Source organism: Castellaniella sp., assembly GCF_049673105.1.
Lineage (GTDB): Bacteria > Pseudomonadota > Gammaproteobacteria > Burkholderiales > Burkholderiaceae_B > Castellaniella.
In genome coordinates this window covers 1-50,965 of sequence record NZ_JBATXG010000016.1, presented here as the reverse complement: position 1 = coordinate 50,965, position 50,965 = coordinate 1, and the positions used below count along the sequence as shown (strand labels likewise).

Here is a 50,965-nt window from a genome sequence, read left to right as displayed (position 1 = left end):
TCCCGAACAGGACAGTGAAACGCCTTCGCGCCGATGATAGTGGGTGGACACCTGTGAAAGTAGGTCATCGTCAGGCTTTTATACCGCAAAGCCCCTGCAGATCACTCTGCAGGGGCTTTGTCTTTTGTGGACGTCCGGAAAGATAATGCGAGGCGCCGCAGCGCCCCAAAAAGATCTGTCTTAGAACAGTTTTCCGAACTGGTCTATCAGCAGGTAGATCGAAAAGCCGCCATAGAACACCACAGCCCACAAAATGGCGATAAAACGTACGCCTTTGAGGCCAATGGCGCGGGGCAGCATACCGCGGTTCAACTGAATCAGCAGCACCGAATACACGAACATCACCAGGCCGTTCAGCGCCGAGGCGATCACCAGCAACAGCAGCGGCTGGCTGACGCCGGACAGCAGGATGATTGAGCCAAAGAGGACCATCAGCCAGACGACCAGGAAGTACAGGCGGCTTTCCGACCAGGCCTTGCTGTCGCGCAGCCAGTTGTTTTTGGCGATGTCGGCCACGATGCGGCCGATCATGTCCAGCACGGTCAGGTTGGTGGACAGCAGCACCACGACGCCGGTGAACCAGAAGGCTGGCCCGACCCAGCTACCGACCTTGTCGTTCAAGGTTTCACCCAGCAGGCGCACGAAATCGAAGTTCTTTGCCTCGCCGCCGACTCCCAGGTAGGTATAGGCCAGCATCATGAACAGCATGATCGCCAGCAGGCCCAGCACGAAGAAAGTCAGGAACTGCTCGCGGTCGGCCACGCGCCACCAGCCGCGCCAGCGCTTCATATTGGCCTCGTCCTGGGGGAAGAAGTGGCCGATGGCTGCCCCGGTGGTTTCTTCTCCGGTGATGGGCGAGACGATCTTGGGCAGCAGCGCCCCCATGCCCATGCCTTTGTCGCGGACCCAGTTGGACTGCGCCAGGTTCATGACGCCGCCGGCGCCGGCAAAAGCGATGGCGCCCAGCAGCAGCGCGATGGGGAGTTCGCCGATGGCGGCGGGAATGTCGGGGACTTCGGTGGTAAAGCCCGATACCAGCGCCGACCAGGATTCACCTGTCAGCAGGCCGAAGATAATGTAGATCATGAAGATCACGATCAGGGCGACCAGGAAGAACTGGATTTTTTCGACCGTTTTGTAGACCACGGGAGAGACCGTCAGGATGATGCCGATCAGGACCAACGAGGCAATGGTGATGGGGATCACGGCGTCTGCGGACAGGCCGAAGGCATAGGTCAGGGCGGTGGAACTGCCGGTCGCCCATCCCGGCCACATCCATGGAATGACGGCCATGATGATGAACAGCCAGCTCCAGGGTTTCCATAATCGTGTGAAGCCTGTGACCGCCGTCTCGCCCGTCGCCAGGGTGTAGCGGGTGATTTCCATGTTCAGGAAATACTGGGTCAGGATACCGATGGTGGCCAGCCAGACCAGCGCCATGCCGGTTTGGGTGGAAATATAAGGCCACAGGACGAATTCCCCGGATCCGATCGATCCGGCCAGCAGCAGGACGCTGGGGCCGACGACTTTTTTGAGGGATAGGGGTTCGGGGAGATCCCGGTATGTGACAGGCGGCAGGTTGCTGCTGCGGATTTCAGAGGCGGTTTGGCCCGATGCGGTGGAACTGACGGCTGGATCAACCATGTGCAATACCTCTTTGGAAGACAACGAGTATGCAACGATGGCCCTGCATGCAGCCACGGCCATCACCGGAGCTTGCGATGTTCAGCAAGTTGTTAGGCAAACATCCTAGAGTTAGGCGCTGTATGGGTCAAGGATGTCAGAGAGAACCAAGGGATAACCCCGTGGTGGATTTGCCCTTTGGACCGCCTCTGGATTCAGCGGCGGGAGGGCAGTGCGGACGCTTGTTGCAGCAGATGCATGGTGTCGTGGGCCGGCAGGCCCATGACGCCGCTGTGACTGCCCGATAGGTGCGTCACGAAAGCGGCGGCGCGCCCCTGAATGGCGTAGCTGCCGGCCTTGCCAAAGGGTTCTCCTGTGGCGCAATACTGTTCGATATCGGCATCGTCCAGCGGTTGGAAACGTACTTCACTGATCTGGCAGGTTTCGAGCAGATGGCCGTGCGCCGCCAGGACGACTGCGGTATGCACGTGATGGGTGCGGCCCGACAAGCGGCGCAGCATGGCGGCGGCCTGGAGCGCATCCGCGGGTTTGCCCAGCACATCATCGTCCAGAATGACGGTGGTGTCTGCGCACAGGATCGGTGCTTGCGCCCAGTCCTGGGGCCAGTCCAGGGGGATGTCGTCGGGCCGCCCATCAGCTGCCAGCCAGGCCAGCGCCTGCCGGGCTTTGTCCCGCGCGGTACGCCGGACATAGTCCGCCGGGGCCTCGCCTGGCAGACGCGGCTCGTCCTCGCCCACCGGGGCCGGCACGCGCAAAACTCCATGCACGACACCCAGCTGATTCAGGATGTCGTGACGGCGCGGGCTGGCGGAAGCCAGCAGGACGAAAGCCGGGATCATCAGGCGACGCGCAGGATCTTCAGGCCGTTGGTGCCCCCGCTATTGCTGTAGAAATCGCCCTTGGTCAGGATGATCCAATCGCCGGTCTTCAGCAGGCCGCGCTGCCGCAGAATGTCGATCGCTGCGTCGCTGACCTCGGCCGGCGGCAGGGTGGCCGCGTCGAAGGGGACCGTATACACCCCCCGGAACATGGCGGCTCGTCGCTGGGTCGCCACATGTCGGGTATAGCAGTAGATGGGCACGCCGGAGCGGATGCGCGACATGATCAGCGGCGTGTGGCCGCTTTCGGTCAGGCTGATGATGGCCTTGACGCCGGGGAAGTGATTGGCTGCATACATGCTGGCCAGCGCGATGGTTTCATCGCAACGGCTGAAGGTCTCGTTCAGGCGGTGATGCGAGCGGATGCTGGTGGGTTCTTGTTCTGCTCCCAGGCAGATGCGCGCCATGGCCTGCACGGCTTCCACCGGATATTGCCCGGAAGCCGATTCCGCCGACAGCATCACCGCGTCGGTGTAGTCCAGCACCGCGTTGGCGACGTCCGACACTTCCGCGCGGGTAGGAATGGGGCTGGCGATCATGGATTCCATCATCTGGGTGGCCGTGATCACGATCTTGTTCAGCGTACGGGCGTGCTGGATGATGCGTTTCTGGATGCCGACCAGGCGGGCATCGCCGATTTCCACGCCCAGGTCGCCGCGGGCGACCATGACGCCGTCGCTGGCGCGGATCAGGTCGTCCATGGCTGCATCATCCGCCACGGCTTCGGCGCGTTCGATCTTGGCGATGATCCAGGCGGCGCTGCCGGCTTCGCGGACCAGGCGTCGGGCCTGTTCCATATCCGTCCCGGAACGGGGAAACGACACGGCCACGTAGTCCAGCTCGAGCTCGGCGGCCAGGCGGATGTCCTGGTGGTCTTTATCGGTCAGGCTAGGGGCCGAAATGCCGCCGCCGCGCCGGTTGATCCCCTTGTTGTTGGACAGCGGCCCGCCTACTGTGACGGTGGTGTGGACGGCCTCGTTCTCGACCGAGGTGACCTGCAGGATGACGCGTCCGTCGTCCAGCAGCAGTTCATCGCCGGGAGAGCAATCCTGGACCAGCGGCGGGTATTCGATGCCGACGATGCTGGCTGTGCCGGCATCCACCGGATGGTGGATGGACAAGGTGAACGGATCGCCCGGGCGCAATTCGATGGGGCCGTCGCGAAAGCGGGCGATACGGATCTTGGGGCCTTGCAAGTCGCCCATGATGGCGACATGGCGATCCAGTCGAGCGGCAATCTCGCGCACCAGGCGGACGCGTTCCCGGTGGTCTTGCGCCGTGCCATGTGAAAAATTCAACCGGGCGACATCCAGGCCGGCTTGAATCAATGCCTCAATGCGTTCCGGGCTGGAAGTGGCCGGACCCAGAGTAGCGACAATTTTAGTGCGGCGACGAGCGGTCATGGGGTGTCCTTAATCGCGGTGGTAGGGGTGCCCGGATAGGATGCTCCAGGCTCGGTATAGTTGTTCGGCCAGTAGAACCCGGACCAGCGGGTGGGGCAAAGTCAGCGAGGACAGGCGCAGCGTCTGTCTGGCGGATTGTTTCAGCGTCGGGTCCAGTCCGTCGGGCCCGCCGATGATCAAGGCGATATCTTGGCCCCCGGCTCGCCAGGCTTCCAGGTGGCCGGCCAGGTCACGGGTGCTGAGGTCGCGCCCGTGCTCGTCCAAAATGACGCGCCATGCGGGTTCGTGCACGGCGGCCTCGATGCGCTGGGCCTCGGCCTGCATCAGCTGGGCAGTGGTTTTTCCCTGTGTGCGCGGCTCGGGCCGGATTTCGTGCAGTTCGATGGCGCAGTCCCTGGGCATGCGCTTGGCGTAGTCCTGCCAGGCGTCCTGCACCCAGGCGGGCATGCGGGTGCCCACCGCGTAGACACGCAGTTTCATTCCTCGGGGAAGTCGTCGTCGAAACCCGATGCCTGGGCGGGGCCGGTCGGCAGCAGCTTGACGCGCACAGGCTTGGCGCCCCAGATTTCCTCTAGGTTGTAATAGCTGCGGATGGCCGGTTGCATGCAGTGCACGACGATGTCGCCCAGGTCGATCAGCAGCCATTCGCCGGTGTCCTCGCCCTCGAAGGCGATGACTTCGAGACCGCCTTTCTTGGCCTGTTCGGCGACGTGGCTGGCAATGGCGCGCGTCTGGCGGTTGGACGTCCCGCTGGCGATGACGATGCGGTCGAACAGACTCGTCAGGCTGGTGGTGTTGAAGACCTTGATGTCCTGGGCTTTGGTGTCTTCCAGGGCGTCGATGATGAGGCGTTGCTGTTTTTGCAGATTCATGGCGTGTAAGAGCTGTCCTGGGCGGGGGCCGGACGTTGATAGAGCTGATGGGTACGAATGTAACCCAGCACCAGCGGGTCGAGTTGCGATTCAGGCGCGAGGCCTTGGGCCAGGGTCTCGCGAATGGCGGAAGCGGACACGTCCAGCGGTGGAAACGGAATGTGCGCCAGACCGCCCGGAGACAAGGCCTGGGCCAGTTCCTCCGGCGGTTCCGGCGAGGTTCCTGGGCGCTGAGCCACTGCCAGACGCACATACTGCAGGATATCGCGCCAGCGGTGCCAGGTACAGAAATTGGCCAGCTGATCGGACCCCAGGATCCAGGTGTAACGGGCCGTGGGGGGCAGGGCCATCAGCGTGTCGATGGTATAGGTAGCGCCGGGGCGTTGGAGTTCGATGGGGTTGATGCGCAGCCGGGGGTCGTCGCCGCAAGCCAGTTTGAGCATGGCCAGGCGATGGTCGGGGGATGCGCCCAAGCGTCCTCGCTGCCAGGGCGTGCCGACGGGCAGTAGTTCGACGTGAGCCAGTTGCAGCGCCTGGCAGGCCGCTCGGGCCAGAGCGATATGCGCCAAGTGGACCGGGTCGAAACTGCCGCCCAGCAGGCCGACCTGGGGGATCACAGCCATGCGCGAGGTTTCAGATAGTCCGCCAGAGCGGCTTCGGCAGAGCCGGGTTCCGGCGTCCAGTCGTAGCGCCATTGCGCAATCGGCGGCATGGACAGCAAAATGGATTCGGTCCGGCCCCCCGATTGCAGGCCAAACAGTGTGCCGCGATCGTAGACGAGATTGAATTCGACGTAGCGACCGCGCCGATAGGCTTGGAAGTCACGTTCGCGTTCAGCGTAGGGGGTCTGGCAGCGGGCCTGAACGATGGGAATGTAGGCGGGGATGAAACAGTTGCCAACCGACTGGGTCAGGGCAAAGCAGGTCTCGAAATCGGGAGCGTTCAGGTCGTCGAAAAACAGGCCGCCCACGCCCCGGGTTTCCTGGCGGTGACGCAGCAGAAAATAGTCGTCGCACCACGCCTTGTAGCGCGGGTATTTGTCTTCGCCGAACGGGGCCACGGCATCGTGGCAGACCTGGTGAAAGTGGCGGGCGTCGGATTCGAACGGGTAGTAGGGGGTCAGATCCAGCCCGCCGCCGAACCAGAACACGTCTTGTTCGCTGCCGCTGCCGTGGGCGACGAACAGGCGCACGTTCATGTGCGTGGTGGGCACGTAGGGATTGCGGGGATGTAGCACCATGGACACGCCCATGGCTTCCCAGGGGCGTCCGGCCAGTTCCGGTCGATGCGCGCTGGCCGAAGGCGGCAGCGTGTGGCCGCGCACGTGGCTGAACAGCACGCCGGCGCGTTCGAACACTGCGCCGTTTTCACAATAGCGGGTCAGGCCGCCCCCGCCTTCGGCACGGGTCCAGGGGTCCTGGCCGAAGGGTGCGCCTTCCAGGTCTTCCAGGGCGTTGACGATGCGCGCCTGCAAGGTGGAAAAGGTCTCGTGGACGAGATCGACGGGAACGTGCATGGAGGCTCCGGAAGGCAGGGGGTCAGTCATGCCGCTTGCTGGTGTTCAGGGCGCGCCAGCCGATATCCCGACGAAACTGGCGGCCCTCGAATAGGGTCTGGTTGACGGCATCGTAAGCGGCCTGTTGGGCGCGACGGATGGAATCAGCCAGAGCGGTGATGCACAGTACCCGGCCGCCGCTGGTGCGCAGTTGGCCGTCCTGGATGGCTGTGCCGGCATGGAAGGTGACGCAGGTGTCGGTATCGGGCGCCAGACTGGTGATGGCGTCGCCCTTGCGCGGATGGTCGGGGTAGCCGGCGGCAGCCAGCACCACGCCAACCGCGGTGCGCCGATCCCATTCGATCTCGGCCTGATCCAGGGTGCCGTTGACGGCGTGTTCCAGGGTTTCGGTGAAGTCGTTTTTCACGCGCAGCATGATGGGCTGAGTTTCCGGATCGCCCAGGCGGCAATTGAATTCCAGGACTTTCAGGGGGCGGCTGATGTCAGGCCCTTGGTCGATCATCAGGCCGGCATACAGAAAACCGGTGTAAGGAATGCCGTCGTGCGCCATGCCTTGGATGGCCGGCTGGATGACTTCGCGCATGATGCGGTTGTGCAGCGCCGGCGAGACCAGGGGGGCGGGGGAATAGGCCCCCATGCCGCCCGTGTTCGGGCCGGTGTCGGCGTCTTGCAGGCGTTTGTGATCCTGGCTGGTGGCCAGCGGCAGGACATGCTGGCCATCGCACATGACGATGAAGCTGGCTTCTTCGCCATCCAGGAATTCCTCGACCACCACGCGGGCGCCGGCGGCGCCAAAGGCGCCATCGTTCCCCAGCATGTGGTCGATGGCCTGCAGGGCTTCGTCCAGCGTCTGGGCCACGACCACGCCTTTGCCCGCAGCCAGCCCGTCGGCCTTGATCACGATCGGGGCGCCTTGTTCCTGGATGTAGGCCTTGGCCTGCTGTGGATCGGTGAAGGTCTGGTAGGCCGCGGTCGGGATGCCGTGGCGCTGCATGAAGGCCTTGGCGTAGTCCTTGGAGCTTTCCAGCTGCGCGGCGGCCTGGGTCGGGCCGAAAATGCGCTGACCCGCCGCCCGGAAGGCATCGACGATGCCGGCGGCCAACGGGGCTTCCGGTCCGACGACCGTGAAAGCGATTTTCTCGTCGCGCGCAAAGGCGATCAGCGCATCGGTGTCCTGCAGCGGCAGATTCTCCAGCAGCGGGGCATTGGCCGTGCCGCCGTTGCCCGGCGCAACATAGATTTTCTGCACGCGAGGGGACTGGGCCAGGCGCCAGGCCAGGGCGTGTTCGCGGCCGCCAGAGCCGATCACCAGCAGTTTCATTCGATGTCGTCCATGACGGCGGTGGTATAGACTTCCTGCACGTCGTCCAGGCCTTCGAGCAGGTCAATGATTTTTTGCATGCGCTCGGCATCCTCGCCGGCCAACTGGACTTCGGACAGGGCCTTCATCACGATGCCATGCACTTCCGCCGTCAGGCCGGCGGCATCGAAGGCCTGTTTCACGGCAGGGTACTGGCCCGGTTCGCAGGTGACCTCGATTACGCCCTCGTCGTCGGTCTGGACGTCGTCAGCGCCGTTTTCCAGGCCCACGTCCATGACGTGTTCTTCGGATGTGCCGGGGGCAAAGATGAATTGGCCGCAGTGCTTGAACATGAACACCACGCTGCCGTCCTGCCCCAGGTTGCCGCCGTGCTTGGTCAGCGTGTGGCGGACTTCCGAGACTGTGCGCTGGCGGTTGTCCGTCATGCAGTCGATGATCAGCGCTGCGCCGCCGATGCCGTAGCCTTCGTAGCGGATTTCTTCGTAGTTGGCATCATCGCCGCCGCCCGCGCCGCGCTGGATGGCGCGCAGGATGTTGTCCTTGGGCATATTGGCTGCGGTGGCCTTGTCCCAGGCCAGGCGCAGAGCGGGATTCGCATCGGGGTCGGGGCCGCCCGCGCGGGCGGCGACGGTGATTTCACGGATGATCTTGGTCCAGAGCTTGCCGCGCTTGGCGTCTTGACGTCCTTTGCGGTGCTGGATGTTTGCCCATTTACTGTGTCCGGCCATAATGTGTCAACTAGGATAAAACAGGGAATCCATGATTTTAACCGCTTGGGGCGCTTCAGTCCCCTGGTGGTGCTTTTGGCGCGACAGGCGCCTGCGCATCCGGCTCGGACTCTGACCGGCGCAGGCCGGCCCAGACGATGGCGCCGATGATCAGGGCGCCGCCGGCCAGGGCGCGGGCGGACGGGTACTGGGCGAACAGGATGGCGGCAAACAGAATCGCGTAGACGGGTTCCAGCGCGATCACGATGCCCGCTGTCCGCGCCTTCAGGCGGGTCAGGCTGGAGACCAGCAAGGCATGCGACAGGGCGGTGCAGAAAACCCCCAGGATGAATAACCACAGCCAGTCCAGCGGGTGCACAGTGGTGAATTCCATGAAGCACCAGGGCAGGGTCAGGGCGGCGACGATCAGGTTTTCCCAGCAGGCCAGCTCGCGCCCTGGCATGCGGCTCACGGCCTTGCGGTTGGCCAGTGTGAATAGCGCGAAGGCCAGACCCGACAAAACGCCCCAGGCCAGGCCGATGGTGGCCTGGTCGCGAAAATCGAAGGACGGCGTCACCAGGACCAGGCCCAGCGTGACCAGGCCGACGACCAGCCATTCGGACGGCTGGGTGCGTTCATGAAACAGCAGACCTTCGAGCAAGGTGATGAACGCCGGGAAGCTGGCGAAGCCCAGGGTGGCAATGGCGATGCCGCCGATTTTGACCGCGACGAAAAAGCTGGTCCAGTGGATGGCCAGCAAAGCGCCCGCCAGCCCCAGGGCCATCCAGGCGGCGCTCGAGGGCAGGGTGATCCGGTGCCCGGTATGGTGGATGAACAGCAATAGGGCAGCTGTCGCAAACAGCGCCCGGCCTGCCGTGATCAGCGTCGCGCTGGCCTGGATGAGTTCACCGAAGATGCCGGTCAGTCCGAAGAGGATGGCCGTCAGATGGATGGCGAGCTGGGCTTGACGCGAATTCATGCTAGTCTGATCGGGTATGAGTCATGCAGCGCCCCTGGCGGGCCGGAGGATACGACGGTGGAAAAGGCACAGATCATTCAAGTCAGTCAGCATGGCGGGCCGGAAGTCCTGCAGCTGGCGCAGATTGACGTCCCCGCGCCTGCCCCCGGTGAAGTACAGATCCGCCAAAAGGCCATCGGCCTGAATTTCATCGACATCTATTGTCGCACGGGCCTGTACCCGCATCCCTTGCCGCACGGCCTGGGCTTCGAGGCCTCCGGCGTCGTGGCGGCCGTTGGCGAAAATGTCAGCCATGTGCGGGTGGGCGACCGCGTGGCCTACGGGCAAAGCCCGATCGGCGCCTATGCCACCTTGCGCAATGTGCCGGGCGACAAAGTCGTCGCGATCCCGGATGCCGTCAGTTTCGAACAGGCGGCGGCGCTGATGCTCAAAGGGCTGACCGTTCAGTATCTGTTTCGTCAGACGTATCGCCTGCAGGGCAATGAAACCATTCTGTTCCACGCCGCCGCCGGCGGGGTTGGCCTGATCGCCTGTCAGTGGGCGCGCGCCCTGGGGGTCCGGCTGATCGGCACCGTTTCGTCCCCGGAAAAGGCGGCGCTTGCTCGCCGCTATGGGGCGTGGGAAATTATCGATTACACACGCGAAGACGTCCCCGCTCGCGTGCTGGAACTGACCGGCGGCCAGAAAGTGCCGGTGGTCTACGACGGGGTGGGCAAGGCGACCTGGGACATGTCACTGGATTGCCTGCAGCCGCGCGGCATGATGGTCAGTTTCGGTAATGCATCCGGGGCCGTGGAAGGTGTCAATCTGGGGCAATTGGCGGCCAAGGGTTCGCTGTACGTGACGCGTCCGACGGTGTCGTCCTATACGGCGACGGCGCAGGCCATGCAAGCCGCCGCCGCCGATATTTTCGAGCTGGTGGCGGCCGGCAAGCTGGACATCGTGATTGGCCAGCGTTTTGCCCTGAAGGACGCCAAGCTGGCCCACGAGGCCTTGAAGGCGCGCCAGACCACGGGCGCCACGGTGTTGACCCTGGATTAAATCCGCTGTCAGGCGTCCAGGTGGTAACGCTGCAGGCGCTCGACTTCCTGCTTTGATCCCAGAATCACGCCCACGCGTTCATGCAGGGCCTGGGGCTGGATATCGAGCACGCGCCGCTTGCCGTCCACTGCGCAACCGCCGGCCTGCTCGACCAGAAAGCTCATGGGATTGGCTTCGTACATCAGGCGCAGCTTGCCGTTGCGCCCGGATGGGCGGGCGTCGCGCGGGTACATGAACACGCCGCCGCGTGTCAGGATGCGGTGCACGTCGGCCACCATGGATGCGATCCAGCGCATGTTGTAGTTTTTGCCCAGCGGCCCCGGTTCGCCTTGCAGACATTCGCCGATGTAACGCTGCACGGGAGCTTCCCAGTGGCGGGAATTGGACATGTTGATGGCGAACTCGGCGGTTTCCTCGGGCAGCCGGATATTCTCGTGCGTCAGCAGCCAGGACCCCATTTCGCGGTCCAGTGTGAACCCCATGACGCCGGCGCCGACGGTCAGCACCAGCATGGTTTGCGGGCCGTAAATGGCGTAGCCTGCGGCCACCTGACGCGTGCCGGGCTGCAGGAAGTCGGCTTCGGTGATTTCGCGGCCGGCGGCTTCGACGGGCGCCTGCAGGACGGAAAAAATGGTGCCGATCGAGACGTTGACGTCGATGTTCGAAGAGCCGTCCAGGGGATCGAACAGCAGCAGGTTCTGGCCTTTCGGGTACTGAGTGGGAATGCGGTGGATGGTCTGCATTTCCTCGGATGCCATGGCGGCCAGATTGCCGCCCCATTCGTTGGCTTCGAGCAGGATCTCGTTGGACAGGACGTCGAGTTTCTTTTGAATTTCGCCCTGGACGTTTTCCGTGCCCTGGCTGCCCAGCACGCCGCCCAAGGCGCCCTTGCTGACAGTGTGGCCGATGGCCTTGCAGGCCCGCGAGACCGTTTCGATCAGCAGTCGGACGTCGGGCGAGACCGCCTTGTGTTCTCTTTGCTGTTCGACCAGATACTGGGTCAGTGTTTTGAATTTCAAAGTATTCCCCATTGGAAAAATGAAATGGATGCGGACGACGGCGTCAAGATGCCAGCGCCTTGGAAATGATTTCGTGCACGTTGCGTGACAGGCGGGGGGCCGACAGGACACGTTGCAAGGCCGCCTGCATGCCGCTGCGGCAGGCGGGTTCAAAGCGCGCCCAGTTGTCGAACGCGCGCGCCAGGCGCGCGGCGACTTCGGGGTTGAGTTCGTTTAAGGCCAGCACCTGTTCGACCCAGAAGTCGTAGCCTTCCGGTGTATGCAGATTGGCCGGATTATCCATGACGAAACGGAAAATCACGGCGCGGGCGCGATTGGGCGTGCGCAGGGTGAAGTCGGGCAGGGCCATGAGCGCCCGGATCTGGGCAACCGATGCAGACGGAGCGCTGGCTTGTACGCTGAACCAGCTGTCCAGCACCAGCGGATCGTGCTGCCAGCGGGTATGGAAGTCCTGCAGCAAATCGGTGCAGTCCCGGGGCGCATGCTGCAGCAAGGCGCTGAGCGCCCCCAGGTTTTCCGTCATGTTGCGGGCCTGGGCGTATTGATCGCGGGCGCTCTGGATGGCCTGAGCTTCCCTGCCTGCCAGCAGGTAGTTGAGCGCCAGATTGCGCAGACTGCGGCGACCGGCGGCGACGGGGTCAGGGGAATACGGGCTGCCGTCGTCGGCCTGCGCATCGTATAGCGCCCGCCACGAGGCGGCCAAGCCCTGACCCAAGGCGGCTTGGGCGGCGGTCCAGACGGCCACGGCGGCCTGCGGATCCATCGGGGTGCTGCGTTCGATCAGTTCGCGCAGCGCCGGCAGGGTCAGGAGTCGGGCGCGGTAAGCGGGCGACAGGGTGTCGTCTTGCAGCGCGGCCTGCCAGAGCGCCAGCAAGGGCGCCGCATCGGGGGCGGGCACCTGCGTTTGCCACGCATGGATGCCGGCCAGCAGGTGTCGCAAGGCGGTTTCCTGAGTGGCGTCCCAGCGCGCGAAGGGGTCCGGGTCGCAGCGAGCCAGCAGGGCCAGGTCGTCGGCGGGGCGTTCCGTGTCGATGATGACGGGAGCCGAGTAGCCGCGCAGCAGCGACAGGACCGGGGGGTGGGGGATATTGTCCAGCGTCCAGGATTGACTGGCCTGGCGCAGCTCGAGCACCAGCGTATCCTGCGACTGGCCGTCGTGGGTGATCGGCAGCGGCTGGCCGTCCCGACTGAGCAGGCCAATCGCCATGGGGATGTGCAGCGGGGGTTTATCGGCCACCGGTTGCTGGCGGGTTTCCAGGCCGACCGGGGCGCAATGCTGGCTGAATGTCAGATGCAGTTGGCGCGTGGCGGAATCGTAGCGTTGTTCGACTTGCACGCGTGGTGTGCCGGCCTGTTCGTACCAGCGGCGAAAGAGGCGGAAATCCTGCCCGGCGTGCTGCTGGCTATAGACGGATTCCATGGCATCGACGAAATCGTCGCAGGTGACGGCCTGGCCGTCGTGGCGGCGGAAATATTCATCCATCCCCGCCCGAAAGCCGGTTTCGCCCAGCAGGGTGTGCTGCATGCGGATGACCTCGGCGCCTTTTTCGTAGATCGTGGCGGTGTAGAAATTGCCGATTTCCTGGTAGCTGTCGGGGCGGATGGGGTGGGCCATCGGCCCTGCGTCTTCGGGGAACTGCATCATGCGCAGCAGGTGCACGTCGTCAATGCGTTTGACGGCGCGCGCGCTGGCGGCTTCTTGTGCAGGCAGGCCCTGGGCCAGCATGTCGGCGGAAAATTCCTGCTCACGAAAGACCGTCAGGCCTTCTTTCAGGGACAGCTGGAACCAGTCGCGGCAGGTGACGCGATTGCCGGTCCAGTTGTGGAAATATTCGTGACCGATGACGGCTTCGATGTGGCGGTAGGCCCCGTCGGTGGCGCTGGCCGGGTCAGCCAGCACATAGGCGGCGTTGAAGACGTTCAGTCCCTTGTTTTCCATCGCACCCATATTGAAATCCCGGGCGGCGACGACCATGAAGCGGTCCAGATCGAGTTCCAGGCCGAAGCGGCGTTCGTCCCAGTGCAGGGCGTGCGCCAGGCAGTCCAGCGCCCAGCGGGTCTGTTCGAGGCCACCCCGGTCGCTGTAGATCTGCAGCAGCACGGATCGTCCGCTGCGTGTGATTTCCGTGCGTTCCAGGCAATCGAAATCCCCCGCCACCAGGGCGAAGAGATAGCAGGGTTTGGGGTGCGGATCGCGCCACAAGGTCTGCAAGCGCCCGTCGGCCAGCGTGGTCTGTTCGATCAGGTTGCCATTGGACAACAGCGTGGGGTAGCGCGCCGGATCGGCGCGCAGAACGACGTCATAGCAGGCCATGACGTCGGGGCGGTCGGGAAACCAGGTAATGCGTCGAAAGCCCTGGGCCTCGCACTGGGTGAACAGTTTGTCGCCCGAGACATAGAGTCCCATCAGAGTGGTGTTTTGCGCCGGGTGGCATCGGCTGACGATGTCGACGATGAAGGGTTTGCCGTGAGCGGGCGGCGTCAATTGCAGCGTGGATTCGTCCAGCCGGTAGTCCGCCGCGCCCAGAGGATTGCCGTCGAGGCGGATGTCGATCAGCTCGAGATCTTCGCCTTGCAGCGTCAGCGGGGCGTCGGGCGACGTGTGCGGCCCGGATTCGAAATACAGGGTGGAATGGACTTGCGTGGCGTCGGCATCCAGATCGAATTCCAGTCTGACCTGAGACAGGCGATAGGGAAACGGAGTGTAGTCCTGACGGTAGATCGTCTGAGCAATATCGGTGCGCATGGTGGTTCCCTGAAGCCTTCATCAAGGCATCATTGTAGTCGGCTGGATGTGTTCCGGCGGGCATGCGGCTGTCGGGAACGGCTTGTGTCGTAGTGCAACGACCCGCTTCCGCCCGGCGCAGGCTGCGTCTATGATGAAGTCGTTATGTGTGCAGGTGCAGGGTGTGATGAAACGGGTATCGGTGCGGGTGTGTCTGGCTGGCTTCCGATGGGGGCTGGTGGTCGCGGTGATGGCCTTGAGCGGCTGCGCGAGTGTCTTTTCGGCGCAGGTGACGCGCTATCAGCAGTGGCCGGGTCAGACACAGGGCGCCCATTATTGGATTCAGCCCGATGCGGCTCAGCACAATAATCTGCAATTCCAGTCGTTTGCCGATACGGTGCGGGCAGCCCTGGGGCCCACTGGTCTGGTCGAAGCGCAATCCCTGGCGCAGGCGCGGTTCATCGTGCATATGGACTATGGCACCCGCCAGGAACAGGAATGGCGTCAGCGTATGGTGGATCCGTATTTTTATGGCGGATTTCCAGGCCCTGGGTTTGGCTACTACGGCGATGCCTGGGGGGCATGGGGGCCGGGGCCTGTGATTGAAACCGTGCCGGTCGTCGTCAGCCGCTTGTATCTGTCCGTGCGAATCGATGATCAGACCCAGCAGGGCCGTGAGGTCTATCGAGCGACAGCCGTCACGACAGGACGGGATGCGCAGTTGAATGCGGCTATGCCGTATTTGGCCCGCGCACTGTTTGACCGTTTTCCCGGTCGCAATGGCCAGGTGGTGCAGGTGCGCTACCCCTTGGAATAGCGCACCGCCGCAAAACGGGTCAGGCGGATGCCTGATCGATCAGGAATGCCGTGCGTGGGGTGCCGGCGGCTTCGGCGTCGGAGACCCAGCGCGGGGGTTTGCCGCGACCTGTCCATTCGGCTTTGGTGTCGGGGTGGCGATATTTCGGCGGAATCACGCGCTTGGCGCCGGAGGCCGCTTTGCGGGGGGCTGCCGTGCTGCGACCAGTAGATTTGCGGTCAAAGACGGCGATGATTTCTTCTGGAGTGATGCCATAATCACGCATTGACCGGACAATAGAGGTGATGACCGGTTTGCGCTGTTTGGCTTGCAGGGTTTGCAGTTGTTTTTCGATTTTGGCTTTTTCTTTTTCCAGCCGGGTTTTTTGTGAGGCGTAACTGGTGCGGGCCATTCGATGCTCCGAGGGTAGGGATTCAGGCCTGGCCGATAATCAAGGAATTCCGTATCCGGAGATGGCTGAATTCCTCTATCCAGGGCTTTAGGGATTTTAATCGGATTTTGATCTGTTTGTGCAAGATAAATCATCATGGATTATGTATCAAGTATTGAATCAAGCATTGCAATCGTCGGGGTTCATTGAATATGCAGGATATTTCTCTTTCAGTTGCCGCGGTGCAGATGGTTTCCGGATTGGGCGTCCAGGATAATCTGCAGCAGGCTGCGCATTGGATTGCCCAAGCGGCCCAGGGCGGCGCTCGTCTGATTGCGCTGCCAGAATATTTTTGTTTCATGGGGCAGCGTGATCAGGATAAATTGGCGTTGGCGGAAACACCCGGCGACGGTCCTATTCAGGATTTTCTGGCGCAGCAGGCCAAACAACATGGGATCTGGCTGGTGGGCGGAACCTTGCCTTTGCATAGCCCGGATGCGCATCGTATTTACAATGCCTGCCTGGTCTACGGCCCCCAAGGCGATTTATGCGCTCGTTACGACAAGATTCATTTGTTCGGTTTTCAAAAGGGCGAGGAATCCTACGATGAGTCGATTGCCATCCGGCCCGGCGATGAGCAGCCTCAGGTATTTGACATCCCGTTCGGGCGAGTGGCCCTGGGTATTTGCTATGACCTGCGGTTCCCGGAATTTTTCCGATCGCAGGGGGATGTGCGCTTGATGGTGCTGCCTGCCGCTTTCACGTACACCACCGGTTCTGTACACTGGGAAGTGCTGCTGCGCGCGCGTGCGATCGAGAATCAGTGCTACGTGTTGGCCAGCGCTCAGGGCGGCGTGCATGAAAATGGGCGCCGCACGTGGGGACATTCAATGCTGATCGATCCCTGGGGGGATGTGATCAGCCGTTTGCCCGAAGGCCCAGGCATTGCTGCGGGGGTGCTGGATGCCGTCCGCCTGGCGTCCGTGCGCCAGTCGCTGCCGGCCTTGCGCCATCGGGTCATGTGATGTTGTATATGGATTGTGTCAGATGAAAGTCATTGAACCGGGCCTGGATGCCCTGAATACCGCGCGTTCCCTCTTGCTTGACCCTTGGGGGCTGGATGAATCCCATCTGGCTCGCGCGCTGTCCGAAATTCATACCCACCGGGTAGATTATGCGGACCTGTATTTCCAATACAGTTGCTCCGAAGGATGGAGCCTGGAAGAAGGCATCGTCAAGACCGGCAGTTTTTCAATCGACCAGGGTGTCGGGGTGCGTGCGGTCAGTGGGGAAAAAACCGCGTTCGCGTATTCCGATACCTTGTCTCCGGCGGCGTTGTTGTCCTCGGCCCAGGCGGTACGCACCATCGCTCGCCAGGGGGCGGGGCGCCGCCGGGTGGATGGCGGGCTGGACACCCCGCATCACCTGTATCCGGCGGTCAATCCGGTGGATTCTTTGTCCGCGCCAGACAAGGTCGCCCTGCTGGAACGCGTCGAGGCCATGGCGCGCGCGGCGGATCCGGAAATCATTCAAGTCATGGCCGGCCTGGCCGCCGAATACGATGTCATCCTGGTGGCCGGCAGCGATGGCCGCTTGGTGGCGGATGTGCGCCCCTTGGTGCGGCTATCCCTGACCGTGATTGCCGAACGCAAGGGTCGCCGGGAAATGGGGCATGGCGGCGGTGGCGGACGCACCGGCCTGGCCTACTTTACCGACGAGGTGCTGCGCGGCTATGTGGATCGCGCGGTGCACGAAGCCAGGGTCAATCTGCAGGCCCGTCCGGCGCCGGCAGGGCAGATGACGGTCGTCCTGGGGTCTGGCTGGCCCGGCATTCTGCTGCACGAGGCGGTCGGACACGGCCTGGAGGGCGACTTCAACCGCAAGGGATCCAGCGTCTTTTCCGGGCGTATCGGCGAGCGGGTTGCATCGCGCGGGGTCACGGTGGTGGACGATGGCACCTTGGCGGATCGGCGCGGTTCCCTGAATGTCGATGACGAAGGTCATCCCACCCAGCGTAATGTCCTGATCGAAGACGGTATTCTGCGCGGGTATATGCAGGATTCTTTGAATGCCCGGCTGATGAAGCAGGCGCCTACCGGCAACGGTCGGCGCGAATCCTATGCGCACCTGCCCATGCCGCGTATGACCAATACCTATATGCTGGCGGGCAAGGCCGATCCGCAGGAAATCATCGCATCCGTTGATCGCGGCCTGTATGCGGTGAACTTTGGCGGCGGGCAGGTGGACATCACCAGCGGGAAATTCGTGTTTTCCGCGTCCGAGGCCTATCTGATCGAAAAGGGCAAGATCACGTATCCGGTCAAGGGCGCCACGCTGATCGGCAGCGGCCCCGACGCCATGCGCCGCATCAGCATGATCGGCCATGACATGGCTCTGGATTCCGGGGTGGGCACCTGCGGCAAAGAAGGCCAGAGCGTGCCGGTCGGGGTCGGGATGCCGACCCTGCGGATGGATGGCCTCACGGTCGGCGGCACGGCATCCTGATGCCGGGACGGCGGCGGCAGGGCGCGGCTTTAAGCGCCCGTCCGCCCGAACACTTGTCGCAGATAGGCCAGGAACGTGGCGTCTGTGCAGTGTTCCTTGCCGGGGCTGTCCGGCAGTTTTGCCGTGGGCATGCCATTGCATTCGAACAGCTTCATGACGATGCTTAAGGGGGCGGGGCCCATATCGTTCGTCAGATTCGTGCCGATCCCGAACCCCAGCTGGACTTGATCGGCAAAGTGCCGGTAGATGTCCAGCGCTCGGGGCAGATCCAGGCCGTCCGAAAAGACGAAACGTTTGCTGGCCGGATCGATGCGCAGTGAACGATAGTGCGCCAGCGCTTTTTCCCCCCAGGCGATGGGGTCGCCCGAATCATGGCGCAGGCCATCGAACAGTTTGGCGAAATACAGGTCGAAATCGGCCAGAAACGCATCCATGCCGACCACATCGGTCAGGGCGATACCCAGGTCGCCCCGGTATTCCTGCACCCAGTCTTCCAGGGCGCTGCGCTGAAAATCACGCAGGCGGACTTTGCCGAAGGCCTGGTAGGACTGCAGGTATTCGTGGGCCATGGTGCCGACAGGCACCAGCCCGTGCGATTTCGCCAGCGCCACGTTCGAGGTGCCCGTCAGGATATGCGGGACGGCGTCTCGCAAGTGCTCCACGACCTCGATCTGCCAGGCGCGGGAAAATCGCCGTCTCAGGCCAAAATCGGAAATCTGGAACGGAAAGCGGCGGGCGGGTTCCCGAGAAAAATCCTGTAGCAGCGTGATCTTTTCCTGCAGCCGGCGCCGGCCTTCGGCCAGCACTTCCGGCGTCTGGAAGCGTCGGAAATACAGTTCATTGACGATGGCCAGCACGAAGATTTCAAATCCCGTCACGTGCACCTGAGGGCCGCGGGCGACGATATTCAGGGTATCGCCTTCTGTGCTGACTTGAATGAATCGGCGTTGGAAATGAAACAGCGATAGAAAATCGACGAAATCGGATTTGATATAGCGCAGCCGGCCCAGATAGTCGAGTTCGGCCTGGCTGAAACGCAGGCTGCACAGATGATCTATCTGGGCTTCGATGGCCGGCGCCAGATCGGCCAGCGGATATTCTGGCGGGCGGCGGCAGATGAAGCGATATTCCGCCTGAGCCGCCGGGTGGCGATGCAGCATGGCCTGCCACATCGTGAATTTATACAGATCGGTATCCAGCAGGGATTCGATGATGGGCTGAAAAGTAGCGGAATGCAATGAGGGCATCGGGGGCATCAGTCCTGCAGTCGGGCGCGCTGGATCCTGACGCGTTCCAGGGTTTCGCCGAATTGCACCATCCGCGCCTTTTCCTGTTCCACGACGGCAGCCGGAGCCCGCTCGACGAAGCTGGCGTTGGACAGTTTTCCGTGCGCCTTGGTGATTTCCTTTTCCAGGCGGTCGATTTCCTTGTCCAGGCGGGCGCGTTCAGCAGCTACGTCGATTTCTACGTGCAGCATCAGCTGGGTCGTGCCCACGACCTGCACGGGAGCGCCCAGGTCGGGCAGGGTGTCCACGGCCTGGACGCTGTCCAGCCTGGCCAGCGCCATCAGGTAGGGGCTGAGTTCTTCCAGACCTGTGTCGGCCCCTTGGACCAGCAGGGGGACGCGTTGGGCAGGCGCCAGATTCATTTCCCCGCGCAGGGCGCGAATCGCATCGGTCAGGGATTTGAAGGTCGTCATGCGGCTGGCGGCGTCGGCATCGAGCAGCGCGTCGCGGGCCTGCGGATAAGCCTGGGTGCTGATGCTGGCGACGTCGTCGTGGCCGCGCACGCCAGCCGCTACCGAGACCTTTTGCCAGAGCTCTTCCGTGATGAAAGGCATGATCGGGTGGGTCAGGCGTAGCAGCGTTTCCAGTACATGGATCAGGGTGCGGCGCGTCGCGGCCTGCTGCACGGCGTCGCCGGTTTGCAGACGGACCTTGGCCAGTTCCAGATACCAGTCGCAGTATTCGTCCCAGATGAAGTGGTACAGGCGGTCCGCCACCTGGTCGAAGCGGTATTGCTCGAATCCGGCGTGGACGTCGCGAATCAGCTGCTGCAGGCCGTCGATGATCCAGCGGTCGGCAAAGGACAGATCGCCCGCCTGATGCTGGCCCAGGGTGTGGCCTTCCACGTTCATCAGCACGAAGCGGGTGGCGTTCCAGAGCTTGTTGCAGAAGTTGCGGTAGCCCTCGCAGCGCTTCAGGTCGAAGTTGATATTGCGCCCCAGGGTGGCGTAGGCGGCCATGGTGAAGCGCAGGGCGTCGGCGCCGTAGGCGGGGATGCCGTCAGGGTAGTCTTTGCGGGTGCGTTTGCGGATCGCGTCGGCCTGCTTCGGGTTCATCAGGCCGGCGGTGCGCTTGGCGATCAAGGGGTCCAGAGCAATGCCATCGATCAGGTCGACCGGGTCGATGGTGTTGCCCTTGGATTTGGACATTTTCTTGCCTTCCATGTCGCAGACTAGACCATGCACGTACACGGTATGGAAAGGCACTTGGCCGGTGTGGTGCATGCTCATCATGATCATGCGCGCGACCCAGAAGAAAATGATGTCGAAACCCGTCACCAGCACGCTGGAGGGCAGGTAGCGGGCCAGGTCGGGCGTCTGTTCCGGCCAGCCCAGGTCGGTGAAGGGCACCAGCGCCGACGAAAACCAGGTGTCCAGCACGTCGGGGTCGCGGCTCAGCGGCCCGGTGACGCCCGCGGCACGCGCCTGGCGTTCGGCGTCTTCCGCCGAGCGCGCCACGAAGATCCGACCGTCTTGCGCGTGCCAGGCCGGGATCTGATGGCCCCACCACAGCTGCCGGGAAATGCACCAGTCCTGGATTTTTTCCAGCCACTGGTTGTAGGTGGTGGTCCAGTTTTCGGGGACGAAGCGCACACGGCCATCGGCCACGACGTCCAGGGCGACCTGAGTGATGCTCTGGCCGGGGTGCAGGCTGTCGGCGGGGGCGGGCTTGCTCATGGCGACGAACCACTGATCCGTCAGCATGGGTTCGATGACGCTGTTGGTGCGGTCGCCGCGCGGCACCATCAGTTTATGCGCGCGCACCTGTTGCAGCAGGCCTTGCGATTCCAGGTCGGCGACGATGCGCTTGCGGGCCTCGTAGCGGTCCAGGCCGCGGTAGACGGCGGGGGCCTCGTCGCTGATCTTGGCATCCAGCGTCAGGATGCTGATCATGGGCAGATCGTGACGTTGGCCCACGGCATAGTCGTTGAAATCGTGCGCGGGTGTGACCTTGACCACGCCGGTGCCGAATTCGCGGTCCACGTAGGCGTCGGCGATCACGGGGATCTCGCGCCCGACCAGGGGCAGGGTGACGCTCTGGCCGATCAGGTGGGCGTAGCGTTCGTCGTCGGGGTGCACCATGACCGCCACGTCGCCCAGCATGGTTTCGGGGCGGGTAGTGGCGACGGTCAGATGAGTCAGATCCCCTGACGGGGTCGTCAGCGGGTAGCGGATTTCCCACATATGGCCGTCTTCTTCGGCGCTGACGACTTCCAGATCCGACACGGCCGTTCCCAGCACCGGGTCCCAGTTCACCAGGCGTTTGCCCCGGTAGATCAGGCCTTGTTCGTAGAGGCGCACGAAGACCTCGACGACCCCGCGCGATAGGCGGTCGTCCATGGTGAAGTATTCGCGCGACCAGTCGCACGACGAACCCAGGCGGCGGAACTGCCCGGTGATGGTGCTGCCGGATTTTTCCTTCCAGGTCCAGACGCGTTCCAGGAATTTTTCGCGGCCCAGATCGTGGCGGGACACGCCTTCGGCGTCCAATTGGCGTTCGACCACGATTTGCGTGGCGATGCCGGCGTGGTCGGTGCCGGGAATGAAGACCGTGTCGTCGCCGCTCATCCGGTGGTAACGGATCAGGCCATCCATGACCGTCTGGTTGAAGGCATGGCCCATGTGCAGGGTGCCGGTGACGTTGGGTGGCGGGAACTGGATGGCGAAGGGGCCGGTCGTGTGTCCGGCGAGCGGTTGGACGTGCTGTCCCCCGTTGAACAGTCCGCGGCGGTTCCATTCGTCATACCAGCGTGACTCGATGTCCTGGGGTTCGAAGCTTTTGGGAAGGGAATGGGAGTCGCTCATGGGATCAGGCTAGGTTCAGACAGCGAAAAAACGATCATTGTAGGCGGATGTGAGCCAAGTCGCGCATGGTAAAATGCGCGGTTGACCGCTCGCACCCGCAGTACCTGCTTTTTCAGCAGGCTGCGCGTTGCGCGGGATTCATTCTACCTTTGCATCGGGAAAGCTCCTTTCCTGTTTCTTTACCGGAATCTTTTCATGGCTATCGAACGCACTCTTTCCATCATCAAGCCCGACGCCGTGGCGAAAAACGTCATCGGCCAGATCGTCGCCCGCTTCGAGCAGGCCGGCCTGAAGGTTGTCGCTGCCCGCTTGCAGCAGTTGTCGCGCGGCGAAGCCGAGCGCTTCTACGGCGTGCATAAAGAACGCCCCTTCTTCAAGGACCTGGTGGACTTCATGGTCTCCGGTCCGGTGTTCGTCCAGGTGCTGGAGGGCGAATCCGCCATCGCCAAGAACCGCGACCTGATGGGCGCCACCGATCCGAAAAAGGCCGCGCCGGGCACCATTCGCGCCGATTTCGCCGACAGTATTGACGCCAATGCCGTGCACGGTTCCGACGCGGCGGAAACCGCAGCAGTCGAAATCGCATTTTTCTTTCCCGAAAGCAACGTCTTCAGCCGCTAATGCCGGCTGACGGAGTCCGGGGTTCCGGACTCTGGACGCCCCGCTGACGGGGCATCGGTTTTTATTGGTTGATTGTTCATGTCTGGCATCGAATCCGTCAATGTCCTGGGCCTTGATCCGGCCTCTCTGGAGTCGCTGGTCGCGCAGTGGGGCGGCAAGCCCTTTCGCGCGCGGCAGCTATCCCAATGGGTGCACCAGCGCGGCGTAGACCAGTTCGCCGACATGAGCGATCTTGCCAAGGATTTCCGCGCGCAGCTGGATGCGCACTGCATCGTGCAGGCGCCTCCGCTGAACCTGGAAAAACGCTCGTCTGACGGCACTCGCAAATGGCTGTTCGACATGGGCGCCGGCAACGCCATCGAAACCGTCTACATTCCCGAGGACGATCGCGGCACTTTGTGTATTTCCAGCCAGGCCGGGTGCACGGTGGCGTGTCCGTTCTGCTCGACCGGCTACCAGGGCTTCAGTCGCAACCTGACGACCGCCGAAATCATCGGCCAGCTCTGGTACGCCAATCGCGCCTTGCGTGATGATCCGCAGGCGGCCCGTTTGAGCGGCCCCGCCGCCGAAGCCCGTCGCGCCGTCAGCAACGTGGTCATGATGGGCATGGGCGAACCTTTGCTGAATTACGATCAGGTGCTGGGGGCCTTGCGCCTGATGGTCAGCGATCATGCATACGGTCTGTCGCGCCGTCGCGTGACGGTCTCGACGTCGGGCGTCGTGCCCATGATCGACCGGCTGGCCCAAGACTGCCCGGTGGCCCTGGCCGTATCGCTGCATGCGCCCAATGACACGCTGCGTGATCGCCTGGTGCCGCTGAACCGCAAATATCCCCTGGCGGAACTGCTGGCGGCCTGCAATCGCTATCTGGACCACGCGCCCCGCGACTTCATTACATTCGAGTACATTATGCTCGACGGAGTCAACGATGCGGATGAACAAGCGCGCGAACTGATCGACATCGCCCGGCAGGTGCGCTGCAAATTCAATCTGATTCCTTTCAATCCGTTTCCACAGTCCGGCCTGAAGCGGTCGCCGACGGCGCGCATCCGTCTGTTTGCCCAGCAACTGACCGACGCAGGCTTGGTGGTGACGGTACGCAAGACACGGGGTGACGATATCGACGCCGCCTGTGGCCAATTGGCCGGCGAAGTCCGTGACCGCACCCGCATTGATGAACGTTTGCCGGATCGCGCCCGAATCGTCATACGCAAAAAGGAGCATGGATGAGTGAATCCCTGAGGGACAATCTGATGCGGCAGGAAGCACCTAGTACGGAAGTCTTGTCCGTCGGGGAAACGCTGAAGCAATTGCGCGAGACGCGCGGGCTGACGCTGGCCGAGGTTTCGACGCGGATCAAATATTCCGCCGTGCAGCTGGGCTACCTGGAGGCCGCCGACTGGGCGCGCTTGCCCGATGGGGTTCCCTTGCGCGGTCTGGTGCGCAATTACGCCCGTTTCCTGGAAGCCGATGTGGATGCTGTCTTGCGCCTGCTCGATCAGGCTGTGGGTTCCACTCGCCCGCAACCCACCGTGACGGCCCTGGGCGCGCGCCGCGCCCTGCAACAGGCCGACATGAATCCCAAAGGCGAACCGGCTCATCGTACCTGGGCCTGGCTGTTGCTGATCCTGGTGTTGTTCGGTGTGATCGGCGTTTATGCCGTGAATCGGGGCTGGGTGCCCGAACAGTGGTTGATTTTTGATTGGTTGAAGGCATTGCGTTCATGACGTCTTCTGTGAATACCGACCCTTCGGCGGCTGCCCGTCGTCCTACGCGCGCGGTCGACGTGCGCTGGGGCGATCATGTGGTGCAGGTCGGGGGTGATGCGCCGGTCGTGGTGCAATCCATGACCAATACCGATACGGCGGACCCCGAAGCCACCGCCCTGCAGGTGCGTGAATTGTGGCAGGCGGGTTCCGAATTGGTGCGAATCACGGTCAATACGCCCGAAGCCGCCGCGCAAGTCGCAGCGCTGCGCAATGCGCTGGATCGCATGGGGGTACCCGTCCCTTTGGTGGGCGATTTTCATTACAACGGCCATAAGCTCCTGACGCAGTTTCCAGAATGCGCCCAGGCCTTGTCCAAATACCGCATCAATCCGGGCAATATGGGCGGCGGCAAGCGCCGCGACGACAATTTCGCCCAGATGATCGAAGTGGCCTGCCGCTACGACAAACCCATCCGCATCGGCGTGAACTGGGGCAGCCTGGATCACGAACTGCTGGCGCGGATGATGGATGACAACGCCGCGCAAGCGGCGCCCCGGACCGCCAATGCCGTGATGCGCGACGCGCTGGTGGTCTCGGCCATCAGCAATGCGCAACGCGCCGAGGAACTGGGTCTGCCGGGCAATGCCATCGTGCTGTCCTGCAAGGTCAGCCATGTGCAGGACTTGATCGCCGTCTACCAGGATCTGTCGCACCGCTGCGATTATCCGCTGCATCTGGGGCTGACCGAAGCCGGCATGGGGTCCAAAGGCATCGTCGCGTCCACGGCGGCGCTGGCTGTTTTGCTGCAACAGGGCATCGGCGATACGATCCGCATCTCCCTGACGCCGGAACCCGGCGGTGATCGCAGCCGCGAAGTCATCGTGGCCCAGGAAATTTTGCAGACCATGGGACTGCGGGCCTTTACCCCCATGGTCGTGGCGTGTCCGGGTTGCGGGCGCACCAGCAGCACCGTGTTCCAGGAACTCGCCGCCAGCATTCAGGCCTATCTGCGCACGCAGATGCCGGTCTGGAAAAATCAATATCCGGGCGTGGAAAGCATGCATGTCGCCGTCATGGGCTGCGTGGTCAACGGACCGGGCGAAAGCCGGCATGCAGACATCGGCATCAGCCTGCCGGGCACCGGCGAAATTCCCGCTGCGCCGGTCTATGTCGATGGGCAGCGCACCGTCACCCTCAAGGGCGATACCATCGCAGAAGAATTCAAACAGATTGTGGAAGACTACGTGGCGCGGCGCTACGGGCAGGGGACGGGCGAACAGCCCACTCATCGTCCGGGCGTCGTGCCGCGCCAAGCAGGTTGAGGCATGTCCGAATTCAAGAAAGTCGCCGGTCTGACCGGCATGAAAGATACCCTGCCGCCCGAATCCGCGAGCTGGGAACAACTGGAATCCCTGGTGCGCGACTGGCTGGCTGGCTATGGCTACCAGAACATGCGCACGCCGGTTCTGGAACAGACGCGTCTGTTCACCCGGGGCATCGGCGAAGTCACCGACATCGTCGAAAAAGAAATGTATTCCTTCGTCGATCCCCTGAACGACGAGCGTCTGACCATGCGCCCGGAATTCACGGCGGGTATCGTGCGTTCGGCGATCGAGCACAATTTTTTATATGACCGGCCACGCCGTATCTACGCCATGGGGCCGGTATTCCGGCACGAACGTCCCCAGCGCGGGCGTTATCGCCAGTTTCACCAGATCGACGTCGAAGCCTTGGGTTTTCCTGGGCCCGATGTGGATGCCGAGCTGATCCTCATGCTGGCCCGGCTGTGGCGTCTGCTGGGGCTGAACGATATTCGTCTGGAATTGAATTCCCTGGGGCAGCCGGCTGAACGCGCCGCGCATCGCGCCGCACTGATCAAGCACCTGGAACAGCATGTGGACGTGTTCGACGACGAAGCACGGCGCCGCATGCATAGCAATCCCCTGCGGGTGCTGGATACGAAAAACCCGGCCATGCAGGACATGGCTGACGCGGCTCCGCGTCTGTTCGATTTCCTGGGCGCCGAATCCCTGGCGCATTATCAGGGGCTGTGCGATCGCCTGGATGATGCCGGCATCGCCTATACCCTGAACCCGCGTTTGGTGCGCGGGCTGGATTATTACAACCTGACCGTTTTCGAATGGGTGACGGATCGCCTGGGCGCTCAGGGCACCGTGTGCGGCGGCGGTCGTTATGATGGCCTGGTTGAGTTGTTGGGCGGCAAGCCGGCCCCGGCGGTCGGGTTTGCCATCGGCATGGAACGTCTCCTGGATCTCTGGCAGCAGGACGCGCAGGCCACAGCACCTGCCGAATGCCAGGTGTATCTCGTGCATCAGGGCGACGATGGCCAGCGGCAGGCTGCCCGCCTGGCCGAATCCCTTAGGGATGAGGGCATCCGGGCACTTGTCCATGCCGGCTCGACTGGGTTTAAATCACAATTTCGCCGCGCGGACGCCAGCGGGGCGGCGGCAGCCGTGATCATCGGCGGCGACGAACTGGCCTCGGGGGCCGCCACCGTGAAATGGCTGCGGGGTGACATCCCAGCAGACTCGCAGCAGGAATCGGTCGCTTTCGACCAGCTCGCGCATCACCTCAAGCAAAGGATCTGATTACAGGCATGGCATACGATCTCGAAGAACAGGAAAAAATTGACGCGCTGAAGGCCTGGTGGGAACGCTATGGCACGCTCAGCATGGCTCTGGTGCTGGTGGTGGTGGCGGCCTTTGCCGGCTGGCGCGGCTGGCAGTGGTATGCCTCGCACCAGGCGGGGCAGGCCATGGGCTATTACGAAGCCCTGGAAACAGCGGCTGGTCAGCAGGGCGACGACGCCGTCACCCGCATCAAGGCGGCCAGCACGGCCTTGCGCACCGACTACGCCAGTTCCGGCTATGCGGCGCGCGGCGTGCTGGTGGCTGCGTGGGCGTTGCAGGAACGCAAGGACCTGGATGGCGCCCGCGAGCAACTGGAATGGCTGGTGCGTGACGGCACGGCGCCCGCTGTCCAGGCGGTGGCCCGCCTGCGACTGGCTGGGGTGTTGTTGACGCAGAAACAGTATGATCTGGCGCTGGCCCAGGTGCAGGGCGCTGCGCCCGACGGGTTTGCCGGACTGTATGCCGACCGGCGCGGCGACGTGCTGGCGGCCCAGGGACATGCCGATCAGGCAGTCCAGGCCTGGCGCGAGGCGCTCAAGGACCTGGGTGCCGATCCTGCCGCCCAGATCATTCAGCTGAAAATCGACGCCTTGAACGGAGCCTAAGCCCCATGCGTACCCCTGTTCGTCTGTTTCGCGCCGCCGTCCTGGGTCTGGCGGTAGCGGGTTTGTCCGGCTGCGGCCTGTTTTCCACCCACGATGCCCGCTTCGATCCTGCGCCGCTCACGGATTACTCGCCCACGCTCTCGGTGACGACCCGCTGGTCGACATCGATCGGCAGTGGCGGGGATTATGGCTTCGAGCCCCAGCTGGTGGGCGAGACGATCTATGCCGCCACGCCTTCCGGGGCTGTCGCGGCGGTGGATCTGGCCTCTGGCGCCCTGCGTTGGCGGGCGGGCGACGAAGCCCTGCAGTCCGGGGCCGGCAGCGACGGTCGCACGACAGCGGTCGTCACCCGCCAGGGCATGGTGGTGGCTTACGACGCCCAGGGCAAGGAAATCTGGCGGAGCCAGGCGGCCAGCGCCGTCAGCGTACCGCCCGCCGTGGGCAATGGCATCGTCGCTGTGCGCACCACCGATTACCGGATACAGGCGTTCGACGAATCGACCGGCAAATTGCGCTGGAGCGTTCAGCGGCCCGGCCCGGCGTTGGCGCTACGCACCAGCATCCGCATGGTGATGGCACCTAATCTGCTGATTGCCGGTATGCCCAATGGCCGCCTGATGGCCATTGACGCAGCCTCGGGCGCAGTGCGTTGGGAAGGTTCGATTTCGGCTTCACGCGGGGCCTCCGATCTGGAACGCATCAGCGATGTGGTCGGTGAACCGCTGCTGGTGGGGCCCTTGCTGTGCGGGGTCAGCTATCAGGGGCGCACCAGTTGTTTTGATCTCTCGCAGGGCGGTCGCGCCGTCTGGGGGCAGGATGTGGCCTCGGCCTCCGGCATGACGACCGATGGTCAGCGCCTGTATCTGCCGGATATGCGGGATACGGTCCGAGCGCTGGATCTGAGAGACGGCCATGAACTATGGCGACAGTCCGCGCTGCTGAACCGGCGCCTGAGCGCACCGGCCTTGGTCGGGCGCGCGGTGGCGGTGGGTGACTATCAAGGCTACCTGCACTTCCTGTCCCGCGCCGACGGCAGCCTGATGGCCAGGGTGCAGGTGGGCGGCGGGCCGATTACGTCCGCGTTGCTGACTACGCCCAAAGGGGTCGTGGTGCAGACGAGCAGCGGCAATCTGATGCTGGTGGGTGTGAGTGACTGATTTGCATTTCAAGCCGGTGGTGGCCCTGGTCGGGCGCACCAATGTCGGCAAATCGACCCTGTTCAATCGCCTGACGCGGTCCCGCGCAGCCTTGGTGGCCAATATTTCGGGTCTGACGCGTGATCGCCACTACGGCGAAGGCAGGGTCGGGGATTTCCCCTTCATCGTGGTCGATACCGGCGGCTTCGAGCCGGTCGCCACTCGGGGCATCCTGGTGGAAATGGCCCGCCAGACGGCGCAGGCCATCGCGGAATCCGACGTGGTGCTGTTTTTGGTGGATGGGCGCGAAGGCATCAATGCCCATGATCACGAGATCGCCCGTCTGTTGCGCAAATCGGGGCAGCGCGTGCTGCTGGCCGTGAACAAGGCCGAAGGCATGCGCCACCATGCGGATCTGGCGCAGTTCCATGAGCTGGGGCTGGGCGAGCCGCACCCGATCTCTGCCGCGCACGGAGACGGTGTGTCCGCCCTGGTCGACGAGGCGCTGGCGGCCCAGTTGGCGCAGGCGCGCCAGGAAGCGCTCGACGCTCCGGTCGATGAATCTGCGCCGGATGAAGACGGCGCACCGGTCGATCACCGCATCAAACTGGCGATCGCCGGGCGTCCGAACGTCGGGAAATCGACCCTCATCAATACGCTGGTCGGGGAAGAGCGCGTCATTGCGTACGACATGCCCGGCACGACGCGCGATGCCATTGAAATTGAATTCGAACGCGCCAATCGCCGCTATACCTTGATCGATACGGCAGGTTTGCGCCGCCGGGGCAAGGTATTTGAAACGGTCGAGAAATTTTCCGTCATCAAGACCCTGCAGGCCATCGAGGCCGCCAACGTCGTGCTCTTGCTGATCGACGCGCAAGACGGGATTTCCGATCAGGATGCGCACATCGCGGGTTTTGCCACGGAGGCCGGTCGCGCCTTGGTGGTCGGGCTGAACAAATGGGATGCCATCGACAGCGAGCAGCGCGAATGGGTGCAGCGCGAATATGACCGCAAGCTGCGGTTTCTGTCCTTTGCCCGCGTGTTGCACCTGTCGGCCCTGAAGGGGCAGGGGGTGGGGCCGGTGCTGAAGGCCGTCGAAGCCGCGCACGCAGCGGCTTTTGCCAAACTGTCCACCCCCAAATTGACCCGGACCTTGCAGGCTGCCATCGAACAACAACCGCCGCCGCGCAAAGGCATTTTTCGGCCCAAGATGCGCTACGCCCATCAGGGCGGACAGAACCCGCCGCGCATCATCATCCACGGCAATGCCCTGGATGCGGTGCCCGATTCCTACCGGCGCTATCTGGAAGGCCAGTTTCGCGAGGCATTCAAACTGGCTGGCACTCCCTTGAGCATCGAATTCAAATCCTCGCATAACCCCTATCTGAAGGATAACAATTCGTGAGCACGCTCTGGAGCGATGAAGTCGCTGGCCTGATTCCGTATGTGCCGGGCGAACAGGCGCAGATTCCGAACCTGCTCAAGCTGAACACCAACGAAAATCCCTATGGCCCTTCGCCCAAGGCGATCGAGGCCATGCGGGCGGCGCTGACGGATGATCTGCGTCTGTATCCCGACTATCAGGCCCTGGGCCTGCGCCAGGCGATTGCGCGGCGCTATCACCTGCAGGCTGATCAGGTGTTCTTGGGCAATGGTTCAGACGAAATCCTGGCGCATGTGTTCAAGGCTCTGTTTCTGCGCGCTGGGCGCCTGCTGTGGATGCCGGATGTCACCTACAGCTTTTACCGCACCTATTGCCGTTTCTACGATGTCCCGCATCGTCTGATTCCGCTGGCCGATGATTTCAGCCTGCGTGTGTCGGACTATACGCAGGCCGTCGACCAGGAACCCGCCGGCATCATCTTTGCCAACCCGAATGCGCCGACTGGTCGCGCCCTGGGGCTGGACGCGATTGCCGCCATCGCCCGTGCGCATCCGGACAGCGCAGTGGTGGTAGACGAGGCCTATGTGGATTTCGGAGCGCAATCCGCTGCCGCCTTGTTGGGGGAATTTCCCAATCTGCTGGTCGTACATACCCTGTCCAAGTCCCGCTCCCTGGCCGGTCTGCGGGTCGGTTATGCGCTGGCGTCCAGTGATCTGGTCGCCGGGCTGCTGCGAGTCAAGGACAGCTTCAATTCCTATCCCATGGATCGCGTGGCGCTGGCCGGCGCCCAAGCCTCGATCGAAGACGATGCCTGGTTCGAGCGCACGCGCCGTGCGGTCATCGACGCCAGGGAACAGCTGGCGCAGGATTTGCAGTCCCTGGGCTTTGATGTGCTGCCATCGCAGACGAATTTCGTCTTTGCCCGCCATCGTCGGCAGGACGCCAGCGAGATTGCCCGGAACCTGCGCGAGCAGGGCATCTTGGTGCGGCATTTCCAGACACCGCGCACCGAACAATATCTGCGGATCACCGTGGGCACGCCGGAACAGTGCACCCGCTTGTGTGATACGCTAAAAGCCGTTTTATCCGCCTGATGAATTCAACACGCAGCAGCACGGTTACGACCGTGCTGCTGCGCATGAATCGCATTAAAATACGCCACGTATAACTTCAATAACCGGAGCCTCGTTCATGAGCAATAAAGGGCAAATTCTTCAAGACCCGTTTCTCAACGCCTTGCGCAAGGACCATGTACCTGTCTCGATCTATCTGGTCAATGGCATCAAATTGCAGGGCCAGGTTGAATCTTTCGATCAGTATGTCGTGCTGCTGCGTAATACCGTCACGCAGATGGTCTACAAGCACGCTATTTCCACGGTCGTGCCGGCCCGCCCGGTCTCCTTCCAGGTGGACGACTCTGCTGAATAAATCCATTGCGGATGTAGTGCCGACTTTGCCCGCCGCGCAGCTTGCCCTGGCGGGCATTCCTTTTATTTCCAACGCAACGGGGGATTGGCGATGAAATCCCTGGTCATCAGCGTCGATCTGGGGGATCCCGACTACACGGCGCATGCCGAAGAATTCCTGATGCTGGCTCGCGGCGCGGGGGCGGATATCGCCGAAGTGCTGGTGGTTCGGCGCAGCAGGCCGGATGCGGCGGGGTTCATCGGATCCGGCAAAATCGAAGAGGCCGCCGCGCTGGTCAAAGCCGTGGATGCGCAGGTGGTTCTCTTCGACCAGCCGCTGACCCCGGCGCAGCAGCGCAATCTGGAACGTCACTTCGAGGTCCGGGTCGTCGATCGCGTCGCCCTGATCCTGGATATTTTTGCCCTCAGGGCCAAAAGTCACGAAGGGAAGGTGCAGGTCGAACTGGCGCAGCTGCAGCATCTATCTACCCGCCTGACGCGCATGTGGACTCACCTGGAACGCCAACGGGGCGGGATCGGCGTGCGCGGGCCCGGCGAATCCCAATTGGAGACCGACCGGCGTCTGATCGGCGTCCGGGTCAAGGCCTTGCGTGAAAAGCTGGATCGTCTGCAGCGCCAGCGTCTGACGCAGCGGCGCGCCAGGGTGCGAGGACAGACCTTGTCGGTGTCTCTGGTGGGGTATACCAATGCGGGGAAATCGACGCTATTCAATGCCCTGACACGGGCCGACGCCTATGCTGCCGATCAGCTGTTCGCCACGCTGGACACCACTACGCGTCGCGTCTGGATCGAAGGCGCGGGGCAGGTCGTGGTATCCGATACGGTGGGATTCATCCGGTCTCTGCCGCCGCTGCTGGTGGCGGCGTTTCGGGCGACTCTGGAAGAAACCGTGCATGCCGATCTGCTGCTGCACGTGATCGATGCCGCCAGTCCGCAGCGCGACGAGCAGGCGAACGAAGTCAACAAGGTGCTGAAAGACATCGGCGCGGATGAGATTCCGCAAATCCGTGTCTATAACAAAATCGACACGGCGGGATATGAACCGCGGGTCGAACGAAATGAACATGGTACGATTGCGCGAGTCTTTGTCAGTGCGCTGCAGCGCAGCGGTCTCGACGGCTTGCGGCGGTCGATTGCAGAATTTGGGGAGCCTACGGGAAACAATGCGTGGAATGAAACTGTTCAACCTGAATGATCCGGGCTGGGGGCGTGGTCAACAGAATCAGGATAACGAGCCTTCCAACAAGCCCAACCCTGCCGGCGGTCCGCCCGATCTGGACGAGGTCTGGCGCGACTTCAACAAGCGCCTGGGCGGCCTGTTCGGCAAGCGAGGCGGCGGGCGTGGCCCGCGCATGCCCTCGGGCGGCGGTCTGCCGTCCCTGCCGGGGCCTTCGCCGCGTTTCGTGATTCTCTTGATCGTGCTGGCCGCTTTGTTGTGGCTGGCCAGCGGTTTCATGATCGTCCAGGAAGGCCAGGTGGCCGTGGTCACGCGTTTCGGGCAATACACCCATACACTCAGCCCTGGTCTGCAGTGGCGCCTGCCGTACCCGATCGAGAATTCCCAGGACGTCAATATTTCCCAGCTGCGCACCTTCGAAGTCGGCTTTCGGGGATCCTCGCGCAACAAAGTCCTGTCTGAATCCCTGATGCTGACCAACGATGAAAATATCGTCGATGTGCAGTTCGTGGTGCAGTACCGCTTGCGTCCCGACGGGGCGCCGGACTACCTGTTCAATACCAGTCAGCCGGACGAGTCCGTGCGTCAGGCCGCAGAAACCGGCATGCGCGAAATCGTGGGGCGTAAACCCATGGACTTCGTCTTGTATTCCGGGCGGACCGAAGTCGCTGCCGAAGTCCAGACTTTGGCGCAAAGCATCCTGGATCGCTACAACACCGGTATTCAGATTTCCACCGTCGCCATCCAGAACGTGCAGCCGCCGGAACAGGTGCAGGCCGCCTTTGACGACGCCGTGAAGGCCGGTCAGGATCGTGAACGCCAGATCAACGAAGGTAATGCCTACGCCAGCCAGGTTCTGCCCGAGGCGGAAGGCCAGGCGGCCCGCATGGTCCAGGAAGCCGAAGGCTACAGCGCCAAGGTCATCGGCCAGGCGCAGGGTAATACGTCGCGCTTTGACAGCGTGGCAGCCGAATACGCCAAGGCGCCGGCCATTACACGCGAACGTATCTATCTGGAAACCATGCAGGATCTCTTGAGCGACACGGCCAAGGTCATGATCGATGCGCCAGTGGGCAACAATATGCTGTATCTGCCGCTGGACAAGATCATGAGCCAAGCCGCCCGTAGCGGGACGGGTTCCGGTTCGGCAGCCGATGCCTCATCGGGTTCGTCTTCGTCCAGTAGTTCTCCTGTCAGTGCGGCAGGCGCTGGCGGCGCCCAGGCAGCGACGTCCAAGACGGCCCCATCCAGTCAGTCCTCGGCCCGGGGCGTGCCCTCGGGCCTGGATTCGCTGATGCGCAGCCCGTACTCGAACTAGGAGCTCAAGATGCAACGTTTTTTTCCTGCCCTGGTTGGTTTAGTCCTGCTGGTCGCCGCTTTGTCGTCCTGCCTGTTCGTCGTGCGAGAACAGGATTCAGCGCTGGTGTTTGCACTGGGCGAAGTGCGTGAAACGATTACCAAGCCCGGCCTGTATTTCAAATACCCGCCGCCTTTTGAAAATGTGGTCTACCTGGACAAGCGTCTGCAGACCATCGAAACGCGTGATCCGGAACGCATTCAGACGGCTGAAAAGAAAAACCTGCTGATCGATTCCTTCGTCAAATGGCGTATCGCCGACCCGCGCCTGTATTACGTGACGTTCGGCGCCAACAGCGGCGCAGCGGTTGAGCGCCTGCAGGCCCAGATTCGCGACGCCCTGAACGCGGCGGTGAACTTGCGCACGGTCAAGCAGGTGGTCTCCAGCGACCGCGACACCATCATGAAGGAAATCCAGTCCTCGGTGGCCCAGCGGGCCAAACCTTTTGGGGTGGATGTGGTCGACGTGCGTTTGCGCCGTATCGATTTCGCGCCGGAAATTTCCGAATCGGTCTATCGCCGGATGGAAGCCGAGCGCAAGCAGGAAGCCAACCGCCTGCGCGCCAGCGGTGCTGCCGACAGCGAGCGCATCCGCGCCGAAGCCGACCGCAAACGCCAGGAAGTCCTGGCCAAGGCCTATGCCGAGTCGCAGGCCAAGCGAGGCGAGGGCGATGCGACGGCGGCTGCCATCTACGCGCAGTCCTACGGCAAGGACCCCGAGTTCTACAGCTTCTACAAGAGCATGGACGCCTACCGTTCGGCCTTTGCCGAATCCGGCAATACCTTGGTGCTCAGCCCCGATTCGGATTTCTTCCGCTATTGGGATCGTGCCAAGGGCGACAAGCCGGCTGCGCGTTAAGGACTCCCGGCAAACGGCCTGGCCGGGCGCCGGGCCGTTTTTCTTTTGGCTGTGATTTTGGAATGAATCTCTCATGATGTCGAACTGGCTGTTGCCGGAAAATCTGTCGGACATCCTGCCCGCCGAAGCGCGGCGCATCGAAGAGCTGCGTCGTGAATTACTGGATCTGTATCGCACCTACGGCTTCGAGCTGGTCGCGCCGCCGATGGTGGAATACCTGGATTCCCTGATGCTGGCCAACGACGAGGCCCTGCGTCTGCGTACCTGCAAACTGGTGGACCAGCTCTCGGGGCTGACCATGGGGGTGCGAGCGGATATGACCGTGCAGGTCTCGCGCATCGATGCCCATCTGCTGAATCGGCCCGGTGTGACTCGTCTGTGTTACTGCGGTCCGGTGGTTCATACCCGGCCGGCGGGCCTGACCTCGGATCGTGAGCTGCTGCAGATCGGCGCGGAAATTTTTGGCCATGCCGGGGTGCAGGCGGACATCGAATGCGTGCGCCTGGCTCTGGAATCCGTGCGTCGCGCCGGTGTCCTGCAGCCGCGTCTGGATCTGAATCATCCGGGGGTGGGGAGGGCCTTGGTAGATGCTGATCCCGCGTTGGCCGAGGTCGCCAATCTGGTGTTCGACCTGCTGAGCGCCAAGGACGTGCCAGGCCTTCAGGCCCTGTGCCAGGAATGCCAGGCCAGGCCCGATACGCTGCAGGCCTTGCAGGCGCTGACCGCTTTGTATGGCGATCTGTCCGTGGTCGATCAGGCCCGCCAGCGTCTGCCGGATCTGCCAGCCGTGCATGCGGCGCTGGATGCGTTGCATACCTTGAGCATGGCGCTGCCGGATGCGCCCATCGCCATCGACTTGGCCGATATGGGCGGCAGCTATGGCTATCACTCCGGCCCTGTGTTTTCGATTTATGCCGCCGGCTGGCATGATGCGCTGGTGCGCGGCGGGCGTTATGACGGCATTGGCCGTAAATTCGGTCGGTCGCGTCCGGCGACGGGCTTCAGCCTGGATCTGCGCAAGCTGTCGGCAGGTCTGCCGGATGCGCAACGGGCCCGGGCCATTCGTGCGCCCTGGTCGGATGATCCCGGCTTGGCTCAAGTGATCAGCTCCCTGCGCATGCAGGGCCATATCGTGATCCAAAGCCTGCCGGGCGAGCCGCAGCAGTACGATGAATTCCAGATCGATCAGGAATTGATCTCGGCGGACAGTGGTTGGACCCTGCGGTCCGTCGCTGTCTGATGGTATAAACTTATTCGTTTCTTTAGGCGGCATGGTGCCGCCGCAAGCAAGGCTTATGAGCAAGAACATCGTCGTGATTGGCACCCAGTGGGGTGACGAAGGCAAGGGCAAGATCGTGGATTGGCTCGCCGAGTCAGCCCAGGGGGTCGTGCGCTTTCAGGGCGGGCACAACGCCGGCCATACACTGTGGATCAATGGCCGCAAGACCATTTTGCGCCTGATCCCGTCGGGCATCATGCACCCGCACGTCACGTGCTATATCGGCAATGGCGTGGTGCTGTCGCCCGAAGCCTTGCTGGCCGAAATCGGCGAACTCGAAGCTGCGGGGCTGGATGTGCGTTCGCGGCTGCAGATTTCCGCCGCCTGCCCGTTGATCCTGCCGTATCACGTGGCGCTGGATCAGGCCCGCGAAGCCCGCAAGGGCGAGGGCAAGATCGGCACCACGGGGCGCGGCATCGGTCCTGCCTACGAAGACAAGATCGCCCGGCGCGCCTTGCGTGTCCAGGATCTGTACGATCCGGAAGTCTTCGATGAAAAACTGGCCGAAGTGCTGGATTATCACAATTTCGTCCTGACCCAGTATCTGGGCGCCAAGGCCATCGAGGCCAATCAGGTGCGCGATCAAGTCATGGCGCTGGCGCCGCAGATCGAACCGATGGTGGCGGATGTCTCCAGCAATATTCATATTGCTCGCCGAGCCGGCCATAGCTTGCTGTTCGAAGGCGCCCAGGGCACCTTGCTGGACATCGATCACGGCACGTACCCATTTGTCACCAGCAGCAATTGCGTGGCGGGCGCCGCCTCGGCAGGCGTGGGCGTCGGGCCGCAGGCGTTGGACTATGTGCTGGGTATCGCCAAAGCCTACACCACGCGTGTCGGATCGGGGCCGTTTCCCACCGAATTGCTGGACGATACCGGTCTGCGGCTGGCCACGGTGGGCAAGGAATTTGGTTCCGTCACCGGTCGCCCCCGCCGTTGCGGCTGGTTCGACGGCGCCGCCATGAAGCGTTCGGTCATGATCAATGGCCTGACGGGGCTGTGCATCACCAAACTTGACGTGCTCGATGGCGTCGAGCAGCTCAAGATCGGTGTGGGCTACCGCTATAAAGGCCAATTCCTGGACGTGCTGCCCTATGGCGCCCATGCGGCGGCTGAGGCCGAGCCGGTGCTGGAAGAGATGGCCGGCTGGTCGGAATCCACGGTGGGCATCACCGAATACGACAAGCTGCCGATCAATGCCCGGCGCTATCTGGAACGCATCGCGGAAGTCTGCGATGTGCCGATCGATATGGTGTCGACCGGTCCCGACCGGCTGGAAACCATCGTGCTGCGTCACCCCTTCCAAGGCTAAAAAAACAAAAGGACAGAACCATGGGCATTCCGTCGAGCACCGACCGCGATCTCTGGGTCAGTTGGGAACAATATCACGCGCTGGTCGAGCGTCTGGCCCTGCAGGTGCATGAGTCCGGCTGGGCTTTCGACAAGATCCTGTGCCTGGCGCGCGGGGGCGTGCGGGTCGGCGATATCCTGTCGCGCATTTTCGACGTGCCCCTGGGCATCCTGGCGACCAGCAGCTATCGCGAAGCTGCCGGTACAGTGCAGGGGCAGTTGGACATCGCGCAGTTCATCACCATCACCCGCGGCACACTGGAAGGCAAGGTCTTGCTGGTGGACGATATGGTGGATACCGGCCTGACCTTCAGCCGGGTGCATGATCATTTGCTCAAGCAGTTCCCCGGCATCACCGAGATGCGCACGGCTGTGTTGTGGCAAAAGGGCCATGCCAAAGTCCAACCGGATTACTTCGTGGATCAGTTGCCCACCAATCCCTGGATTCACCAGCCCTTCGAAGATTATGACAGCCTGCGCCCGCATCAGCTGGAATCCTGGATCCGCAAAGGTGTGCGTTCCGCTTATCCGGATGCAAAATCATAGATTCCGGGCCCGATTCGTGCTAGAATCTCCTGCTGTCTTATATGGATATTTTCCATTAACCCAACCGTGAATGCACCGGTCGCCCGTGGGGTGTTGCCGACATTCATGATTTTTACAGGCTTTCAAGGATTTACATGCCGATTGTCCGCCTCAAAGAAAACGAGCCCTTCGAGGCCGCCCTGCGACGCTTTAAGCGCACCATCGAAAAGACCGGTCTTTTGACCGAGCTGCGTTCGCGTGAATTCTACGAGAAGCCCACCGCTGAACGTAAGCGCAAGCTGGCTGCTGCCGTCAAGCGCCACTACAAACGCATTCGCAGCCAACAACTGCCGCCGCGACTCTATTGATTGATTCCTGAATCATTTATCCAGGAACTGCTGGCGCGCGTAGATATCGTCGATGTTGTCGGGCGGTATGTGCAGCTGCGCAAAGGGGGCGCAAACCTATTGGGTTTGTGCCCTTTTCACACTGAAAAATCGCCTTCGTTCACGGTCAGCCCCACCAAACAGTTTTATCACTGCTTTGGCTGCGGCGCGCACGGCAGTGCGATCCATTTCCTGACCGAACATACCGGCGCGCCGTTTCCCGAAGCCGTGCGCACACTGGCTGCCAGCGTGGGCATGACGGTGCCCGAAGAGCCGCGCAGTCCGCGCCAGCGGGCTGCCGAGCGTGAGCGCCGCGAGGAAGGATCCCGTCAGCGTGACGTGTTGCAGCAGGCGCAGGCTCATTATCGGGCAGCGCTGAAGCAGGCGCCTCAAGCCATCGCCTACCTGAAAAAGCGCGGACTCAGCGGCGAGATTGCCGCCCGTTATGGGCTGGGGTGGGCCAGCGCCGACCGTCGTGGTCTGGCCAGTGTGTTTGAACACTACGAAGACCCTGCGCTGATCGAGTCCGGGCTGGTCATCGAGGCCGAAGACGGTCGCCGTCATGACCGTTTTCGCGCTCGGGTGATGTTCCCCATCCTGAACACGCGGGGGCAATTGATTGGCTTTGGCGGGCGCCTGATCGAGGCCGGCGAGCCCAAATACCTGAATTCGCCCGAGACCAGTCTGTTTTCCAAAGGGCACGAGCTTTACGGCTTGTACGAGGCCCGCGCCGGCATCCGCAGCGAGGGCTGCGTGTTGGTCGTCGAGGGCTATATGGACGTGGTGGCCTTGGCGCAGTACGGCTTGAACAATGCGGTCGCCACGCTGGGCACGTCCACGACCAGCAATCATCTGCAAAAGCTGTGCCGTGCGAGCGATCGCATCATCTTCAGTTTCGATGGCGACGGGGCGGGGCGCAAGGCGGCCTGGCGCGCTTTGCAGGCCTGTCTGCCGTGGGTGGCCGAAGACATTTCCATGCGTTTTCTGTTTCTGCCCGAGGGGCAGGACCCGGATTCCTATGTGCGAGCGTACGGTGTGCAAGCCTTGCGAGCTTGTCTGGGCGAGGCTTTGCCCTTGTCGCGCTTCATGTTGGAAGAGCTGGGCGGGCGTCACGACCTGCGCGAGGCAGAGGGCCGTGCCGCCTGTGTGCACGAGGCGCGGCCCCTGTTTGCGCAGATGCCGGAAGGCGGATTCCGCTTGCAGGTCGAGCGCGAATTCGCCCAGCAGGTGCGTCTGACGCCGGAAGAACTCAGCCAAATGCTGGCCAGCGGGCCGGCGACGATCGCAGCGCAGCCGCCGGGACAGGCTCGGCGGTCCGACGGGCCGATGCATGCCGGTGCGGCAGGGGACGCCGCAGAAGAGTGGCAGGCAGCCGCGGCATCGACGCAAGAACCCCCCTGGCTGGCGGCAGGATTCGGCCAGGCCGGAGCGCCCGAGGGGCGTTCCTCTGCAGGCGGGCGCCGGCGTACTCGCGCAGCTCAGTCGCGCACGGTGACGCCGCTGGCGCGGCGTTTGCTGCGGCTGTTGCTGGCGCATCCGGCTTTGGTGGATGAACTGGGCGACCAGCAGCTTGAATTATTGGCTCATCATCCCCATCTGCACATGGTTCGGGAATTGATCGGCTTGGCCAGCGTCTGCGGCGGACGTCATGCGGGCGCTTTGCTGGAAGCCGCCGATCCTGATTCGGACCTTGCTGCGGCGATCCGCGACCTGTCCACCGAAATCCTGACGCAGGAATTGCCAGATCCCCAGGCGGAATGGCGCGATGCGCTGCGGAATATCGAATTGCAGGCGGTGCAGGAACAATGCGATCGACTGATCGAGGCGGGGCTGAGCGATGAAACGCAGCGCCGCCGGTATCAGGACCTTAGCCGCCGGCTGGCCCGCTTGAAGGCCCCGGCAGGATGAATCTTCCTGGCAAGTGCAGTAAACTACATGGTTTTCAATAAGTTGAGCGCCTTCAACGGAATTGTCGACCCGGAATGTTGCCCGACCCGGCAACTGAACTGAGAACGGAAAGAGCACATGACCACCAAAGCAACTGGCAAAACCCCTGCGGCTGCCAAAAAAACGGCAGCCAAGAAAACCAAGGCCCAGAGCGCCGAGCTCGAATCCGTGGTCAAGGCGGCCAGTGTGACGGCGGCAGAGCCGGCGGCGACGAAAAAGGCCGCCGCCAAGCCCGTAGCCAAGAAAGCCCCTGCCAAGAAGGCGGCGGCCACGACGCCGCGCGCGCCCAAGGTCGCCAGCGGGCGCAAACCCGGTCGTCCGGCGAAAAACGCTGGCAGCGATGGCGCCGACTATTCGGATGATGATGCCGATGACGGCGAGGTCATCCCCGATCTGAAACCCCTGCCTAAACGGGGCGGCAAGCGTGCCAAGGGCGAAAAAGAAAGCCCATCGCGCAGCCAGATGACCCCGGAAGAACAGGAAGCCCGGCGCAACCGCCTGAAGATCCTGATCAAGCTGGGCAAGGAACGCGGCTACCTGACCTACGGCGAAATCAACGATCATCTGCCCGACGATCTGGTCGATGCCGAAGCCATCGACGGCATCATCAGCACCTTCAACGACATGGGGATCAAGGTCTACGACCAGGCCCCCGATGCCGAAACCCTGCTGATGAGCGACAACGTGCCGTCGGCGACCAGCGACGACGACGTCGAAGACGAAGCCGAAGCCGCGCTGACCACGGTGGATTCCGATTTCGGTCGCACGACCGATCCGGTGCGCATGTACATGCGTGAAATGGGCACGGTCGAGCTTTTGACCCGCGAAGGCGAAATCGAGATCGCCAAGCGCATCGAAGACGGCCTCAAACACATGGTGATGGCGATTGCCGCCTGCCCGACCACGGTCAATGAAATCCTGGAACACATTCGCAAGGTCCGCGAAGGCTCCGCCCAGATCGACGAGGTCGTCGACGGCCTGATCGACGAGGAAGGCGAGGACTACGCCGGTTCCGGGGTGACGTCGGACGACGACGACGGTCCGGCTGGCGGCATGAGCAGCAAGCAACTGGAATACCTGCGCACCAAGGCACTGAAGAAATTCGATGTGGTCGAATCCTGGTTCGACAAGATGCGTTTGGCATTCGAAGACGAGGGCTATAAATCCCCGGCGTACGTCGAAGCCCGCGAAGCCATTCACGCTGAACTGATGGGCGTGCGCTTTACCGCCAAAATGGTCGAGCGTCTGGCCGATGCCTTGCGCGTCCAGGTTGCAGAGGTCCGCACCCAAGAACGCGCCGCGATGTCCATCTGCGTCACCCGCGCCGGCATGCCTCGCGCGCATTTCATCAAGGCCTTCCCGGGCAATGAAACCAATCTGGATTGGGTGGTGCAGGAAGTCGCTGCCGGCCATGCCTATTCCGAAACATTGGAACGTCATGCCCCCGCTGTGCAGGAAATTCAGCAAAAATTGATTGAGCTGCAGCGCAGCGTCGTCTTGCCGCTGAAAGACCTGAAAGACGTCAACAAGCGCATGGCCACTGGCGAAGCCAAGGCCCGCAAGGCCAAGCGCGAAATGACCGAGGCCAACCTGCGTCTGGTGATCTCGATCGCTAAAAAGTACACCAACCGCGGTTTGCAGTTCCTGGACCTGATCCAGGAAGGCAACATCGGCCTGATGAAGGCGGTGGACAAATTCGAGTACCGGCGCGGCTATAAGTTTTCCACGTATGCCACATGGTGGATCCGGCAGGCCATCACGCGTTCCATCGCTGACCAGGCCCGCACGATCCGGATCCCGGTGCATATGATCGAAACGATCAACAAGATGAACCGGATCAACCGTCAGATCCTGCAGGAAACGGGCGCCGAGCCCGATCCCGCGACCCTGGCGCAAAAAATGGACATGCCGGAAGACAAGGTCCGCAAGATCCTGAAGATCGCTAAAGAGCCGATTTCCATGGAAACGCCTATCGGCGACGATGATGATTCCCATCTGGGCGACTTCATCGAGGATACCGGCACGGTGTCGCCGTCGGATTTCGCGCTGCATGGTTCCATGCGCGATGTCGTCAAGGAAGTGCTGGATTCCCTGACCCCGCGCGAGGCCAAGGTCCTGCGCATGCGTTTCGGCATCGAAATGAGCACGGACCAGACGCTGGAAGAAGTCGGCAAGCAGTTCGACGTCACTCGCGAGCGCATCCGCCAGATCGAGGCCAAGGCGCTGCGTAAATTGCGTCACCCCAGCCGGGCGGACAAGCTGAAGTCCTTCCTGGAAGGTCAGTAATCGCTGGCGCCAAGCCGTTGGTTTCGGTGATGTCGACACAGGCCGCCCCTCGGGGCGGCCTGTGTCATTTCAAGCGGCGGTACAGGGTGCTGCGGTGAATGCCCAGGCGGCGCGCCGCCTGGGCCATATTGCCGGCGCATTCCTGCAAGACGCGCTGGATCGTGGCTTGCTGGACATCATGCAGCCGCGCGGAGGAGTCGGACCGCGCTGCGGTCGGTGCAGAAGAGGCGGTAGCGTCCCCCGCAGGGGCGGTGCCGGGCGCGTCGGTCCCGCTGGCGGTCGCCACATCGGGCGGTAATTGATGCGCCTGGATCGGCGTTGGCTCTGGGTACTGGCAGCGCAGCCGCCGCAGGACGCTACGCAGTTCGCGGTAGTTGCCCGGCCAGGCGTGGCCCGCCAGCACATCGGCAGCGTCATGGCTCAGCTGCCCGCCCAGCGCCTGATATTGCGTGTGGATGAACTGAGCCAGGTCGGGCCGCAGGCGCAGGGGCGGCAAGGCCAGCGGCATGTCCTGCAGCCTGTAGTACAGATCGGCGCGGAATCGGCCCTGATCGACCAGGGCTTTCAGGTCATGATGGCTGGCGCTGATCAGGCCGACGTCCAGCGCCACGCGCTTGTCCGATCCTAGCGGCTGGACTTCTCGTTCCTGCAGCACCCGCAGCAGACGGGTTTGCAGACCCAAGGGCATGTCGCCGATTTCGTCCAGAAACAGGATGCCTTGATGCGCCTGACGCAGCAGGCCCCGTGAGCCTTCTCGGCGTGCGCCGGTGAAGGCGCCGGCTTCGTAGCCGAATAGTTCGGATTCGATCAGATGTTCGGGCAGGGCCGCGCAATTGATGGCGATGAACGCGCCTTGACGACGGCGGCTGCCGGTGTGGATATGCCGCGCCAGGACTTCTTTGCCGGTGCCGGTTTCCCCCTGGAGCAATACAGCCAGACCGCTGTCGATGGCGCGGATGGCCTGCTGCAGCAAAGGGGCGTGAAGGGCGTCCGTTTGGGGCGGCGCGTCGGGCAGCGAGGGGCGGGCTGGGGATGGGCCGTCCGGGCTGAGCGAGACCAGGGTTCGGGTGGGCGCATGCAGGCGCCCGGTCAGCGGCTGGCCGTCATGTCGGCGCAAGCGGGTGTCGCGCGTGTGCAGGACTCCGTCTATCCATTGGGCGCAGGGTGTGCCGATCAGCTGCCAGTCGGCGCCCAGCGCCTGCAGGGCGGCTTCGTTGGCGCCCGCGATCCGGGCATCGTCGTCCAGCAGCAGCATGGCCGGCGCGCTATCCGGACCGGGGCTTTCGCCCAGATGGAAGTCCAGCCGCCGCAGCGGGCTGCCGAACAGGATCTGGTTGTTGATGCCCTGGGCCAGGCGCTGCACCAGGGGCAGCGCGTAGAGGCTCTGGGCGTCGACCGGGCAGGAGAGATCCAGAATGCCCAGGATTTCCCCGATGGCCGAAAAAATCGGCGCGGCATGGCAGCTGAGGATGCTGTTGCGGGCCAGGAAGTGTTCGGCGCCATGCACGCGAACGGCATGGCCATCATGCAACGCTGTGCCGATGGCGTTGGTGCCGCGTTGGGATTCGGCCCAGTTGACTCCCGCGCGCAGTGCGATGCGCTGGGCCTTGTCCAGAAAGCTGGGGTTGCCGCGTTCGTGCAGGATGAGGCCGCTGGGATCGGCCAGGATGGCGATGCCGTTGGTCGACCCGACCAGGGCGCCCAGCGCGATGAGGCTGGGTTCCGCATATCGCAGCAGCGGCTGGTGGGTTTCGATCTTCAGGCTGAGATCCGCTCTGGGCAATGGGTCTGGATCGTTCAGCAGATGCGGGTCCAGATCGGCGCAGCGGGTCCAGGATTGATGAATGCGGGCCGCCGCCTGGGAGCGGGTGTCAGGGGCGAGAACGAGTGGCGGTGGATGCTGCATATCGGCGTCTCCGTCCGGGTAGCGGCGCATGTGATGCATGATGAGGCGCCGCTGTCGCAAAATGCAGGGGAAAGTGTCGCAAAATGCGACAAGTCTCTGTTTTTAAAGCAGGTTCCGTTTCAGTATGCCACTGCTGCCAGCGTAAGGAAAGCCCTGTGCCTCGTGGGGAACGCTCGCCCGTTGGCTGGCTTGCCCGGCAGGAAAAGGTGTCTGGCATGGTCCTTGCTTTAAGAAGATCAAGCGCCGGTGCATGGTGCATCGGACAAGGCGGCGCCCCGGCAGGGAAACAAACGCCCCGGATCAAGGAGACAGACATGGACATGACCGACCTGAAGCACTTTGGGATCGACATCGGCTTTCCCTATAAAAAACACTACGAAAACTATATCGGCGGGCGCTGGGTGGCGCCGGCTGCCGGCAATTACTTCGATAATCTGTCGCCGATTACCGGGCAGGTGTTCTGCGAGGTGCCGCGATCCGACGCCGCCGACGTCGAGGCGGCCCTGGATGCGGCCCATGCCGCCCGCAAGGCCTGGGGTGAAACGTCGGTGGCCGAACGCGCCGGCGTGCTGCTGCGCATTGCCGATCGCATGGAACAGAATTTACGCCTGCTGGCGGTGGCCGAGACCATCGACAACGGCAAGCCGCTGCGCGAAACCATGGCGGCGGACTTGCCGCTGGCCATCGACCACATGCGTTATTTCGCCGGCTGCATCCGCGCCCAGGAAGGCGGAATTTCCGAGATCGACCACACCACCGTGGCCTACCATTTCCACGAACCCATGGGCGTGGTCGGCCAGATCATCCCCTGGAACTTTCCCCTGCTGATGGCCGCCTGGAAACTGGGGCCGGCGCTGGCGGCGGGCAACTGCGTGGTCATGAAGCCCGCAGAACAAACCCCCGCGTCGATCCTGGTGCTGATGGAACTGATTGGCGATCTGCTGCCGCCTGGCGTGCTGAATATCGTCAACGGTTTTGGCCGGGAAGCCGGCGCAGCACTGGCGTCCAGCAAACGCATCGCCAAGATCGCCTTCACGGGATCCACACCGACCGGCAAACACATCCTGCATGCCGCCGCCGACAATCTGATTCCCAGCACGGTGGAATTGGGCGGCAAGAGTCCGAACATCTTCTTTGCCAACGTCATGGACCAGGACGACGCCTTTTTCGATAAGGCGCTGGAAGGCCTGAGCATGTTCGCCCTGAATCAGGGCGAGATCTGCACCTGCCCGTCGCGCATCCTGATCCAGGAATCCATCTACGAGCGTTTCATCGAGCGCGCGGTCAAGCGGGTCGAATCCATGAAGGCGGGCCATCCGCTGGCTGCGGACACCATGCTGGGCGCTCAGGTGTCCAGGGCGCAGATGGACAAGATTCTGGGCTACATCGACATCGGCCGCGACGAGGGCGCCCGCTGCCTGACCGGGGGCGCGCGCAATGCGCCGGGGGCAGGGCTGGACGACGGTTTTTACGTCAAGCCGACGCTGCTGTTCGGCGAGAACAGCATGCGGGTGTTCCAGGAGGAAATCTTCGGCCCCGTGGCAGCTGTGACGACTTTCAAGGACGAGGACGAAGCCATCGCCATCGCCAACGACACCGATTACGGCCTGGGCGCGGGGGTCTGGACGCGTGATGGCTCGCAGGCCTACCGCGTGGGGCGTCAGGTCCAGGCGGGGCGGGTGTGGACGAATTGCTTTCACCTGTATCCCGCGCATGCCGCCTTTGGCGGCTACAAGCAATCCGGCATCGGACGCGAAACCCACAAGATGGCGCTGAGCGCCTATCAGCAGACCAAGTGCCTGCTGGTCAGCTACAGCCCCAATGCTCTGGGCTTTTTCTAAGGCTTTTCAAGACCGCTGACCGCGCTCTGCATCCGCTGCCGGAAATCCCGTGGGGATTGTCCGGCGGCTTTGCGAAAGAAGCGCGTGAAATGCGCGGGTTCCGAAAATCCCAGCGCATCCGAGATCTCGCTGATCGTCATCGAGGTATAGATCAGGCTGCGGCTGGCTTCCAGGGCCAGGCGCTCATGGATCAGTTGCAAGGGGGTTTTCTCGGCGTGAGTGCGCGTGATCAGGTTCAGGTGCGTGGTGCTCAGCCCCAGCGTGTCGGCATACCAGGCGACCGCATGCTGTCGGCTGTGGGCCCGTTCCAGCAGTTCGCCGAACCGGGCATAGTGTTGCATCCCCCGATCGGGCTGTCGGGTGGGGGCGTCATGGGCGGGATGATGGCGCAGGCGGGCGTACAGCAGGGTCAGCCAGGCCTCGATCTGGGCCTCTCGAAAGGGCAGGCGAGCAGCGTATTGCGCGTTGAGCTGGGCGCAGGCCTCGTGCAGGCTGTCGCTGTGCGCGCCGGCAGTCAAGCGGTGCAGCATCGGATGGTGCGGAGCAGCCCCTGATGGACCAAGCCGCTGTGTCAGATGCGCCAGCAGGGCGTTGGTGATCGTGATGACGTAGCCGGCGCAATCGGCGTCGAACTCAAAACCATGTACATAGGCCTGGGGCACTTCGACGACCGCCGGAGCCCGGATGGCGGGACGACGCTGTTCCAGGCTGACGATGGCGCGCCCCTGATGCAGGTACAGAATCTGGTAGAGGCCGGCGTGGCGATGTGGTCGAATATGCCAATTGTGCAAGCTGCTTCTGGATGCGATGGTTTCGCAGTGCAGCATTTCTGCCAGGGGCCATCCGGCTTGTTCGCCATAAAGCTGAAACAGAGGGGCAGTCTGTAGATAGTTCATTTTGGCAATTTTATGCTTGAAAAATCCATTCCAAAATGAGCGGCTGGCAGGCACCATGAGGCCAGTTCCGGGCTTATCCGAGCGCCAGGGGGCGCCAAGTCCGGCAGGAGGAGACTATGAAAACACAAGTGGCGATCATCGGTGCAGGCCCTTCGGGGCTGTTGCTGGGTCAATTGCTGCATCGCTGCGGCATCGATAACGTGATTTTGGAACGCCATACCCCGGACTATGTCCTGGGGCGGGTGCGGGCCGGGGTGCTGGAATACGGCTTCGTCGATCTGATGCGCGAAGCCGGCGTATCCGCGCGCATGGACGCCGAAGGGCTGGAGCATGACGGCTTCACGCTGGCCTTTCAGGGGCGCAGGCAGCGGGTGGACCTGATGGGCCTGACGGGCAAATCCGTGCTGGTCTACGGGCAGACCGAACTGACGCATGACCTGATGGATGCCCGCCGGGCCAGCGGCGCGCCGATCTACTACGAAGCCACCGACGTGCAATTGCACGACTTTATGGCTGGCAAACCGCGCGTCACCTTTATGCACGAAGGCCATCGCCAGACGTTGGACTGCGATTACATCGCCGGGTGCGATGGTTTTCATGGCGTGTCGCGCCAGTCGGTGCCGCAGGATAGGATCAAGAATTTCGAGCGGGTCTACCCCTTTGGCTGGCTGGGCCTGCTGACCGACACGCCGCCCGTCGAAGACGAGTTGATCTATGTGCATCATCCGCGAGGCTTCGCCCTGTGCAGCATGCGTTCGCACACGCGCAGCCGCTATTATCTGCAGTGCAGCCTGGCGGAACATGTCGAGGAATGGTCCGACGACCGTTTCTGGACGGAGCTGTCGGCCCGCCTGCCCGAAGACGTGGCCGCCAAATTGCAGACTGGCCCGTCGTTCGAGAAAAGCATTGCGCCGCTGCGCAGTTTCGTGGCGGAACCCATGCGCTTTGGGCAACTGTTCCTGGTGGGTGATGCCGCGCATATTGTGCCGCCCACCGGTGCCAAAGGTCTGAACCTGGCCTCCAGCGACGTCTATACCCTGTACCATGCCTTGCGCGGGGCCTGCCTGGACAATCGCCCCGAGCTGTTGGATCGCTATTCAGAGATCTGTCTGCGCCGTATCTGGAAAGCAGAGCGCTTTTCCTGGTGGATGACGTCGTTGCTGCATACCTTCGAGGGCGATCCCTTCAATCAGCGCATCCAGCAGGCCGAGCAGGATTACTACACCAGCACGCAGGCGGGCCTGACCACCATCGCGGAAAACTACGTGGGTCTGCCTTACGAACCCGTGGTTTGATCGTCAAGCGGCGATGTCCGGGCCGCCGTCCAACATCCTGCGCCGAAAGTCTTTCGGGGACAGGCCGGCCAAGCGTTTGAAAAAGCGTGTGAAGTAACCGGGATCGGCAAAGCCCAGTGAGTCGGCGATGGCGCTGATCGGTCGGGGGGTGTAGATCAATTCGCGGCGTGCTTCCAGCACCAGGCGTTCGTGGATCAGTTGCAACGCTGTCTTGCCCGCCAGCGTCTGGGCAATGCTGTTCAGGTGCGCGGCCGTCACGCCCAGGCGCCCGGCGTACCAGCCGACCTGATGCTGCCGGGAAAAGTGCATTTCGATCATCTGCGCATAGCGCGCCAGATGCAGGCTGCCGGACGACGGTTCCGCCGCGCGGTCGCAACGGGGGGCATGATGGCGGTGGATCCATACCAGAATGCTGCCTAGCAGTGCTTCCAGCAAGGGGCCGCGTTGTGGGTGATGCGGACGGTGGTATTCCTGGTCCAACTGGTCGAATGTGTGGCTCGTGTAGGCGTCTTGCGCGCCCAGCGTCAGCAGGGCGGGTCCCGCCAGGGTGTGCAGGCTCAGACTGTGGCGCAGGCACAGCGGCTGCAGCAGGGCATAGGTCAGGGTCAGAATGTAGCCGCCTGCGCCGGGCTGGAACATGAATTCGTGGACAACGTGCGGGGGAACCAGCACTACGTGCCCAGCGCCCAGCCGCAAGGGGCCGACGTCAGGCTGGCCGTTGTCCGTCGGTGGCTGCGCCGTGCGTGCGCACAGGGTTTGGGCCTGGCCGTCGAGCACGACTTTGGCGTCGCCGGATTGCAGGAACAGGATCTGGAACAGATCCGTATGCTTGTGCGCAGTGACATGCCAATTGTGCAATTTTTCCTGTGCAGCGATGGTTTCGCAGTACAGCGGATCCGGATGAGTCCAGACATTGCCATAGCCGTACAGCTTATAGATCGGCACGGAGGTGTGGTCGTGGGCGGGTGGCGCGGGGATCAGGTCTGTCATGGCGAAGCTGTCTGGGGGATATCCACGAAATGTACATTTTTAAACTATAAAAATCCATTCCCTGCCGTGCGGCTCAGCAGCATGATGGGACCGGTTTGATGTGCAGTAGCCCCAGGGCTTGTATCAAGCCTGCGACCCCCGCACCCGGGCGGGGCATTTTTCAAGGAGACCCCCTATGACGACGGCCCAGACCCGATCACGCCGGCGCACCATCCCCGGCACCGTGATCTTTGATGGCGATCTGGCGCGGATCGGCTATGCCCTGAACCGCATGTGCTTCAGTTTTAATTCGGCCCAGTGCCGGGCGGCGTTTCAGCAGGACGAGGAAGCCTACATGGAACGATACCGCCTGGATGATACCCAGAAGGCCGCCGTGCGCAGCCGCGAAGTGTTGCGCATGATCGCAGCCGGTGGCCACCCCTATTATCTGGCCAAGCTGGCCGGTATTTTCGGCTTGGACATGCAGGATATCGGCGCCCAGCAGACCGGCGTGAGCAAGCAGGAATTTCAGGCGAAACTCGCCGCGGCAGGAGCATGAATATGGCACATCTTGTTGGCAGTATCAGCACATCCCACGTTCCGGCCATAGGCGGTGCGCTCGCCCGCAGCAAGCAGCAGGAACCCTACTGGAAACCCTTTTTCGATGCCTATGACCAGGCTCGCGACTGGCTGGCCGAGATGCGCCCCGATGTGGTCGTCATTCTGCACAACGACCATGGCCTGAATTTTTTTCTGGACAAGATGCCGACGTTTTCCGTGGGCGCGGCGCCGTCCTATCAGACGGCGGACGAGGGCTGGGGCATTCCCGCCCTGGTCGAGCCGCGTGGCTGCCTGGATCTGTCCTGGCACATCGTCGAAACGCTGGTGGCCGATGAATTCGACATCACCACCTGCCAGGAAGCCTTGATCGATCATGCGGTGTCCCTGCCGCTGGCCCTGCTGTGGCCCGAAGGCCAGCAGTCCGGCGCCTGGCCGGTAGAGATCGTGCCGGTCTGCATCAATACGGTCCTGGCGCCATACCCCTCGGCTTCCCGTTGTTACCGGCTGGGGCAATCCCTGCGTCGCGCCATCGAGTCCTGGGACGATGAGCGGCGGGTGCTGGTGATCGCCAGCGGCGGCCTGTCCCACCAACTGGATGGCGAGCGCGCCGGCTTCATCAACAAGCCTTTTGATCTGCAGTTCATGGACAGTCTGGTGGATGATCCGACATGGATCACGCGTTTTTCCAACGAAGATCTGGTGGAACTGGCCGGCACCCAGGGGATCGAGCTGCTGATGTGGGTGGCGGCGCGCGGCGTGCTGGACGATACGCCGGTGCGCCGCCATCACGCCCATTATCATGTGCCGATTTCCAATACCGCCACGGGTCTGCTGGTGCTGGAGCCGGCTTAAGCGCGGCTGGCCGTCCGTCCGCCGGCATCCCGGCGGACGGTTTCCCCGGCGCTTGTC

Annotated in this window: 45 protein-coding genes; 27 read left to right on the top strand and 18 right to left on the bottom strand. The window is 62.8% G+C overall.

What is annotated here, in order from left to right; all coding sequences use genetic code 11:
- Positions 1 to 180: 180 nt before the first annotated feature.
- The 10 genes from WBF69_RS06100 to WBF69_RS06055 all read right to left on the bottom strand — a co-directional run bounded on the left by WBF69_RS06100 (position 181) and on the right by WBF69_RS06055 (position 9,320).
- Positions 181 to 1,644: an Nramp family divalent metal transporter gene (locus WBF69_RS06100; RefSeq protein ID WP_424262258.1), complete on the bottom strand. Its 1,464-nt coding sequence runs from the start codon at positions 1,642 to 1,644 to the stop codon at positions 181 to 183.
- Between the two features lie 194 nt (positions 1,645 to 1,838).
- On the bottom strand, positions 1,839 to 2,483 hold the full coding sequence (locus tag WBF69_RS06095; protein WP_424262256.1) for a Maf family protein: 645 nt from the start codon (positions 2,481 to 2,483) through the stop codon (positions 1,839 to 1,841).
- Positions 2,483 to 3,925, bottom strand: coding sequence for a pyruvate kinase (gene pyk, locus WBF69_RS06090; protein ID WP_424262254.1), 1,443 nt, complete (start codon positions 3,923 to 3,925; stop codon positions 2,483 to 2,485). The genes WBF69_RS06095 and pyk overlap by 1 nt, the downstream gene beginning before the upstream one ends.
- A 9-nt stretch (positions 3,926 to 3,934) precedes the next feature.
- Complete coding sequence (rlmH, locus tag WBF69_RS06085) at positions 3,935 to 4,405, bottom strand: 23S rRNA (pseudouridine(1915)-N(3))-methyltransferase RlmH (RefSeq protein ID WP_424262252.1); 471 nt, start codon at positions 4,403 to 4,405, stop codon at positions 3,935 to 3,937.
- Positions 4,402 to 4,797, bottom strand: coding sequence for a ribosome silencing factor (gene rsfS / locus WBF69_RS06080; RefSeq protein WP_424262250.1), 396 nt, complete (start codon positions 4,795 to 4,797; stop codon positions 4,402 to 4,404). Before rsfS ends, rlmH begins: the two co-directional genes overlap by 4 nt.
- Entirely contained in the window at positions 4,794 to 5,411 is a 618-nt protein-coding gene (nadD, locus tag WBF69_RS06075; RefSeq protein WP_424262265.1) for a nicotinate (nicotinamide) nucleotide adenylyltransferase, read from the bottom strand. The genes rsfS and nadD overlap by 4 nt, the downstream gene beginning before the upstream one ends.
- Positions 5,411 to 6,313, bottom strand: a complete 903-nt coding sequence (gene hemF, locus WBF69_RS06070) for an oxygen-dependent coproporphyrinogen oxidase (RefSeq protein WP_424262248.1) — start codon at positions 6,311 to 6,313, stop codon at positions 5,411 to 5,413. Before hemF ends, nadD begins: the two co-directional genes overlap by 1 nt.
- Positions 6,314 to 6,335: 22 nt before the next feature.
- Positions 6,336 to 7,634 (bottom strand): phosphoribosylamine--glycine ligase, encoded by a 1,299-nt coding sequence (purD, locus tag WBF69_RS06065; protein WP_424262246.1) that lies wholly within the window; start codon positions 7,632 to 7,634, stop codon positions 6,336 to 6,338.
- Positions 7,631 to 8,362 (bottom strand): YebC/PmpR family DNA-binding transcriptional regulator, encoded by a 732-nt coding sequence (locus tag WBF69_RS06060; RefSeq protein ID WP_424262244.1) that lies wholly within the window; start codon positions 8,360 to 8,362, stop codon positions 7,631 to 7,633. The genes purD and WBF69_RS06060 overlap by 4 nt, the downstream gene beginning before the upstream one ends.
- 55 nt (positions 8,363 to 8,417) lie before the next feature.
- On the bottom strand, positions 8,418 to 9,320 hold the full coding sequence (locus WBF69_RS06055) for a DMT family transporter (RefSeq protein ID WP_424262242.1): 903 nt from the start codon (positions 9,318 to 9,320) through the stop codon (positions 8,418 to 8,420).
- Between the two features lie 57 nt (positions 9,321 to 9,377).
- Between WBF69_RS06055 and WBF69_RS06050 the strand changes: the two genes are divergently transcribed.
- Complete coding sequence (locus WBF69_RS06050) at positions 9,378 to 10,361, top strand: quinone oxidoreductase family protein (protein WP_424262240.1); 984 nt, start codon at positions 9,378 to 9,380, stop codon at positions 10,359 to 10,361.
- Positions 10,362 to 10,369: 8 nt separating this feature from the next.
- On the opposite strand, the gene WBF69_RS06045 is transcribed toward WBF69_RS06050, so the two are convergent.
- Both WBF69_RS06045 and pepN read right to left on the bottom strand, forming a co-directional pair.
- Complete coding sequence (locus WBF69_RS06045; RefSeq protein ID WP_424262238.1) at positions 10,370 to 11,380, bottom strand: class 1 fructose-bisphosphatase; 1,011 nt, start codon at positions 11,378 to 11,380, stop codon at positions 10,370 to 10,372.
- Between the two features lie 43 nt (positions 11,381 to 11,423).
- The gene (gene pepN, locus WBF69_RS06040; protein ID WP_424262236.1) at positions 11,424 to 14,126 is read right to left on the bottom strand and encodes an aminopeptidase N; all 2,703 of its coding nucleotides are present in this window, start codon (positions 14,124 to 14,126) and stop codon (positions 11,424 to 11,426) included.
- A 130-nt stretch (positions 14,127 to 14,256) separates the two neighbouring features.
- Between pepN and WBF69_RS06035 the strand changes: the two genes are divergently transcribed.
- Positions 14,257 to 14,922: a DUF4136 domain-containing protein gene (locus WBF69_RS06035; protein ID WP_424262234.1), complete on the top strand. Its 666-nt coding sequence runs from the start codon at positions 14,257 to 14,259 to the stop codon at positions 14,920 to 14,922.
- A gap of 19 nt (positions 14,923 to 14,941) precedes the next feature.
- Here the strand turns inward: WBF69_RS06035 and WBF69_RS06030 are convergent, their stop codons facing one another.
- A complete protein-coding gene (locus WBF69_RS06030) occupies positions 14,942 to 15,313 on the bottom strand; it encodes an H-NS family nucleoid-associated regulatory protein (protein WP_424262232.1) in 372 nt (123 codons plus the stop codon).
- Positions 15,314 to 15,504: 191 nt separating this feature from the next.
- On the opposite strand from WBF69_RS06030, the gene WBF69_RS06025 reads away from it, so the two are divergent.
- Together WBF69_RS06025 and tldD are read left to right on the top strand one after the other, a co-directional pair.
- The gene (locus WBF69_RS06025) at positions 15,505 to 16,317 is read left to right on the top strand and encodes a carbon-nitrogen hydrolase family protein (RefSeq protein WP_424262230.1); all 813 of its coding nucleotides are present in this window, start codon (positions 15,505 to 15,507) and stop codon (positions 16,315 to 16,317) included.
- 22 nt (positions 16,318 to 16,339) lie between these two features.
- Positions 16,340 to 17,797, top strand: a complete 1,458-nt coding sequence (gene tldD, locus WBF69_RS06020; RefSeq protein WP_424262228.1) for a metalloprotease TldD — start codon at positions 16,340 to 16,342, stop codon at positions 17,795 to 17,797.
- Positions 17,798 to 17,826: 29 nt separating this feature from the next.
- Here tldD and pncB read toward each other — a convergent pair whose 3' ends face one another.
- Together pncB and WBF69_RS06010 are read right to left on the bottom strand one after the other, a co-directional pair.
- A complete protein-coding gene (pncB, locus tag WBF69_RS06015) occupies positions 17,827 to 19,044 on the bottom strand; it encodes a nicotinate phosphoribosyltransferase (protein WP_424262226.1) in 1,218 nt (405 codons plus the stop codon).
- 8 nt (positions 19,045 to 19,052) lie between these two features.
- Positions 19,053 to 21,887, bottom strand: coding sequence for a valine--tRNA ligase (locus tag WBF69_RS06010; protein ID WP_424262224.1), 2,835 nt, complete (start codon positions 21,885 to 21,887; stop codon positions 19,053 to 19,055).
- Between the two features lie 195 nt (positions 21,888 to 22,082).
- Between WBF69_RS06010 and ndk the strand changes: the two genes are divergently transcribed.
- The 19 genes from ndk to rpoD all read left to right on the top strand — a co-directional run bounded on the left by ndk (position 22,083) and on the right by rpoD (position 42,588).
- Positions 22,083 to 22,508 carry a nucleoside-diphosphate kinase gene (gene ndk / locus WBF69_RS06005; protein ID WP_424262222.1) on the top strand — a complete coding sequence of 142 codons (426 nt, stop codon included), beginning with the start codon at positions 22,083 to 22,085 and terminating at the stop codon, positions 22,506 to 22,508.
- Positions 22,509 to 22,586: 78 nt separating this feature from the next.
- Complete coding sequence (rlmN, locus tag WBF69_RS06000; protein ID WP_424262220.1) at positions 22,587 to 23,738, top strand: 23S rRNA (adenine(2503)-C(2))-methyltransferase RlmN; 1,152 nt, start codon at positions 22,587 to 22,589, stop codon at positions 23,736 to 23,738.
- A complete protein-coding gene (locus WBF69_RS05995) occupies positions 23,735 to 24,235 on the top strand; it encodes a helix-turn-helix domain-containing protein (RefSeq protein WP_424262218.1) in 501 nt (166 codons plus the stop codon). The genes rlmN and WBF69_RS05995 overlap by 4 nt, the downstream gene beginning before the upstream one ends.
- Entirely contained in the window at positions 24,232 to 25,539 is a 1,308-nt protein-coding gene (gene ispG / locus WBF69_RS05990; RefSeq protein ID WP_424262216.1) for a flavodoxin-dependent (E)-4-hydroxy-3-methylbut-2-enyl-diphosphate synthase, read from the top strand. Before WBF69_RS05995 ends, ispG begins: the two co-directional genes overlap by 4 nt.
- A gap of 3 nt (positions 25,540 to 25,542) precedes the next feature.
- A complete protein-coding gene (gene hisS / locus WBF69_RS05985; RefSeq protein WP_424262214.1) occupies positions 25,543 to 26,826 on the top strand; it encodes a histidine--tRNA ligase in 1,284 nt (427 codons plus the stop codon).
- Between the two features lie 8 nt (positions 26,827 to 26,834).
- A complete protein-coding gene (locus WBF69_RS05980; RefSeq protein ID WP_424262212.1) occupies positions 26,835 to 27,473 on the top strand; it encodes a YfgM family protein in 639 nt (212 codons plus the stop codon).
- Between the two features lie 5 nt (positions 27,474 to 27,478).
- Positions 27,479 to 28,630: an outer membrane protein assembly factor BamB gene (bamB, locus tag WBF69_RS05975; RefSeq protein WP_424262210.1), complete on the top strand. Its 1,152-nt coding sequence runs from the start codon at positions 27,479 to 27,481 to the stop codon at positions 28,628 to 28,630.
- Position 28,631: 1 nt separating this feature from the next.
- On the top strand, positions 28,632 to 30,017 hold the full coding sequence (gene der / locus WBF69_RS05970; RefSeq protein WP_424262262.1) for a ribosome biogenesis GTPase Der: 1,386 nt from the start codon (positions 28,632 to 28,634) through the stop codon (positions 30,015 to 30,017).
- Positions 30,014 to 31,090 (top strand): histidinol-phosphate transaminase, encoded by a 1,077-nt coding sequence (hisC, locus tag WBF69_RS05965; RefSeq protein ID WP_424262208.1) that lies wholly within the window; start codon positions 30,014 to 30,016, stop codon positions 31,088 to 31,090. The genes der and hisC overlap by 4 nt, the downstream gene beginning before the upstream one ends.
- A gap of 97 nt (positions 31,091 to 31,187) precedes the next feature.
- On the top strand, positions 31,188 to 31,424 hold the full coding sequence (gene hfq / locus WBF69_RS05960; RefSeq protein ID WP_043681925.1) for an RNA chaperone Hfq: 237 nt from the start codon (positions 31,188 to 31,190) through the stop codon (positions 31,422 to 31,424).
- 90 nt (positions 31,425 to 31,514) lie between these two features.
- Positions 31,515 to 32,618 carry a GTPase HflX gene (gene hflX / locus WBF69_RS05955; protein WP_424262206.1) on the top strand — a complete coding sequence of 368 codons (1,104 nt, stop codon included), beginning with the start codon at positions 31,515 to 31,517 and terminating at the stop codon, positions 32,616 to 32,618.
- Positions 32,596 to 33,918 (top strand): FtsH protease activity modulator HflK, encoded by a 1,323-nt coding sequence (hflK, locus tag WBF69_RS05950; RefSeq protein ID WP_424262204.1) that lies wholly within the window; start codon positions 32,596 to 32,598, stop codon positions 33,916 to 33,918. Before hflX ends, hflK begins: the two co-directional genes overlap by 23 nt.
- Before the next feature lie 9 nt (positions 33,919 to 33,927).
- Complete coding sequence (gene hflC / locus WBF69_RS05945; protein WP_424262202.1) at positions 33,928 to 34,815, top strand: protease modulator HflC; 888 nt, start codon at positions 33,928 to 33,930, stop codon at positions 34,813 to 34,815.
- A 76-nt stretch (positions 34,816 to 34,891) separates the two neighbouring features.
- On the top strand, positions 34,892 to 36,055 hold the full coding sequence (locus tag WBF69_RS05940; protein ID WP_424262260.1) for an ATP phosphoribosyltransferase regulatory subunit: 1,164 nt from the start codon (positions 34,892 to 34,894) through the stop codon (positions 36,053 to 36,055).
- A gap of 55 nt (positions 36,056 to 36,110) precedes the next feature.
- Positions 36,111 to 37,406 carry an adenylosuccinate synthase gene (locus WBF69_RS05935; RefSeq protein ID WP_424262200.1) on the top strand — a complete coding sequence of 432 codons (1,296 nt, stop codon included), beginning with the start codon at positions 36,111 to 36,113 and terminating at the stop codon, positions 37,404 to 37,406.
- A 20-nt stretch (positions 37,407 to 37,426) separates the two neighbouring features.
- Entirely contained in the window at positions 37,427 to 37,990 is a 564-nt protein-coding gene (locus WBF69_RS05930; protein ID WP_424262198.1) for a phosphoribosyltransferase, read from the top strand.
- 134 nt (positions 37,991 to 38,124) lie between these two features.
- The gene (gene rpsU / locus WBF69_RS05925; protein ID WP_298015764.1) at positions 38,125 to 38,337 is read left to right on the top strand and encodes a 30S ribosomal protein S21; all 213 of its coding nucleotides are present in this window, start codon (positions 38,125 to 38,127) and stop codon (positions 38,335 to 38,337) included.
- Positions 38,338 to 40,263, top strand: coding sequence for a DNA primase (gene dnaG / locus WBF69_RS05920; RefSeq protein ID WP_424262196.1), 1,926 nt, complete (start codon positions 38,338 to 38,340; stop codon positions 40,261 to 40,263). It begins immediately after the preceding gene.
- Positions 40,264 to 40,380: 117 nt separating this feature from the next.
- Positions 40,381 to 42,588, top strand: coding sequence for an RNA polymerase sigma factor RpoD (gene rpoD / locus WBF69_RS05915; protein ID WP_424262194.1), 2,208 nt, complete (start codon positions 40,381 to 40,383; stop codon positions 42,586 to 42,588).
- Positions 42,589 to 42,652: 64 nt separating this feature from the next.
- Here the strand turns inward: rpoD and WBF69_RS05910 are convergent, their stop codons facing one another.
- Positions 42,653 to 44,533 (bottom strand): sigma-54-dependent Fis family transcriptional regulator, encoded by a 1,881-nt coding sequence (locus WBF69_RS05910; RefSeq protein WP_424262192.1) that lies wholly within the window; start codon positions 44,531 to 44,533, stop codon positions 42,653 to 42,655.
- Between the two features lie 275 nt (positions 44,534 to 44,808).
- Here WBF69_RS05910 and exaC point away from each other — a divergent pair, with 275 nt between their 5' ends.
- Positions 44,809 to 46,335: an acetaldehyde dehydrogenase ExaC gene (gene exaC / locus WBF69_RS05905; protein WP_424262190.1), complete on the top strand. Its 1,527-nt coding sequence runs from the start codon at positions 44,809 to 44,811 to the stop codon at positions 46,333 to 46,335.
- On the opposite strand, the gene WBF69_RS05900 is transcribed toward exaC, so the two are convergent.
- On the bottom strand, positions 46,332 to 47,231 hold the full coding sequence (locus WBF69_RS05900) for a helix-turn-helix domain-containing protein (RefSeq protein WP_424262188.1): 900 nt from the start codon (positions 47,229 to 47,231) through the stop codon (positions 46,332 to 46,334). The two genes, exaC and WBF69_RS05900, sit on opposite strands and share 4 nt — an antisense overlap.
- Before the next feature lie 116 nt (positions 47,232 to 47,347).
- Between WBF69_RS05900 and pobA the strand changes: the two genes are divergently transcribed.
- On the top strand, positions 47,348 to 48,526 hold the full coding sequence (gene pobA, locus WBF69_RS05895; protein ID WP_424262186.1) for a 4-hydroxybenzoate 3-monooxygenase: 1,179 nt from the start codon (positions 47,348 to 47,350) through the stop codon (positions 48,524 to 48,526).
- Between the two features lie 3 nt (positions 48,527 to 48,529).
- Here pobA and WBF69_RS05890 read toward each other — a convergent pair whose 3' ends face one another.
- Positions 48,530 to 49,516: an AraC family transcriptional regulator gene (locus tag WBF69_RS05890; RefSeq protein ID WP_424262184.1), complete on the bottom strand. Its 987-nt coding sequence runs from the start codon at positions 49,514 to 49,516 to the stop codon at positions 48,530 to 48,532.
- Between the two features lie 175 nt (positions 49,517 to 49,691).
- Between WBF69_RS05890 and WBF69_RS05885 the strand changes: the two genes are divergently transcribed.
- Together WBF69_RS05885 and WBF69_RS05880 are read left to right on the top strand one after the other, a co-directional pair.
- Complete coding sequence (locus WBF69_RS05885; RefSeq protein WP_424262182.1) at positions 49,692 to 50,054, top strand: protocatechuate 4,5-dioxygenase subunit alpha; 363 nt, start codon at positions 49,692 to 49,694, stop codon at positions 50,052 to 50,054.
- Positions 50,055 to 50,056: 2 nt separating this feature from the next.
- Positions 50,057 to 50,908: a class III extradiol dioxygenase family protein gene (locus WBF69_RS05880; protein WP_424262180.1), complete on the top strand. Its 852-nt coding sequence runs from the start codon at positions 50,057 to 50,059 to the stop codon at positions 50,906 to 50,908.
- The last annotated feature ends 57 nt before the right edge of the window (positions 50,909 to 50,965 follow it).

What these genes read in the sequence shown, in the direction of transcription:
- WBF69_RS06100 (WP_424262258.1), bottom strand. Translation starts at nt 1,644, where the DNA reads ATGGTTGATCCAGCCGTCAGTTCCACCGCATCGGGCCAAACCGCCTCT.
- WBF69_RS06095 (WP_424262256.1), bottom strand. Translation starts at nt 2,483, where the DNA reads ATGATCCCGGCTTTCGTCCTGCTGGCTTCCGCCAGCCCGCGCCGTCAC.
- pyk (WP_424262254.1), bottom strand. Translation starts at nt 3,925, where the DNA reads ATGACCGCTCGTCGCCGCACTAAAATTGTCGCTACTCTGGGTCCGGCC.
- rlmH (WP_424262252.1), bottom strand. Translation starts at nt 4,405, where the DNA reads ATGAAACTGCGTGTCTACGCGGTGGGCACCCGCATGCCCGCCTGGGTG.
- rsfS (WP_424262250.1), bottom strand. Translation starts at nt 4,797, where the DNA reads ATGAATCTGCAAAAACAGCAACGCCTCATCATCGACGCCCTGGAAGAC.
- hemF (WP_424262248.1), bottom strand. Translation starts at nt 6,313, where the DNA reads ATGCACGTTCCCGTCGATCTCGTCCACGAGACCTTTTCCACCTTGCAG.
- purD (WP_424262246.1), bottom strand. Translation starts at nt 7,634, where the DNA reads ATGAAACTGCTGGTGATCGGCTCTGGCGGCCGCGAACACGCCCTGGCC.
- WBF69_RS06060 (WP_424262244.1), bottom strand. Translation starts at nt 8,362, where the DNA reads ATGGCCGGACACAGTAAATGGGCAAACATCCAGCACCGCAAAGGACGT.
- WBF69_RS06055 (WP_424262242.1), bottom strand. Translation starts at nt 9,320, where the DNA reads ATGAATTCGCGTCAAGCCCAGCTCGCCATCCATCTGACGGCCATCCTC.
- pepN (WP_424262236.1), bottom strand. Translation starts at nt 14,126, where the DNA reads ATGCGCACCGATATTGCTCAGACGATCTACCGTCAGGACTACACTCCG.
- WBF69_RS06035 (WP_424262234.1), top strand. Translation starts at nt 14,257, where the DNA reads ATGATGAAGTCGTTATGTGTGCAGGTGCAGGGTGTGATGAAACGGGTA.
- WBF69_RS06030 (WP_424262232.1), bottom strand. Translation starts at nt 15,313, where the DNA reads ATGGCCCGCACCAGTTACGCCTCACAAAAAACCCGGCTGGAAAAAGAA.
- WBF69_RS06025 (WP_424262230.1), top strand. Translation starts at nt 15,505, where the DNA reads ATGCAGGATATTTCTCTTTCAGTTGCCGCGGTGCAGATGGTTTCCGGA.
- tldD (WP_424262228.1), top strand. Translation starts at nt 16,340, where the DNA reads ATGAAAGTCATTGAACCGGGCCTGGATGCCCTGAATACCGCGCGTTCC.
- pncB (WP_424262226.1), bottom strand. Translation starts at nt 19,044, where the DNA reads ATGCCCTCATTGCATTCCGCTACTTTTCAGCCCATCATCGAATCCCTG.
- WBF69_RS06010 (WP_424262224.1), bottom strand. Translation starts at nt 21,887, where the DNA reads ATGAGCGACTCCCATTCCCTTCCCAAAAGCTTCGAACCCCAGGACATC.
- ndk (WP_424262222.1), top strand. Translation starts at nt 22,083, where the DNA reads ATGGCTATCGAACGCACTCTTTCCATCATCAAGCCCGACGCCGTGGCG.
- rlmN (WP_424262220.1), top strand. Translation starts at nt 22,587, where the DNA reads ATGTCTGGCATCGAATCCGTCAATGTCCTGGGCCTTGATCCGGCCTCT.
- WBF69_RS05995 (WP_424262218.1), top strand. Translation starts at nt 23,735, where the DNA reads ATGAGTGAATCCCTGAGGGACAATCTGATGCGGCAGGAAGCACCTAGT.
- ispG (WP_424262216.1), top strand. Translation starts at nt 24,232, where the DNA reads ATGACGTCTTCTGTGAATACCGACCCTTCGGCGGCTGCCCGTCGTCCT.
- hisS (WP_424262214.1), top strand. Translation starts at nt 25,543, where the DNA reads ATGTCCGAATTCAAGAAAGTCGCCGGTCTGACCGGCATGAAAGATACC.
- WBF69_RS05980 (WP_424262212.1), top strand. Translation starts at nt 26,835, where the DNA reads ATGGCATACGATCTCGAAGAACAGGAAAAAATTGACGCGCTGAAGGCC.
- bamB (WP_424262210.1), top strand. Translation starts at nt 27,479, where the DNA reads ATGCGTACCCCTGTTCGTCTGTTTCGCGCCGCCGTCCTGGGTCTGGCG.
- hfq (WP_043681925.1), top strand. Translation starts at nt 31,188, where the DNA reads ATGAGCAATAAAGGGCAAATTCTTCAAGACCCGTTTCTCAACGCCTTG.
- hflX (WP_424262206.1), top strand. Translation starts at nt 31,515, where the DNA reads ATGAAATCCCTGGTCATCAGCGTCGATCTGGGGGATCCCGACTACACG.
- hflK (WP_424262204.1), top strand. Translation starts at nt 32,596, where the DNA reads ATGAAACTGTTCAACCTGAATGATCCGGGCTGGGGGCGTGGTCAACAG.
- hflC (WP_424262202.1), top strand. Translation starts at nt 33,928, where the DNA reads ATGCAACGTTTTTTTCCTGCCCTGGTTGGTTTAGTCCTGCTGGTCGCC.
- WBF69_RS05940 (WP_424262260.1), top strand. Translation starts at nt 34,892, where the DNA reads ATGTCGAACTGGCTGTTGCCGGAAAATCTGTCGGACATCCTGCCCGCC.
- WBF69_RS05935 (WP_424262200.1), top strand. Translation starts at nt 36,111, where the DNA reads ATGAGCAAGAACATCGTCGTGATTGGCACCCAGTGGGGTGACGAAGGC.
- WBF69_RS05930 (WP_424262198.1), top strand. Translation starts at nt 37,427, where the DNA reads ATGGGCATTCCGTCGAGCACCGACCGCGATCTCTGGGTCAGTTGGGAA.
- rpsU (WP_298015764.1), top strand. Translation starts at nt 38,125, where the DNA reads ATGCCGATTGTCCGCCTCAAAGAAAACGAGCCCTTCGAGGCCGCCCTG.
- rpoD (WP_424262194.1), top strand. Translation starts at nt 40,381, where the DNA reads ATGACCACCAAAGCAACTGGCAAAACCCCTGCGGCTGCCAAAAAAACG.
- WBF69_RS05910 (WP_424262192.1), bottom strand. Translation starts at nt 44,533, where the DNA reads ATGCATCACATGCGCCGCTACCCGGACGGAGACGCCGATATGCAGCAT.
- exaC (WP_424262190.1), top strand. Translation starts at nt 44,809, where the DNA reads ATGGACATGACCGACCTGAAGCACTTTGGGATCGACATCGGCTTTCCC.
- WBF69_RS05900 (WP_424262188.1), bottom strand. Translation starts at nt 47,231, where the DNA reads ATGAACTATCTACAGACTGCCCCTCTGTTTCAGCTTTATGGCGAACAA.
- pobA (WP_424262186.1), top strand. Translation starts at nt 47,348, where the DNA reads ATGAAAACACAAGTGGCGATCATCGGTGCAGGCCCTTCGGGGCTGTTG.
- WBF69_RS05890 (WP_424262184.1), bottom strand. Translation starts at nt 49,516, where the DNA reads ATGACAGACCTGATCCCCGCGCCACCCGCCCACGACCACACCTCCGTG.
- WBF69_RS05885 (WP_424262182.1), top strand. Translation starts at nt 49,692, where the DNA reads ATGACGACGGCCCAGACCCGATCACGCCGGCGCACCATCCCCGGCACC.
- WBF69_RS05880 (WP_424262180.1), top strand. Translation starts at nt 50,057, where the DNA reads ATGGCACATCTTGTTGGCAGTATCAGCACATCCCACGTTCCGGCCATA.